This window comes from Nostoc sp. UIC 10630 (genome assembly GCF_010747425.1).
Classification (GTDB): Bacteria; Cyanobacteriota; Cyanobacteriia; order Cyanobacteriales; family Nostocaceae; genus Nostoc.
The window spans coordinates 1-46827 of the sequence record NZ_JAAGOG010000043.1; the positions used below are offsets into that span (position 1 = coordinate 1).

General features: G+C 41.3%; 34 protein-coding genes. 20 read left to right on the plus strand and 14 right to left on the minus strand.

Going from position 1 to position 46827, the window contains the following annotated elements; genetic code table 11:
• Positions 1 to 170 precede the first annotated feature (170 nt).
• Positions 171 to 1940 (plus strand): serine/threonine-protein kinase, encoded by a 1770-nt coding sequence (locus tag G1O98_RS13025; protein ID WP_243458430.1) that lies wholly within the window; start codon positions 171 to 173, stop codon positions 1938 to 1940.
• Positions 1941 to 2138: 198 nt separating this feature from the next.
• On the opposite strand, the gene G1O98_RS13030 is transcribed toward G1O98_RS13025, so the two are convergent.
• The 3 genes from G1O98_RS13030 to G1O98_RS13040 all read right to left on the minus strand — a co-directional run bounded on the left by G1O98_RS13030 (position 2139) and on the right by G1O98_RS13040 (position 8320).
• Complete coding sequence (locus tag G1O98_RS13030; protein WP_163929206.1) at positions 2139 to 3434, minus strand: response regulator; 1296 nt, start codon at positions 3432 to 3434, stop codon at positions 2139 to 2141.
• Positions 3431 to 5857, minus strand: a complete 2427-nt coding sequence (locus G1O98_RS13035; RefSeq protein WP_163929207.1) for a hybrid sensor histidine kinase/response regulator — start codon at positions 5855 to 5857, stop codon at positions 3431 to 3433. The genes G1O98_RS13030 and G1O98_RS13035 overlap by 4 nt, the downstream gene beginning before the upstream one ends.
• Before the next feature lie 333 nt (positions 5858 to 6190).
• A complete protein-coding gene (locus tag G1O98_RS13040; protein WP_163929208.1) occupies positions 6191 to 8320 on the minus strand; it encodes a tetratricopeptide repeat protein in 2130 nt (709 codons plus the stop codon).
• A 208-nt stretch (positions 8321 to 8528) separates the two neighbouring features.
• Between G1O98_RS13040 and G1O98_RS13045 the strand changes: the two genes are divergently transcribed.
• The 3 genes from G1O98_RS13045 (at position 8529) to G1O98_RS13060 (ending at position 13816) form a co-directional block, all read left to right on the plus strand.
• Positions 8529 to 9230: a rhomboid family intramembrane serine protease gene (locus tag G1O98_RS13045; protein WP_163929209.1), complete on the plus strand. Its 702-nt coding sequence runs from the start codon at positions 8529 to 8531 to the stop codon at positions 9228 to 9230.
• A 177-nt stretch (positions 9231 to 9407) separates the two neighbouring features.
• Complete coding sequence (locus tag G1O98_RS13050; protein WP_163929210.1) at positions 9408 to 12044, plus strand: PAS domain S-box protein; 2637 nt, start codon at positions 9408 to 9410, stop codon at positions 12042 to 12044.
• 437 nt (positions 12045 to 12481) lie between these two features.
• Positions 12482 to 13816 (plus strand): 50S ribosome-binding GTPase, encoded by a 1335-nt coding sequence (locus G1O98_RS13060; RefSeq protein ID WP_163929212.1) that lies wholly within the window; start codon positions 12482 to 12484, stop codon positions 13814 to 13816.
• Between the two features lie 50 nt (positions 13817 to 13866).
• Here G1O98_RS13060 and arfB read toward each other — a convergent pair whose 3' ends face one another.
• Genes arfB through G1O98_RS13075 form a run of 3 tightly spaced genes read right to left on the minus strand, consistent with a single transcriptional unit; the run spans position 13867 to position 14781 of the window.
• Entirely contained in the window at positions 13867 to 14283 is a 417-nt protein-coding gene (gene arfB / locus G1O98_RS13065) for an alternative ribosome rescue aminoacyl-tRNA hydrolase ArfB (protein ID WP_114082400.1), read from the minus strand.
• 46 nt (positions 14284 to 14329) lie between these two features.
• Positions 14330 to 14584 (minus strand): RNA-binding S4 domain-containing protein, encoded by a 255-nt coding sequence (locus G1O98_RS13070; RefSeq protein ID WP_163929213.1) that lies wholly within the window; start codon positions 14582 to 14584, stop codon positions 14330 to 14332.
• Between the two features lie 59 nt (positions 14585 to 14643).
• Positions 14644 to 14781 (minus strand): hypothetical protein, encoded by a 138-nt coding sequence (locus G1O98_RS13075; protein WP_163929214.1) that lies wholly within the window; start codon positions 14779 to 14781, stop codon positions 14644 to 14646.
• Positions 14782 to 15284: 503 nt separating this feature from the next.
• Between G1O98_RS13075 and dpdE the strand changes: the two genes are divergently transcribed.
• The 6 genes from dpdE (at position 15285) to G1O98_RS13105 (ending at position 24790) form a co-directional block, all read left to right on the plus strand.
• Positions 15285 to 18596: a protein DpdE gene (dpdE, locus tag G1O98_RS13080; protein WP_163929215.1), complete on the plus strand. Its 3312-nt coding sequence runs from the start codon at positions 15285 to 15287 to the stop codon at positions 18594 to 18596.
• Between the two features lie 502 nt (positions 18597 to 19098).
• A complete protein-coding gene (locus G1O98_RS13085; RefSeq protein WP_163929216.1) occupies positions 19099 to 21210 on the plus strand; it encodes a hypothetical protein in 2112 nt (703 codons plus the stop codon).
• 93 nt (positions 21211 to 21303) lie between these two features.
• Entirely contained in the window at positions 21304 to 22398 is a 1095-nt protein-coding gene (locus tag G1O98_RS13090; RefSeq protein ID WP_163929217.1) for a DUF4350 domain-containing protein, read from the plus strand.
• A 72-nt stretch (positions 22399 to 22470) separates the two neighbouring features.
• Positions 22471 to 23421, plus strand: a complete 951-nt coding sequence (locus G1O98_RS13095; protein ID WP_163929218.1) for a MoxR family ATPase — start codon at positions 22471 to 22473, stop codon at positions 23419 to 23421.
• A 125-nt stretch (positions 23422 to 23546) separates the two neighbouring features.
• Entirely contained in the window at positions 23547 to 24026 is a 480-nt protein-coding gene (locus G1O98_RS13100) for a YbjN domain-containing protein (protein ID WP_114082430.1), read from the plus strand.
• 38 nt (positions 24027 to 24064) lie between these two features.
• The gene (locus G1O98_RS13105; protein WP_163929219.1) at positions 24065 to 24790 is read left to right on the plus strand and encodes a biotin/lipoate A/B protein ligase family protein; all 726 of its coding nucleotides are present in this window, start codon (positions 24065 to 24067) and stop codon (positions 24788 to 24790) included.
• Between the two features lie 117 nt (positions 24791 to 24907).
• Here G1O98_RS13105 and rppA read toward each other — a convergent pair whose 3' ends face one another.
• On the minus strand, positions 24908 to 25606 hold the full coding sequence (gene rppA, locus G1O98_RS13110) for a two-component system response regulator RppA (protein WP_163929220.1): 699 nt from the start codon (positions 25604 to 25606) through the stop codon (positions 24908 to 24910).
• 66 nt (positions 25607 to 25672) lie between these two features.
• Between rppA and hisG the strand changes: the two genes are divergently transcribed.
• The 6 genes from hisG to G1O98_RS13140 all read left to right on the plus strand — a co-directional run bounded on the left by hisG (position 25673) and on the right by G1O98_RS13140 (position 33467).
• Complete coding sequence (hisG, locus tag G1O98_RS13115; RefSeq protein ID WP_163929221.1) at positions 25673 to 26317, plus strand: ATP phosphoribosyltransferase; 645 nt, start codon at positions 25673 to 25675, stop codon at positions 26315 to 26317.
• A gap of 473 nt (positions 26318 to 26790) precedes the next feature.
• On the plus strand, positions 26791 to 29352 hold the full coding sequence (locus G1O98_RS13120; protein WP_163929222.1) for a GAF domain-containing protein: 2562 nt from the start codon (positions 26791 to 26793) through the stop codon (positions 29350 to 29352).
• On the plus strand, positions 29349 to 29795 hold the full coding sequence (locus G1O98_RS13125; RefSeq protein WP_163929223.1) for a response regulator: 447 nt from the start codon (positions 29349 to 29351) through the stop codon (positions 29793 to 29795). The genes G1O98_RS13120 and G1O98_RS13125 overlap by 4 nt, the downstream gene beginning before the upstream one ends.
• Positions 29796 to 29800: 5 nt before the next feature.
• Positions 29801 to 32089: a response regulator gene (locus G1O98_RS13130; protein ID WP_163929233.1), complete on the plus strand. Its 2289-nt coding sequence runs from the start codon at positions 29801 to 29803 to the stop codon at positions 32087 to 32089.
• A 293-nt stretch (positions 32090 to 32382) separates the two neighbouring features.
• The gene (locus G1O98_RS13135) at positions 32383 to 33312 is read left to right on the plus strand and encodes a hypothetical protein (RefSeq protein ID WP_243458431.1); all 930 of its coding nucleotides are present in this window, start codon (positions 32383 to 32385) and stop codon (positions 33310 to 33312) included.
• 5 nt (positions 33313 to 33317) lie between these two features.
• Positions 33318 to 33467 carry a hypothetical protein gene (locus tag G1O98_RS13140; RefSeq protein WP_207794499.1) on the plus strand — a complete coding sequence of 50 codons (150 nt, stop codon included), beginning with the start codon at positions 33318 to 33320 and terminating at the stop codon, positions 33465 to 33467.
• 39 nt (positions 33468 to 33506) lie between these two features.
• On the opposite strand, the gene ychF is transcribed toward G1O98_RS13140, so the two are convergent.
• The 3 genes from ychF to yidD form a co-directional block, all read right to left on the minus strand.
• Complete coding sequence (gene ychF / locus G1O98_RS13145; RefSeq protein WP_163929225.1) at positions 33507 to 34598, minus strand: redox-regulated ATPase YchF; 1092 nt, start codon at positions 34596 to 34598, stop codon at positions 33507 to 33509.
• Positions 34599 to 34643: 45 nt separating this feature from the next.
• Entirely contained in the window at positions 34644 to 34841 is a 198-nt protein-coding gene (locus tag G1O98_RS13150; protein ID WP_163929226.1) for a hypothetical protein, read from the minus strand.
• A 198-nt stretch (positions 34842 to 35039) separates the two neighbouring features.
• The gene (gene yidD, locus G1O98_RS13155; protein WP_163929227.1) at positions 35040 to 35276 is read right to left on the minus strand and encodes a membrane protein insertion efficiency factor YidD; all 237 of its coding nucleotides are present in this window, start codon (positions 35274 to 35276) and stop codon (positions 35040 to 35042) included.
• Between the two features lie 61 nt (positions 35277 to 35337).
• Between yidD and G1O98_RS13160 the strand changes: the two genes are divergently transcribed.
• A complete protein-coding gene (locus G1O98_RS13160; protein WP_163929228.1) occupies positions 35338 to 36039 on the plus strand; it encodes a diacylglycerol/polyprenol kinase family protein in 702 nt (233 codons plus the stop codon).
• 217 nt (positions 36040 to 36256) lie between these two features.
• Here G1O98_RS13160 and miaA read toward each other — a convergent pair whose 3' ends face one another.
• Positions 36257 to 37165, minus strand: a complete 909-nt coding sequence (gene miaA, locus G1O98_RS13165; RefSeq protein WP_163929229.1) for a tRNA (adenosine(37)-N6)-dimethylallyltransferase MiaA — start codon at positions 37163 to 37165, stop codon at positions 36257 to 36259.
• A 197-nt stretch (positions 37166 to 37362) separates the two neighbouring features.
• Between miaA and gyrB the strand changes: the two genes are divergently transcribed.
• Positions 37363 to 39300: a DNA topoisomerase (ATP-hydrolyzing) subunit B gene (gene gyrB / locus G1O98_RS13170; RefSeq protein WP_163929230.1), complete on the plus strand. Its 1938-nt coding sequence runs from the start codon at positions 37363 to 37365 to the stop codon at positions 39298 to 39300.
• A 1621-nt stretch (positions 39301 to 40921) separates the two neighbouring features.
• Positions 40922 to 42091 carry an RNA polymerase sigma factor RpoD gene (gene rpoD / locus G1O98_RS13175; protein ID WP_012412585.1) on the plus strand — a complete coding sequence of 390 codons (1170 nt, stop codon included), beginning with the start codon at positions 40922 to 40924 and terminating at the stop codon, positions 42089 to 42091.
• A gap of 143 nt (positions 42092 to 42234) precedes the next feature.
• Here rpoD and G1O98_RS13180 read toward each other — a convergent pair whose 3' ends face one another.
• The 3 genes from G1O98_RS13180 to gyrA form a co-directional block, all read right to left on the minus strand.
• Positions 42235 to 42420, minus strand: a complete 186-nt coding sequence (locus G1O98_RS13180) for a chlorophyll a/b-binding protein (RefSeq protein ID WP_069073374.1) — start codon at positions 42418 to 42420, stop codon at positions 42235 to 42237.
• Positions 42421 to 43254: 834 nt separating this feature from the next.
• Positions 43255 to 43425 carry a hypothetical protein gene (locus G1O98_RS13185; protein ID WP_163929231.1) on the minus strand — a complete coding sequence of 57 codons (171 nt, stop codon included), beginning with the start codon at positions 43423 to 43425 and terminating at the stop codon, positions 43255 to 43257.
• Positions 43426 to 43434: 9 nt separating this feature from the next.
• Positions 43435 to 45939 (minus strand): DNA gyrase subunit A, encoded by a 2505-nt coding sequence (gene gyrA / locus G1O98_RS13190; RefSeq protein ID WP_163929232.1) that lies wholly within the window; start codon positions 45937 to 45939, stop codon positions 43435 to 43437.
• A gap of 326 nt (positions 45940 to 46265) precedes the next feature.
• On the opposite strand from gyrA, the gene G1O98_RS13195 reads away from it, so the two are divergent.
• Positions 46266 to 46673: a response regulator gene (locus G1O98_RS13195; protein ID WP_012412589.1), complete on the plus strand. Its 408-nt coding sequence runs from the start codon at positions 46266 to 46268 to the stop codon at positions 46671 to 46673.
• Positions 46674 to 46827: the final 154 nt, after the last annotated feature.

Consider the following 46827-nt stretch of genomic DNA (forward strand, 5'->3'; position numbering starts at 1 on the left):
GTTTAATAGAGTTTGATAAATTAAAACCCAATTTTTTTAAGTAAAATTACTGTAATAAATCAAGTTATATCCAAGTAGTTAAGTTCGGTAAATCTATTTTTCAAGCATTCCGGAAACAGGAGGGAATGTCAGAAAAACTAAATAATAAGGGCTTACTGAGTAACCAGGTCATGACCAACCACATAATCGGTAAATTATTACAAGAGCGTTATCAAATTGTCCAAAGCCTGGGTGCAGGGGTATTTGGACAAACATATATAGCTGTAGACGTAGATTTTCCACAGAATCCTAAATGTGTTATTAAGCAGATAAAAGTTAGCAGTTCCGAACCTGGCTACTTGGAGATGCTGAGGTTAATGTTTCTAACTGAAACTGAAACCCTCAAGCTTCTAGGAAGCCATCAACAAATTCCTGAATTTATCGCCTGTTTTGAAGAAAACAGCCAGTTTTATTTAGTACAAGAGCTAATTGAAGGACATGCACTGACTGCGGAATTGCCCATTGCTCAACAGTGGGGGTGTCTGTGGAGTGAAAGGGAAGTTGTAAAATTCCTGATAGATGTCTTAGGTATTCTAGAATTTGTTCACTCTCAAGGCGTGATCCATTGTGACATCAAACCAGAAAACTTGATTAGACGTAATAGCGATGGCAAGTTAGTTTTGATTGACTTTGGCTCAATCCAGTCTATCGATTTTGGTATAGGTGCGGAATTGCCGATTTATAGGATTCCCGTCACCTCATTGGGATACATACCGCCAGAGCAATTTATTGGACAAACACAGCCCAACAGCGATATTTATGCTTTGGGGATGATTGCTATCCAGGCTTTAACTGGGTTAGAACCACTACAATTAAAAGTTGATCCTCATACTAATGAAATTTTTTGGCGTTCTCCAAACACGCCAGTTAACGATTATCTAGCTGCTGTTCTCAGCCAAATGATCCGTTACGATTCTCAAAATCGCTTCCAGTCAGCGACTGAGGTACTGCGGGTACTCAAACAAATAACATGGGATCAGTCACCAAAAATATTAGAGGAAGATTCTGAATTTTTTCTAGAAGAAGTTGCGATTGAGGATAATGATTTTCAAAATCCTACATCTGACACATCATCCCCGTTATTGACAGGAATGAAAGTCGGGCTAGCAGCTAATTCTTTATTGATGGGATTTGGTGTATATTCTTTAGTTAATACCGCACCAGCATACTCAGAAACAGATACTTTATATCAAGCAAAAAAAGAATATCAAGCTGGGGATTTGCAAGAAGCGATCGCACTTGCTAAATCAATTCCCTCCCACAGCAATGTTTATCCAGAAGCACAAGCCACAATTGAAGAATGGCAAGAGCAATGGCAAGTTGCTGCACAACAATACCAAATAGCTCAAATAGCTTTTCATGAGAGCCGATGGTCAGATGTTCTTGATGCTGTTTCTCAAATTCCAAATATTTCATATTGGCAATCTAAAACAGATAAACTAGTTCAGCAAGCATACGTTAACATTGAAGCACAGACACAAGATTTATTAGCAAAAGCTTACGAAAGTGCCGAGATCAGAGATTTTTCTACTGCATTACAATATCTGCGGGAAATTCCTAAAGAAAGTCGTGCAGGGGCTTTAGTTCAAGAAAAGCTGGCTGAGTATAATCGAAAGCGCCAAATCAGAGCAGCTTACTTTTTACAGAATGCTTACAAAAAAGCATCTGTAGGTGATTTTGATCGGGCTGTGAAATTTCTCCGAAATATTCCCCAAGATGCTCTAGTTTATGCTCAAGCTCAAGTTAAATTGGATGAGTATACTCAAAAGCAACGCGTGCAGGCTGGCAATCAAAAGATAGCTTCTGCAAAAAGAACAAATTCATTTGTCTCTAAAAATTCAGACACTAAAATTGAATATCTTCAGCAAGTAAATTATTTGCAAGAAGTGAATATTCGATAGTTACAATGATTTTTGATAAATGTACTTGTTACATAGAGCAATTTTAAGTAGAGATGCGAAAATGTACTGGGCTGGCTTCGAACGCCCCGCCACGTTAACGCGTCTCTACAGGTCTAAAATCATTAACAAAAATCTTTAACTAAACATATTGGTACACAAAGAAGCGATGATTGCTTTTATTTAGTTTAGGATTTTTATTTATCGAATGGGTAGTTCAATGATAAATTCTACACCTTCACCTGGCTTGGAATCGTATGTGAGCTTGCCATGATGGTTATTAACCACAATTTGGTAAGCAATAGATAGACCAAGCCCTGTTCCTTTACCCACAGGTTTTGTTGTGTAAAAAGCATCGAATATTTTTGTCTTATCTGCGTTTTTTATACCTGAGCCATTGTCAGCAACTCTTAAAATAACTTGCTCTCCAATTGCCTCAGTTTTGATTTTAATTACCCCAGGATTCTTAGAAGTTGTATCAATATCTTTATTTTTATTTACTTCTTCAATTGCATCGATTGCATTACAAACTAAATTCATAAAAACCTGATTTATCTCGCTAGGAAAACACTCAACAAGTGGCAAATTTCCATAATCTTTAACTAATTTTATAGCTGGGTAATGAGCATTTCGCTTAAACCGATGTCCGAGAATGAGTAATGTACTTTCTAACCCTTCATGCAAGTTAGCTAGTTTTTTACCAGCTTCTCTGTGACGCGAGAAGTTGTTCAAATATGACACAATTTCTGTAACGCGGTCTGTACCAACTTGCATGGATTTAATAATTTTAGATAAATCATCTAACAAAAATTCAAGATCGCTTTTTTTAATTGCGGTTTGAAGTTCATCTGGTGGATCGGGCAGATATTTTTGATAGAGATGCAATAAACTAACTACTTCTTTTACATACTTTTCAACAAAATTTAAGTTGCCAGATATAAAGTTGATGGGATTATTAACTTCATGAGCAATTCCTGCTGTTAGTTGACCTAAAGCTGCTACTTTTTCTGCTTGAATCAGTTGAGTTTGAGTTTGTTGTAATTCGGTGTTTTTAGCAATTAAGCTTTTTGTCAAATTTCGCAATTTAAGGTGATTTTCAATCCGCACTAATACTTCTTCATACTGAAAAGGTTTTGTAATGTAGTCTACGGCTCCCAATTGCAAACCTTTGACTTTATCAGCCGTTTCTGAAAGGGCTGTCATAAAAATGACTGGAATATCTTGGACACGAGGATTGCTTTTTAGCTGTTTACAGGTTTCAAAACCATCTATACCCGGCATCATTACATCCAGCAAGATTAAATCAGGTAAATCACCATTTTCTAATCGCTGAAGGGCTTTCTCTCCACTGCGGGCTGCCCAAACTTCGAAGCTAGACTGATCCAGAAAGCTGGATAAAACTTGTAAATTGGCAGGGTTATCGTCAACAACTAAAACAATTCCCCTAGAAAGAGCATAATTGATAGAATTATTTTGGTTTTCAATAATAGTTTTCATACCGTTTCCACCGCATATTTAGTCAAAAAAATTATAATTAAATCTTCATCAAATTGCCTTGCCATCTGCCGTAGTTCGTTAGCAAATGGTGCAAAGTTTGTATCTGTTTCTTCTAGTTGATCGGCCCACTTGAGAATGGCATTGAAGTTACCTTTAGTGGCTAAGGTGGTTAGTTCTTGCAACACCTGGGGAGAAGGAGAGGTTAATTGAGTAGTTGCTGTCGTTGCTTCTTTGGCTTTTTTTCCATCAGGCTGAGATTGCTTGTAAATCCATACCAAATTTAAGTATTTTTCTAGTTGATGCAATAATTCATCTACTTGTATGGGTTTGCTCAAGAAAGCATTACCTCCAGCTTGCAGACTGCGATTTTGGTCGGCTTCAAAGACACTAGCTGAAGAAACGATAATTAATACATCCTGAATTTCTGGAGTGTGACGCAGGTGTTTAATTAATTCAAACCCATCCATTTCTGGCATCAGCAAATCTGTGATGATTAAGTTTGGCTTGAGGGCGATCGCTTTTTCTAAACCTTCTTTACCGTTACTGGCTTCAACCACATTAAAACCTAGTGGTTGCAGTAAGTTTGTAATCACTGTGCGATTCTCCCAGCGATCGTCAACCATCAGGATGGTGTAGGGGCTACCCTCAAAGCCAATGATTTGTTTCTCTGAGGCAGTCATCGCAGATTGTACCCAGTCAGTCGCTTCGGGTATCTCTAACTCAAACGAAAAGCTACTTCCCTTACCGATCTGACTCTGAACATGGATATCGCTACCCATCATTTGTACCAACTGCCGAGTAATAGCTAAACCCAGCCCTGTACCTTCAGCTTGGCGCTTTTTCTCCCCGACTTGTTCAAATGGTAAGAAAATCTGGCTCAATTCTGCGGGAGTTATCCCAATTCCTGTGTCTTCTACAGTAAAGCGAAGGCGATGTTTTATGATCTGCCCATCATTGGGAGGTTGATCGATTACTTCAATATTGAAAGTAACCTGACCTTCATCTGTAAATTTGATGGCATTTCCCAGCAGATTCAATAGTACCTGACGTAATCTTTTGACATCGACATAAATCCCTGTAGGCAAGTTAATCGGAGGTTTATAGATAAACGAAATGCCCTTTTGTTTTGCCCGAATGTGGCATATTTCGACAATTCCTTGAAGAAAGGAAGGGAAATGCACATCATAAGGATGCAATTCTAGTTTTTTCGCTTCAATTTTGGAGAGATCCAAAATGTCATTAATTAAAGTCAGCAGATGAGAGCCACATTGTTCAATAATATTGACGTGATATAGCTCTTGTTTAGGTAAAGCTGGGGAACGCAACAAAATTTGGGCACAACCGAGAATGCCATTTAAAGGTGTTCGCAGTTCATGACTCATGTTAGCTAAAAATTCGCTTTTAGCATGGTTGGCTGTATCAGCAGCAGCTTTCGATTTTTTCAGTTCACGTTGTTCAAATGCTTGCACTTGCCACAAGACGGTAATCATGGTGAGTGTCAGTCCACCGACAATTAAGGCAATGAAATCGAGGAATTGCAATCGAGATTCGATATTTTGGCGGGGAATCACCAAAGCTACAGACCAATTAGCAGCTTGCAACGGCAGATAAGCTACATACTGTTTAGTGCCGTCAATTTCCATTAACTCAATTCCCTGTTGTTTGTTTACCATCCTCTGAGCGATCGCATTTAAATTGCGATCGCCAATTTTCAGCAGGCTGGGTGCAGGTTTTTCTACGGTTGACATTAACGCCGAGTTAGGGTGAACGATCGCTTGTCCTTGGGAATTGAGAGCAAAAGCATAGCTGTTCGTGCCGTAGTGTAAGGAGTTAACAACCTTTGCAATGCGATCGACTCTCACATTACCGTGAAAAGTCCCTATTGGTGAACTACTGCTAGCAGAATTTGACCAAATCGGGGTGGAAATCGCAATTAAAGGAATTCCTGTGGAACGGCTAATGAAGGGATCGGAAATATTGCTCTTTCCCGCAATTGCTTTTTGAAAGTAATCTCGATCCTGAATATTTTTATTTGAGCGACCAACTTTTGTATTGGAATATGAACCATCTGGGGTAGCTATTTGGAACAAGAAAAATTCATTTATCCGCTTGACTTCTGCCTTTAAATAGGGTTCTGCCACAGACCAGTTTAAGGAGCGTACAGTTAAAGTATTCGCCAGGGTTTGTACCTCCGCTTGGCGAAGATGTAACCACTCTTCAATTTCGCTACCCCCTCTCTGTACCTCTAAAAAAGCGCTATGTCTCAAATCTTTGAGCATCAGATTTCTAGTGGCTTGATAGCTGAAATAGGCAGAAATACTGACTATAAGGGTAGTACCGCCAATAATAAATCGAATTAGTAAATTTCGTGAAAGATGATTTTCTTTATTAGTTGCTGATAGGCTGGAGTTTGCTTGTATCAAGGGTTAGCTCCTTAATCGCATAGTTCGGTAAGAAAAAATTCTAGGTTATCTTTAGATTGCCCAAGAAGTTACCGATGCTCACAGCTTTTGGTAAAATAAACAATAAATTTATAGTAATGCCACGAATTATAAGTTGCGATCTCAAAATATTCTTTAAAATCAACTAAAATTCCAATTATTGGCTATAAAAAGTGTTATTAACAATTTGTAATTACAAATTGTTAATGTAGTCGTAAAGCACCGCATAAATAAAACACCCATTCCAAATGAACGAAACGTTTACATTGTATTCATTCATTTTTAATTTTTAATTTTTAATTCCGCCTTGCGGTACTAGGGTGTCGTCTGCGGTGGATTTGTAGGATTAGGAACTGGAATAACTGGCACAATTATAGGCTTAGGTTTCTCGGATTGCAGCTGAATCTGAGCTTGATTGCGGCCATCTATAGCTTGTTGGTAATTAGGCTTGTATTTTATTGCTTGATCGTAAGACGCGATCGCATCTTGAAACCTTTTCAAATTTAGTAAAGCATTGCCTCTGCTATACCAGCTTTCAGAATGGTCTGGTTTATAACGAACTGCCTTATTATAAGATGCGATCGCATCTTCGTATTTTTGCAAAATGTATTGTGAATTTCCCAGATTGTACCAAAGCTGATAGTCTCTTGGCTTAAGTGTTGCAGCTTTATTGTAAGCTTTGATTGCTTCTTCATAGCGCTGATTTTGATGCAGCGACCAGCCCAAGTTATACCATGCTTGATAGTTACTAGGATTGTATTTAATTACTTGATTAAAAGATTCAATTGCTTCTGGGTAACGTCGTATGTTCAGTAATGTGTTACCTCTAGAAAACCAGGCTTGATAATAATTTGACTTGTACTGTACAGCCTTATCATAAGCTGCAAATGCATCTTGGTAGCGTTGCAAATTAACTAATGCATTCCCTAAATTATACCAAGCTTGCTCATAGTCTGGTTTTAAATCAACAACTTTTTGGTATGCTGCGATCGCTTCTTCATATCGGTTAGAATTCTGTAAAGCTAATCCTTTCTTGTACCAAGCTTCATAATTATCTGATTTTAATTCAATCGCTTTTTCATAGGCTTTAATTGCTTGGTCATATTGCTTTAAGTTACTAAAAGCTTCACCCTTAGCATTCCAGACTTCTGAGCTTTCATTATTTAATTGTAAGGCTTTGTCAAAAGATGCGATCGCTTCTTGATATCGCTGTAGACTTGCCAAGACAAAGCCTCGTCCACTCCAAGCTTCAAAATAATCTGGCTTAAGTTGGATTGCTCTATCATACGCAGCTAATGCGTCTTTAGATTTTTTTAATTTATACAGCGTTTTGCCTTGGCCATTCCATCCTTGAGCATAATCTGGTCTAATATTAACGGCTTTTTCATATACTTCTAATGCGTCTTGATAGCGTTGCAAATCAAAAAGTGTATTTCCTTGTTTGGATAATTGTATAGCGTTATTTGAATTAATGTGATTAAAAATAAATATTGATGCAACTCCACTGATCCCAACTAAAAATATTGTTAGTAAAACTTTGCCTAAAACCAATTTTTTCGGTTGTGGTTTGGTTATATTTTTGGGTAGAGAAATAGGAGTTAACGCTATTGTTTCGTCCGGCGGTAGTGTTAACTCTTTCAGCGCTTTTAATGCTACTGTAGCCGAAGGATAGCGTTGTCGAAAGTCGTAGCACACCATTTTGTCTAAGAATTGAGCAAATTCTGGTGTTACTGTGGCTTTATCGCGCCAGATAATTTCATTAGTCTCAGCATCTTTTACTATTTCCTCTGGTAATAATCCAGTGAGAGCTTGAATAGCAATGATTCCCGTAGCATAAATATCACTGCTTAATTTTGGTGTACCATGAGCTTGTTCTCCAGGAATATATCCAGGCGTACCTATGGCAACAGTACCTTTTGTTGAACCTTCGGGAGTAATTACTTGAGTAGTAATTTGTTTAACCGCACCAAAATCAATTAAGATTAATTTGCCATCCGGGTGTCGTCTGAGGATATTTCGGGGATTAACATCACGGTGAATTACATTCTGTTGATGGACAAATTCTAGAATTGTCAAAAGTTCTTGTAAAAGTGAAATTACTTGCTCTTGACTAAGGGTTTTACCTGGTATTAATTCTTGACTCAGGTCATGACCTTCGATCAATTCCTGTACGAGATAAAATTCGGCATCTTCCTCAAAATAAGCTAAAAGTTGGGGAATGCGATCGTGAGTTCCTAATTTATACAGAACTTGTGCTTCTGTATCAAATAAACGCCTAGCCGTCTCTAAAGTTACCGGATCGTTTGCTTGGGGTTTGAGTTTCTTGACCACACATTGAGGTGAACCGGGTAATTGAGTATCATAAGCAACAAAGGTTTCACCAAAACCCCCTCCTCCCAAGTTACTAATAATTTGGTATCTTCCAACAAGTGTGTTTCCTAGCATCTCGTTTGCCTACTTAAGTGCGATGCGATCTGATTTCAATCTTGCCACACGTTAAGGAGGATAGGGGAATAAGGGCAGGCAGGGGATGCCGGGGAGGCAGGGGGAGAATAACTAATAACTAATGACCAATACTTCTCCATGAGAGGTTATGCGTTAGCGGAGCTTTCGTCGCGATGCACTCAGTACAAGTGACCAATGAAAAATTTATATGATTCCTATTAGTGATAATATTCGTTGTTGGAATAAGCCGATTATTAATTATTGGCTAATTGGCATTAATATTGCCGTATTTTTATGGGAAATCAAACTAGAAATTAGTGATGCATTGGGCTATTTTGTAAATAGTTGGGGCGTAATTCCAGCTCAGATTAGTGGGGCAATTACAAATGCATTATTTAATAACAATTCTGCTGCTTGGATAATTGTAATTTGGCGGGTATTTTCACTATTTTTTGGAATATTTTTGCACGGTAGTTTTAGCCAGATATTGGGAAATCTACTATTCCTGTGGGTTTTTGGTAAAACTATAGAAAATATCTTGGGACACAGACGCTATCTTGGATTTTATCTGGCGGCTGGCATCTTAACAGGGATCGTACAAATTCTAGCTGCACCGAGTTTGACAGTACCATTAATTGGGGGCAATGGCGCGATCGCAGCTATTTTAGGGGCATACATTATGAAGTTTCCTAAAGCTAAAATTGACACCATTTTACCGTTAATTATTGTGTATATTCCTATCGAACTTCCCGCCTTTGTCTATATATTTTGGTGGTTTGTGCAACAGTTATTTTATGGTATCGGCAGTTTAAATATTCCCCCCATTGGCGTAAATCAATTGGGTGTTGTCTTCTGGGGGCAGGTTGTGGGATTATTCATTGGTGCAGCTTTCATGCGATTGAAGAGATAATTGATTTGTCTTAATCTTTAGACATGGCTCTTAAATACCAGAGGATATCTTTTGGTTAAAACTCTTATGTGCCTTTTGATGGATTGCATTTTTTAGCTTAAAAATTCATACTGCTAAAACTAGGGTATGCCTACTCTTCAAGTCGGTGTTATTTTTAGTTGTTAGCGGTTTATTAAAATGCCAAATGTTGATAAAATCAATTCTAACCTTACTGATGAATTAGCAGTTTTACGGCAGCGTGTAGCTGAGTTAGAGCAAGCAGAAATATTTTATCAACAAAGGCAAGTAGCACTAGAAGAGCAATTAAGAAAACTGGCAACATCGGCACAAAGTTCGCATATTTCAGTTTTAGAATATGAGATTGAATGCCATCTGGAGCAGGAGAAGTCTACAGGCTTTAATGTGACAACAGATGTGGCAGTGACTTTAGAGCAACTCCAACAAGAAATTGGACAGCGACAGCAGTTAAAAGTAATTCTGAAAGATAGTGAAGAACGGCTGAGGCTAGCTCTAGATGTTTCTCAGATGGGCTTGTGGGACTGGAATATTTTAACCAATCAAGTCATCTGGTCTGAAAATTATGAACTACTTTTTGGTCTACTTCCAAGTAGTTTTGATGGTCCTTATGAAACATTTCAGAAGTGTGTTTATCCTGAAGACAAGCAATCTGTAATGCAACGGATCGGCCAGGCTTTGGCACAAAAAACTGACTACAACGATGAATTTCGGATAGTTCGCTCAGACCAAAGCGTACATTGGATTTCTGCCAAGGGAAAATTTATCTATGACGAGCAGGGAAAAGCGGTGCGAATGATCGGTGTTTGTATGGAAACAACTGTGTGCAAACAGGCAGAAGAAAGTACTCGCGAACTAACCACACAAGTCCAAGAACAGGCAAATATTTTAAATGCTATCCTCACCGCTTCAGTGGATCACATTTATATCTTTAATCGCCAAGGTTGCTATCAGTATGTTAGTCGTGATGCAGCTACTATATTAGGTTTTAAGCCCCAGGATCTTGTCGGAAAAACTTTGCAAGAACTGGATTTACCCACAGACCTTGTAGAACAGGTAGACAATCAACTAAAAGCTGTGATTAAAACTGGGCAGCCAATTAAGGATGAGTGTAAATATGTAACTGCTGATGGAGTGCATTATTATGAATACATTCTGACACCATTACGAAATTTAAACCAAAGCATTGAAGGTGTAATTACTGTTTCTCGTGATATTACCGAACACAAACGGGCAGAAAAATCATTACGCGAAAGTGAAGCTCGATTTCGGCGTTTGTTCGAGTCTAACCTAATCGGGGTTGCTTTTTGGAATGTGGATGGCTTCGTTATTGATGCCAATGATGCCTTTCTTCAACTAGCTGGCTACACTCATGAGGAGTTCACTGTTTTAGGTAAAGTTAATTGGCGAGAACTTACTCCTATTGAATACAAGTATTTAGACGATCGCGCCATTTTAGAGGTGCAAACCACTGGAGTCTCCAAAATTTACGAGAAAGAGTACATCCACCGCAACGGTAAGCGAGTACCAATTGTTTTGGGCATAGCCTTGCTGAATGACTCCCAAGAACATGGTGTTGCTTTTGTACTAGATATTACCGATCGCAAATTGGCTGAAAAAGAATGCGATCGCCTCCTCCAATGCGAAAGAACAGCACGCCAAGAAGCAGAGATCGCCAACCAAATTAAAGATGAGTTTCTAGCGGTTCTCTCCCATGAACTGCGAACCCCACTCAACCCTATCCTGGGATGGTCGAAAATGTTACGGACTCGCAAGTTTGATGAGCAAACCACTAACCGCGCCTTGGAAACCATTGAACGCAACGCCAAGTTACAAACCCAGTTAATTGAAGATTTGTTGGATGTGTCTCGCATTCTCCAAGGAAAATTAAACTTAAATATCTGTCCAGTGAACTTGGTAATGGTAGTTGAAGCAGCACTAGAAACGGTACGGCTAGCAGCAGAAGCTAAATCAATTGAAATTCAGACCATATTTGATGCCAGTTTAGGACAAGTTATGGGCGATCCAAATCGGCTCCAGCAAGTTGTGTGGAATCTACTTTCTAATGCGGTAAAATTTACACCAACCGGAGGACGAGTAGGAATTCGACTCATGGAAGCTAGTAATCAGATTCAAATTCAAGTCAGCGATACAGGTAAGGGAATTAACCCAGACTTTTTGCCATTCGTGTTTGATTACTTTCGCCAAGCTGATGGCACTACTACACGCACATTTGGCGGACTAGGTTTAGGATTAGCGATCGTGCGTAAGGTTGTAGAAATGCATGGGGGAAAAGTTCAAGCCGAAAGTGCTGGAGAAGGATTGGGTGCAACCTTCACTGTTGAAGTACCGCTTTTGGTGAGAAGTGAACAAGTTCGGCGGGAAGAGAATGAGTCTTTAGATTCTCAGCCTGAATCCTCACTCCTTTCGAACACTCAAGTTTTAGTGGTGGACGATGAACCAGATATCCGCGACTTGGTGAGTTTCATTTTGCAAGACTACGGTGTACAAGTAACTGCTGTATCCTCAGCACAGGAAGCATTACAAGCGCTATCTGAATCGATACCAGATGTTTTAATTAGTGATATTGGAATGCCAAGGACAGACGGTTATATGCTGATGCGGGAAGTGCGATCGCGATCGCCGCAAGAAGGAGGACGCGTACCAGCGATCGCTCTGACAGCTTATGCAGGCGAAATGAATCAGCAGCAAGCACTAGCAGCCGGATTTCAAATGCATATTTCTAAACCAGTAGATCCAGATGTATTGGTGAAAGCGATCGTTGATTTGATTGAGTAGTCATTAGACTTCTTGCAGAAGTGGGGGAAGGGGTAAAGGGGAAAGGGGAAAGGAATGAAGTTTCCCCTTTCCCTTTACCCTTTAACCTTTCCCCGACATCTTGCAAAAGTTACTTTTGCAAGATGTCTGTCTATTGGTCATTAGTCATTGGTACATACCGAGTGTTTTGTGGGCGAAAAAAACTTTTTTGTTAAGGATTAATTCTTTGGGCGCTTAGTATCTCAAGGACTCGTTAACAATGCAAGTCGAAACAATGGCATTTTTCAGCCGAAACAATCGCATTGTTACCAATAAAATAAGCATTACTGTGCCCAAAGCGTGTATTGCTTCCATTCGAGAACTGCTACATAACACTACTAACGGTACTAGTTATCACTTTAAGAATCGCTATAAGATTAGTAAAAGGGTCTTCTACGTTTGAATAGATTTGAATAGAAATGATTGAGCAACGTGATGCTGACTCACCAACAACTGATTCTCAGCAATTGAGTGAACCGACCGATAAAGCAACTACCAAGTCGGTCGATAATTCTTGGACAAACCGCATTGGTGGTGTCTGGAACACAGCAACAACACGTTTAACCAAACTCCTACCCGTAGAACAACTGGCACAAACGGTTGTTGAATGGTTTAGCGTCAGTGAAACTCAAGTTGCAGAGATTTTAGAGAAAATCCGAGCCGAATTGCCAACCACAGAAGCACTACTGATTGGTAAACCCCAAGCCGGAAAAAGTTCAATTGTGCGGGGATTAACAGGGGTTTCGGCTGAGATTATAGGTCAGGGTTTTCGTCCGCACACGCAACACACGCAGCGCTATGCTTATCCTTCCAATGACCTGCCATTACTAGTTTTTACTGATACGGTGGGACTAGGTGATGTCAACCAAGATACCCAAACAATTATTCAGGAGTTAGTTGGCGATTTACAAAAGGAAACTGGTTCCGCCAGAATCCTCCTGTTGACGGTCAAAATCAATGATTTTGCAACTGACACACTCCGACAAATTGCTCAAAAGTTACGCCAGCAGTATCCAAATATTCCCTGTCTGCTAGTAGTTACTTGCTTGCATGAGGTTTATCCTGCTGATATTGTCGATCATCCTGCCTATCCGCCAGATTATCAAGAAATCAACCGCGCATTTGCGGCAATGCAGCAAGCCTTCGCCGGGATAACTGACCGCTCTGTACTAATTGACTTTACCCTGGAAGAAGATGGCTACGATCCGGTATTTTATGGCTTAGAAGCACTACGAGATTCTTTAGCAGAACTACTCCCACAAGCAGAAGCGCAGGCGATTTATCAGCTATTAGATCGAGAAGAAGCCGGAAAGCAACTTGGCAACCTTTACCGAGATGCAGCACGCCGTTATATTTTGCCATTTGCAATTATGTCTGCCACCCTTGCGGCTGTACCTCTGCCTTTTGCCACAATGCCTGTACTAACTGCCTTGCAAGTATCAATGGTGGGTCTGTTGGGTAAATTATATGGACAGACAATTACACCATCACAGGCAGGGGGTGTTGTCAGTGCGATCGCAGGGGGTTTCTTAGCACAGGCAATCGCACGGGAATTAATTAAATTTATACCAGGTTTTGGGAGTGCGATCGCAGCATCTTGGGCAGCCGCCTACACTTGGGCACTAGGGGAAGCAGCCTGCGTTTATTTTGGTGATTTAATGGGAGGTAAGAAACCCGATCCCCAAAGAATTCAGTTAGTAATGCAAGAAGCGTTTCAGGCGGCGCAAGAACGGTTTAAGGGAATTAAACGTTAAGACTGATTTCCCATAACATTTCTGTTTGCAGATCCACCTAAGCCTAAAATCTAAAATTCTGTCACCTGTCCTCTGTTAGACTTAACCTGTCCGCGTTTAGTCTTGTAGTCAAGGCGCTTTCTTTGAGAACTGCGAGTTGGTTTCGTGGGTTTGCGTTTTATCGTCACGACAACTGCACTTTGAATGAGTTCTTGAAGTCGTTTCAAAGCTGATTCCCGATTGTTTTCTTGGCTTCGGTGTTCTTGTGCTTTGATGACAACAACTCCTTCCTGGGTAATGCGTCGATCGTTCAGCTTTAAAAGCTGTTCTTTATAATAATCTGGTAATGATGAAGCGACAATATCGAAGCGTAAGTGAATCGCTGTGGAAACCTTATTTACATTCTGGCCTCCTGCTCCTTGCGAACGAATCGCACTAATTTCAATATCACTCTGTGGGATTATAACTTTATTGGAAATTTGCAGCATCGCTCACAAGGCAAAAGAGGAACTTTTCAATTTGGGATAAAAATTTTTACTCGGTTTGTTGGGGAAAATCTGTCACTACATTTTGGTCTTCATTGTTATCCAAATTCACCTCTAAAGTCTTTCCTTCTATTGTCACTTTATCACCCGGTACTAGTCGCCGCCCTCGTCGGGTTTCCAGCATACCGTTTACTTGGACATCGCCACCTTGAATCATTAGCTTGGCTTGTCCTCCAGTTGGCACTATACCCATCAACTTTAAATATTGGTTTAACTTAATTGTGTTGTCTCGGATTTTCTTCATACTAAATAAAACTACATCATCTTAATTGTATCGTGGTGCGATCGGGGTAAAGCGTGAATCTATTGCGCCACATAATCACCTAAGTGCAGTATTTCGTTGAATTCGTAGCGAATTAATTTGGTAATACCCTGCAATGCCAATGCGTCGTCTGACAATGCCAATGCGTCGTCTGGCAATGCCAATGCGTCGGCTGACAATGCCAATGGGTCCTGATGCAATTAAAGGTTCTTGTCAGCTTTTGGCGATCAATAGTGGGCTGGTTTAGGCATCTATGCTGAGGGCAGAGGGCAGAAGGAAGAAAGAATAAAATTATAGAAAGCCTTGTGGTATAAGGGTTACAGAATCTCTACATTACAAGAAAAGTCTTCAGGTTGGATCTGGATCTTTGTCACAAGTTCTACGACGACAGGCAAAATCTTAAAACCCTTCTGCCTCCTGCCTCCTGCCTTCTGCCTTAAAGCGCGTAACCTTTCATCATCACCAAAAGTTGCCAAGAACCCAATTAAAACGCAAATCAACCTTTAGGCTGATTTTACTAGTTAGATCTGGTGGAGCGTAGGCGTAGCCCGTCGTAGACATCGCTAAAACGAAAAACAGTAATGCCAGTTTATTATCTATAATGTTGATCGACAAAACTACCAGATATAGGTGAAAAAACTAGTCTGGAAGGTTCTTTTAGTGTGTTCAGGGGACTGGATCTATGATTAAGCTCGGTTTATTGGTACAGTCCCAGAATAACTCTTTGGGTATCGGCAAAGTTACGGAAATATCTGATACCAATGCAAACGTTGAGTATTTTTGCTCTATAGGGCAACGTCTTCAAAAAACTTTACCTTTAAGTTCGCTCTCTGAGGTCAGACTTGAACCACAGGCTCGATGCTATATTAAGTACCAAACTCAGGATAAATGGATAGTTGGGAGAGTTTTCATTTGGGATGAAGATACAGAAATGTATCAAATTGATTTACCAGATAAGAAAACTGCGATCGCTACTGAAGAAGACATTTACGTTCGTTGTAATCTCCCAAACACAGACCCCATCGAAACTCTAGCGATGAAGGGTCACGAAACGCCTTACTTCCACGACAAAAGATTGGCTTTTGTCAAATCCTTGATTAAGCAACGCGCTGTCAGTCGCGGGATGACAGGACTGATTTCGGCAAATATTAATCTTTATCCTCACCAAGTTGAAGTAGTGCGGCGGGTACTGGAAGACCCAATTCAACGCTACTTGCTAGCAGACGAGGTGGGACTTGGAAAAACCATCGAAGCGGGTGCGATTCTGCGTCAATTCCTCTTGGATGAACCGAAAAAGGGTGCAGTGGTATTAGTTCCGCAATATTTACTCAAACAATGGCGGACTGAGTTAGAAAACAAATTTTACATTTCCCATTTTGGCAAACGGGTAGCGGTGCTAGCGGTTGAAGATATCCATAAAATCAACCTGAAGGCGAGGATAGGCTGCTTAATTTTAGATGAAGCTCATCATATCGCAGCAATGGCGACTTCTAAGGATGCAACAGTGCGCCAGCGTTTTCAGACTTGTAAAGAACTTGCTCATAAAAGCGATCGCTTACTTTTATTATCTGCCACTCCTGTTCTCAATCATGAGCAAGATTTCTTGGCAATGTTACACTTGCTCGACCCAGCAACCTATAAAATTGGTGATTTAGCAGGTTTTCGCGCCAAAGTTGAAAGTCGTCAGGAAATTGGTAGACTTCTGCTTTCTTTCAAAGAAGGTGCTGAACCCGTTGATCTCAAAAGTAACTTGCAGCAACTACGAAACCTCTTAGCTGAGGATGAGTATTTCCTGAAGCTGGCGGATGATTTAGAAAATTGTTTACAAACAAATTCTCCAGAACAAGACCAAATCGTCCAAGCGATTCGTACTCACGTCAGCGATATCTATCGACTACACCGCCGAATGCTTCGCAACCGTCGCGCGGCGGTGGAAGATGTGATATTTGACCGCAATTTTACACCCAAAGAAGAGTACGATTTAGACGAGCGATCGCCTGATATCCACGAACTACTCAATCAATGGCGTAGTGTTGCTCCTGCTGAACAGCCATATCAGCGAATTTTTCTACTGTTATTTCTAGCGGCTGGTACTTGGTTAGGCATTTTAGAGCAGGTAATTACCGCCCGCTTAACTGGTAAGCCTCATGCTAAACTCATCCAGGAGTTTAAAGAAGATGATCTTCGCCTCTTAACTACAACCCCCAAGTTTTCTGGGGAAGAAGAGATTCTGCAATCCTTCCTGAAAATTATTCGTCAACCCCAAGAAGATGGAGGACGAACGGAAAATTTGAAAACTGTACTACTGAATCAGCTAGGTACATACTTCAAAATTCCCGCAAACGTTCGGAAGAATCAAAAAGAATTCATCACGAGAATACAGCAGAGAATCAAGAGACCAATTACTGGCGATATTCTGCCAAAATTTATTGTATTCACCAGTTTTGCCCAAAGTTGTGGCGAAATAGTCCGGTATTTGTCTGATACCTTTGGTGCAGAGACAATCGCCAAACATCAATTTGGAGAATCACCAGACAAAGTTGAGGAAGGCTTAAATAAGTTTAGGAATAACCCAAACTGCTTTATTCTAGTATGCGATCGCTCAGGAGAAGAAGGGCTTAACCTCCAATTTGCCGATTGGTTAATTCATTTTGACCTTCCTTGGTCGCCTAATCAGTTAGAGCAAAGACTTGGCAGACTTGACCGCATTGGCAGCAAAATTGGAGTCCAATCTTGTGTTTTGATTGGCCCCTATTTAGAAGATAGCCCTCACAATGCTTGGTATCAAGTATTAAAAGATGGATTTGGGATTTTCCAGCAATCAATTGCGAGTTTACAGTTTTATGTAGATGATAAACTTGCAGAATTAGAAACAGCTTTGTTTCAATCAAGTGCTGCTGGATTGTTAGAGATGATTTCACCAATTCAACAGCAAATTGAAGCCGAAATTGCAAAAATTAGCGAACAAAATGCTTTAGATGAAATTGACGCTAACGATGAAATTGCCACCGAGTATTTTCAAGACCTCGATAATTACGATGCTTGTCATCTAGAAATGAAACGAGCAATTGAAGGCTGGATTTGTGAGGCGCTGGGATTTCGAGGACTCAATAACCCCGACTCATCAGAGATGCGACGTTATCAACCCTCAACGCGGACATTGGTTCCCATAAATGAGTTAAAAAACCGTTTTGCTGATAGTTACCTAGACCAATTTGGTACTTATAATCGCAGGGTGGCAAACCAGAATCCTGGTATTAAACTCTTTCGAGTTGGGGAAGGATTTGTCGAAGCACTCTGGAACTATATAAACTGGGATGACCGAGGTGAAGCCTTTGCAATGTGGCGCACTGATTCATCTTGGGATGCAAAAGAAGGGAAGGAGTGGTTCGGTTTCCAATGCAATTATGTAGTTGAGGCAAATTTAAGAATTGCCAAACAAGTTTTACTAGATAACAAACTCGATAGTTCTCAATTCAAAAACTTGCAACGACGTGTTGATGCTCTATTTCCACCAATTATAGAAACTATCTATGTTGATGGTCGCAATGAGCCAATCCGCGTTGTTGAAGATAAAGCTCTCTTAAGTATTCTGCAACGTCCATATAAAGATAAAAACAATAATCAAGGACGAGATTACAATCTGGCAAAAGAGCGCTTAGGAATTATTGACGATTTTGTTGACCCTAGTAAATGGCAAAATTTCTGCTATGAAGTACGTAACACCTCTGCGGAATTACTTTCAAACCGTCCCGATTTTATTGACTTATGCCAAAGTTGTTCTAAAGTCGCTGAAAAAAAATTAGCCAATAGAGTAGAACAATTACGCCTGCGTTTGAACCAACAAAGTTGGGATAATGCTCTCGCAGAAGAATTGAAGATAGAAACTGCTTTAAATGCAGCCATTCTCCAAGGTATTCGCCAGCCCCAGATTAGGCTTGATTCTGTCGGTTTTATTGTTGTATCGGGGCGATCGCTCGTGCAATTTGAATGATATTATGTGAGGTTAAATAGCCTTAGTCAGTATACTAACCCCACCCGGTAAAAGAGGTGGGGTTTTTTACAACTTCCAAATAAGAGTATTGTTATTGAAATTTTTCGTATCGTTTATTACTACAGATGTTTTGATCGGGTTTAAGAAAAGTAATAATATTTTTGACTTTCCCTGAAAAATAAGTAAGTATTAACACTTGTGATACAGAAACAAAGTGATTATTGTGAAAGTCGAAGATGAAACGTTCAAATCGCCTTGCTTGGATGGGAGCGATCGCTCATGCAATTTGAGTGATATCATGTCCGCTTCAAGAGCCTTGGAACCCTATTAGATTTAGAAAAACCGAGAGGTTTATAACCCCGGCTTCTTGAAGAAGTCGGGGTTCTTTTGGTTCATAACTCCTGCACAGATTTTTATCTTTTAGTTACTGGTGACATTGTTGTAAAAACATATATAGTAGTGCCTATACGCAAGGGGACTTGACATTAGTAAATGCAACACTATGTTAATTAATGAATTAAGAGATATTAATTTTATTATTTTTCCTGACTGGTCTAATTTAGAAACAGCAATTGCAGAAGATTTAACAAATGTTCTCAAAACTCTTTTTACACATCCAGCTAGACAAAATATAACATTGCTAATTGATAGCCAAAGTTTATCGAATGAATTACAAGATAATGCTAACTCATTGCTTTTTGAGACTGCTTTTACCCTGAGCTTAGAAGGAATTGTCTGTGAAGACCTCAATGTAGGGATTACAGGTCATTTAACTACACAAGAATGGTCTGTTATTAAATCATTCATTAACTTTCGCATTCCAATTAACAACCAATATCGCTACATTACCCAGCAGCCAGAAATTGTACAAATTCCGATATGTGAGTTATCAGAAATTTGCCAGCAAACTGTTTATGAAGCTGCTCGGCTAGAATCTTGGCAAAGATGGGGTGACTATTTCGCAGACAGTGAATCGCCCGAAAACGCTATCCCATATTACAGCAACTATTTATCCAGTTGTCCACACCAGATTGACTATTATCTGAAGCTAAGTAATATTTTCTATAAAACTGGTCAGATGCAAGGGGCTATCCTAACATTACACAACGGTATTAGCTATTGCCCTCAAGCAGAAGAACTGTATTTCTGGTTGATTATTCGCCTCAAGCAAAGTCACAATTATTTAGAAGCTCGTAACTTCGCTCAACAGGTTACGGATAAGTTTCCTGAAAACTATATATTTAAAATGTTAAGCCATCTTATGCTGCCAGAAATTTATCATACTCCTGATGAGATTGATACTTACCGAGCAGGGTTTCAGCATGGGCTAGAAAAACTAATTGAAGAAATCAGGATAAAGAGCCTTGAGGAGCAGAAAAAAGCTTTAACAGGAATCATGAATCATACGAACTTTTTTCTTGCATATCAGGCAAAAAATGATGTGTTGCTACAGCAAAAATATGGGCAGCTAGTTCACCAAACTATGGCGATAAATTATCCTCAATGGATTCAGGAACGTCCGATTTCTTCTATTAGGAGCAATCAGCGAATTAAAATTGGATATCTTTCCTATTTTTTGTGTGGCTGGAGCGGAACAGTTTTATTCTTAAACTGGCTGAAATATGCAGATAATCAAAATTTTGAAATTTATTCATATCATATAGGGCATCAAATTGATGCTGCCACTCAATTATTTCAGTCCTATAGTACAAAGTTCTATCATTTACCGAATAATTTAGAACAGGTTTGTCAACAAATTATTGATGACAGCCTTGATGTGTTAATTTTTCCAGAATTAGGAATGGATGCTACAACACTATGTATTGCTGGACTTCGTTTAGCACCGATTCAATGTATGGCTTGGGGACAACCTGTAACTTCTGGATTGCCCACCATTGACTATTTCTTATCTAGCGAACTGATGGAGCCAGTGAATGGGCAAGATCACTACACCGAAACCCTTGTCCGTTTGCCTGGTGTGGGGATTTCCTATCCTGCTATCAAAGTTGACTCAATCCGCCGCAACCGATTATTTTTTGGATTACGAGAAGATGCTATCGTCTACATCTCTAGTCAAGCTGGCTATAAATATCTACCACAGCACGATTACATTTATGCAGAAATTGCCCTTCAAGTTCCCAATGCTCAGTTTATGTTCCTTCGCTCTGGGATTTCTCAAGAACGTCTGAAACAGGCATTTGGGGCTGTAGGGTTAGATAGTCTTGATTATTGTGTATTCTCGCCTGTCTTACCGCGTGATGATTACTTTGACTTGCTTTCTTTGGCAGACATTTATTTAGATACTTTCGACTGGGCGGGTGGGAATACAACATTGGATGCGATCGCTTGCCATTTACCAATTGTTACTTGTCCTGGTGAGTTTATGCGAGGACGGCACTCTTATGGTTTCTTGCAAACTATGGGTATAACAGAGACGATTGCCGATGATGCCTCGCAATATATCAAGATTGCAGTGCGATTAGCAACAGATATTGGTTGGCGATTCTCAGTCCGTGAAGCTCTAAAACTCTCAACCAACGTTCTGTTTGACAATCCCACTGCTACCCAAAACTTAGAAACATTCATCAAGCAGGCGATCGCTTGGAGAAAATGAAGTCACTTAATTATATTTTTGACTTTACCTGAAAAATAAGTAAGTATTAGCACTATTGATTCTCAAACGAAGTGATTATTGTGAAAGTCGAAGATGAAACGTTCAAATCGCCTTGCTTGGATGGGAGCGATCGCACTAGCTGCGATCGTTTTGCTTACTTTGCTAGTGGCTCCCAATAATACAAAAATTAGCACTGGCTCTACTTATAACCGCGCCTCTGATGGATATGGTGCTTGGTATGCTTTTATGCAACAGAAAGGAATTTCTATCCAGCGTTGGCAAAAACCTTTTAGTGATATTCAGCCAGAAAATAGCCCAGTTACCTTTCTACAGGTAAGCGCCTATCCAAGGGAGACAGCATTGAATGGTCAAGAGCGGGAATGGGTAGAAAAAGGCAATACTTTGGTAATTTTGGGTGCGGGGGCGCGGGTTACAGAAGCAGAGTTTAGCACTATGCAAAAATCTCCTCAAGGTGATATCAAAATTGATACACGTAGACGGTATCAGAAAGCCAACTCCAAGCAAGTTGATTTAGGCGATCGCTTTGGTGCTGTTGTCTGGGAAAAAAATTATAACCAGGGAAAGGTAATTTTTTCTACCACCCCTTATTTAGCCGCCAACGCTTATCAAGACTATTTAAGTAATTTCAAGTATTTAGCTAGTTTAGTAACTGAAAATAGTAACACTGTATTTGTCGATGAATACATCCACGGCTATAAAGATGCTGATGTCAGAAAAAAAGAAAGCGAAGGTGATTTATCTAGCTTTTTTGCTAAAACTCCTTTATTTCCAATATTAGTACAGGTAGGTATTCTGCTATTGCTGCTAACTTGGGCCCAGAATCGCCGCTTTGGGAAGCCAGTAGCTTTAGATACACCAGTTACAGATAATAGCGAAGCATACATCCAAGCTTTAGCGGGAGTCTTGCAGAAAGCCGATAGCACCGACTTTGTTGTCGAGATGGTGGGTAAACAAGAACAACTCCAACTACAAAAAGCCTTGGGATTAGGACAAGTACTTTTAGAACCTCAAGTCTTAATCAATTTCTGGAAAGAAAAAACAGGCACAAGTGCAGCAGAACTGGATGCAGTTTTAAAGCTACAATCCCACAAACAACCTATCAGTGAGCGAGAACTGTTAAGCTGGTTGGGCAAATGGCGAAATATTAGGAAAATTCGTAATTCGTAATTATTTTTTTGAAGCTGTGCATAATATTTATGTACCTGAGTACTTTTGAGTAAATTATTTATAAGCAAAAAAATGAGCGAAACTCATCCTATCTTAATTCGCCTTGGTCAAGGTCTTAATCAAGTAATTGTTGGACAATCAAGCCTAATACAACAACTTTTAGTAGCACTACTAGCGGGTGGGCATGTAATTTTAGAAGGAGTACCGGGAACTGGTAAAACTCTCCTGGTAAAAGTATTAGCACAGTTAATTCAAGGGGATTTTCGCCGAATTCAACTAACACCAGATGTCTTACCTTCAGATATTACTGGGACAAATATTTTTGACTTGAATAGCCGCAATTTCACTTTGAAAAAAGGGCCAATATTTACCGAAGTCCTGCTAGCAGACGAAATCAACCGTACTCCTCCCAAGACACAAGCAGCACTGCTAGAAGCGATGGAAGAGATGCAGGTAACATTGGATGGTGAAAGTTTGCCCTTACCAGATTTATTTTGGGTGATTGCAACCCAAAACCCTCTGGAATTTGAGGGGACTTATCCCTTACCAGAAGCCCAATTGGATAGATTTTTATTTAAGTTAGTGGTAGATTACCCAGATCAAGCTGCGGAAAAGCAAATGTTACTCAATCGTCAGGCTGGGTTTTCAGCAAGGCGTTTGGATATTAGCCGTTTGAAACCGATAGCAACAGTAGCCGACATCTTACAAGCACGACAAGCAGTTAAAGAAGTTAAAGTATCAGAAGCGATCGTTGATTATTTGTTAGCCTTGGTGAGAATATCGCGTCAATATCCCGATTTAACTTTGGGTGCATCGCCTCGCGCCGCCGGTGCTTGGTTGCAGACATCTCAAGCATTAGCGTGGTTAGCTGGCAGAGATTTTGTCACGCCAGATGATGTAAAAGCAGTTGCATCGCCACTGCTGCGTCATCGCCTCATTTTGAAACCAGAAGCAATGCTGGATGGTTTACAAATGGATGCGGTAATTGCGTCGGTAATTAATCAAGTATCAGTTCCAAGGTGAAAAAATTCTTGCTATATTCCAAGCTATTTGGAAAGTAGACCCAAAAGGAAGCTCAAACTAACTGCCTCCACAAGTTATAAAGTATGTGTAGATGAAACAGCGAGTATATTGAGAAAAAAATCTGTATGGCAAGCTACCAAGAAACCGTAACTAGTGACGAATCCATTAATGAGCTAATCGCCGAGACAACAGGCATTAACCATCTGGAGGTGATTGAAAATGTCATCGACTCTTTAGAACAAGATGATAGTGCGATGGTTAGCCATACTCCAGAGGGTGGCTATCTCTGGAAGTTTAAGTATGGAAGTGTGCAGGTATATGTCCAACTTAACGGTACAACCGATGAAGACACCATAACGGTTTGGTCTGCGGTGCTAAATTTACCTGCTAAAGATGAACCCAGATTGCTGCGTTATCTGTTGGAGTTGAACTGCTCCAGCACTTTTGAAGCGCGTTTTGGTATTATAGAAAACAGAGTGGTTGTGATCTCAACACGCACCTTAGCGGAGTTATCTCCTGGCGAAGTGTCTCGGCTGATTACCATTGTGGCGACAATCGCTGATAACAACGATGAAGCCTTACAAACTGAATTTGGTGCAACTTAAGGAATTTTGGATTTTGGATTGGGCTTATACTGCATTAGATGTATAGCAAGCAGGTGTGGCGACTAATTCCTTTGCTAGAGGCGGCTGGTAATGTGCAAATGGCTATTGACAACTGGTTACTAGAACAGCACCAGTCTGGAAAACATCCGTCCACTTTGCGCTTTTATACCTGGTCGCCATCTGCCATTTCTCTTGGCTATCATCAACGACAATACCCTGAATATTGGCAAAATTTGACTTGGCAAGGGCAGAAATTAGATTTAGTACAACGTCCTACTGGTGGACGGGCGGTACTACACCAAGGTGATTTAACTTACGCTGTAGTCACATCTGGACTAGTGGGTAGTCGCCTCCAGGTGTACGAAAAAATTTGTGAGTTTTTGATTCAAGGATGGCGATCGCTCGGCGTAGAATTACATTACGGTACAGAAGGGCGAGGTTACATCCACAACCCTAACTGTTTTGGCACAGCAACCAGTGCAGATTTAGTTTTGCCAGATGGTGCCAAACTCATTGGTAGCGCTCAACTGCGACGTAGTGGAGCAATTTTGCAACATGGTTCCATCCGTTTGCAACCCGATGCTGAACTGTTTGCTCAAGTATTTGGTGCAGAATCTTTTACGACTGTACAACTGCCTCAAAGTCTGAGTGTGGAAAAGATTATTGCAGATTTAATCACCGCAGCTAGTGATTGTTTTAATATGCAGATAGAGTTACAACCCCTCTCGCCCTCTGAGTGGGAAGAAATTTTGGCAAAACTATGATTTTCCTACCAATAGATATCTGGTGAAAAAGAATTTATAGATGTTGCAATGGAACTTCTCTACAGTGGTTTCAGGTAACGCATAATTAATTTTTAGAAATGAGTTGGAAACAGACAGCTAAACTGACTCCACTGAGGAAGCACCGAAACGATAGCCTTTGCCGTAGACTGTGTGAATCAGTGCTGTTTCTCTACCTACCTCAATCTTACGACGCAACAAACGAATTAATGCTGCAATCACATTACTACTGGGTTGTTCTGACTCTTGCCACAAATTTTCCATAATTTGGGCATGAGTCATTAGTTGTCCAGTGTGTTCCATAAAATATTGCAGCAACTGGCTTTCTTTTTGCGATAACTCAATTATTCGTCCTTGGCGATAGGCGACTTGATTTTCACAATCTAGTTCTAAATCAGCGACAGTTAAACGTCCGGTGGTGGTTTCATAGGTTTGAGAGCCAGAACGACGCAATAAAGCACGGACTCTGGCGAGTAACTCACGCAGTTCAAAAGGTTTAACTAAATAGTCATCAGCGCCAGCATCTAAACCTTGTACGCGGTCATCGAGAGTATCTTTGGCTGTGAGAAACAGCACAGGAGTGGTTTTGCCTTGTCGTCGCAATTGCTGACAAATCTCTAACCCCGTTTTTCCTGGCAGCATCCAATCTAAAATTAGTAGGTCATAACTGCCTGCTTGTGCATATTCGCTGCCAATTGTGCCATCGAAAGCGGCATCAACAATATAACCCTCACGAGTTAACAAGCGACTCAAGGGTTCAGTTAGTTCAACTTCATCATCAACTAATAAAATTCTCATGCTGCTGTGGTAAGCATATAGAGATATTATTCAACTGCTGGATCGCCAAGGATATTAAGAAAAAGAATGCTGACTGTTGCATTACCAAAAGGGGAACTCCTTAAAAATAGCATCCGCTTGCTACAATCTGTGGGATTAGATTTTAGCGCTTTTTTAGATTCAGGAACTCGCCAACTTCAAATTCCTGATACTAAGGGACTTGCAAAAGCTTTGTTGGTGCGGGCGCAGGATGTGCCTGTCTATGTAGAATATGGTCAAGCACAACTGGGTGTTGTTGGTTACGATGTGCTGCGGGAGAAGCAGCCGCAAGTTGCCCACTTGGTAGATTTGCAGTTTGGGTATTGTCGGATGTCAGTGGCGGTAAAAGCATCGAGTTCTTACCGATCGCCTTTAGATTTACCACCGCATGGTAGAGTTGCTTCAAAATATGTAAATTGCGCTCGTGAATATTTCCACAGTCTAGATTTACCCGTGGAAATCGTACCGTTGTATGGTTCAGTGGAATTAGGCCCGATTACTGGAATGTCAGAAGCGATCGTGGATTTGGTTTCTACAGGGCGGACTATGCGCGAAAATGGTTTAATTGAAATCGCTACTCTGTATGAAAGCACGGCGCGGTTGATTGCCCATCCTCTGAGTTACCGGATGAATACAGGTAATGTCAGTGATGTAATTGCCAAGCTGCGGGAAGCTGTTTTGGTAGAGGTTTAACAGTTATTAGTTTCAGAGTAGCGATCGCTCTACGCTACAGTTATAAAATCAATTCACAGCGTAGGCTAGAGCAACGTGAATTTGACTGATTGTCTAGTAACCGCCTAATTAGCGTAAATATTGAAACCTCTCCCTGGTTTTACTACCTAAAACCGTCCCTCTCCGACTCGGAGAGGGAAAAACTTGAAAGAAAGTTCAAGCACGGAGGGGTTTGTCGATTTCTGCGTAGTGACAAATGACTAGTAGATAGTCTGCAACAATTAAATCTCATCATGCAGACTAAATTTGTTTACACTAGGATTAGTGCGATGGCGTACCCGCCTGCCGTAGAAGTACGACAAAATTGAAACAGAATTTCCTGAACAGCCAGAGGCGGGGAAATGACTAAGAATTGTTAACAAAAGTTAAGCTACTCTTGAGATAGCTACGCTGTTGACTGACAATATTACATTTAGATTTTTTAATAAAAATTAATGAAAGCTGGACAAATTGATACAGAAATGGCGCGGCTAGAAGCCCTCCGCCAGTATCAAATTCTTGACACCGAACCTGAAGAAGCTTACGACAATCTTGCTCAGTTAGCAGCATTTATTTGTGGTACTTCTATCTCTTTGGTAAATTTTATTGATGAAAACCGTCAATGGTTTAAGGCAAAAGTAGGTTTAGATGTATCAGAAATGCCCCGGAGTATTGGGTTATCTTACCTTTGCCAAGAGCGGCGTAATGTTGTGGTGGTTCCTGATACCCTAGCTGATGAAAAATTGGCAAATAATCCGGTAGTAACTGGCTATCCTTATGTACGCTTTTATGCAGGTGTACCCTTAATTACTCCCAGAGGAGATATGCTGGGAACTCTGTGTGTAATTGACCAAGTTCCCAAAGAATTAAGCCAAAAACAAGTGGAGGCGCTTGTAGCTCTGAGTCGTTTGGTAATCGACCAACTAGAACTTAGGCGTTATGTAACTGAGGTATCTCAAGTTACTGAAAAACTCATGACCCAAGAGCAAGAAGCCCGCGTCCAGTCTGAAGCTGCGAGAACCCGCATCAATAATCTTCTTGAAAGCATCACTGATGGGTTTTTTGCCCTGGATAAAAAGTCGCGATTCACCTACATTAATGGTCAAGCAGAACGGTTGTTGCGAAAAAAACAAAATGAACTTCTGGGTAAAAACATCTGGGAAGTGTTTCCAGAAATCATCGGCACAACATTTTACCGTGAGTATCACAGGGCAATCTTAGAACAGGTGAGTGTGGAATTTGAGGAGTTTTATCCACCACTAAACTGCTGGCTTCAAGTCCATGCCTATCCTGCAAAAGACGGCTTGTCTATTTATTTTCAAGACATTACTGAACGGCGGCGAACAGTAGAAGCACTACGAGAAAGTGAAGAACGTTGGCAATTAGCATTACATGGTAATAATGATGGCATTTGGGATTGGAACTTCAAGACTAATGAAGTGTTCTTCTCAACTCGGTGGAAGGAAATGCTCGGTTATAAAGACCACGAAGTTTCCATCGGTTGGGACGAATGGATAAAACGAATCCACCCCGATGAGCGAGATTGGGTACTTCAAGCCTTCCAAGACCACTTTGCCAAGAAAACACCGTTTTATGTCTGTGAATATCGAGTCCAGTGCCAAGACGGCAGCTATAAATGGATTCTAGATCGAGGACAAGCACTTTGGGACGCATTGGGTGATATAGTTCGCATGGTGGGTTCTTATACAGATATCACAGATCGCAAGCGGGCAGATGAGGAATTAAAGCGGCAGAATTTGCGATCGCAATTATTTGCAGAAATCACCCTGAAAATTCGAGAATCTTTACAAATAGATGAAATTCTCGAAACCACAGTGACAGAGGTACAAAAATTATTAAACGCTGACCGAGTTTTAATTTTTCGACTGGAGGCTGATGGTTCGGGAACAGTAGTACAAGAGGCGGTGCTACCTGGTTGGCCCGTAATTCTGAGAAAAAATCTTTTTGACCCCTGCTTTAAAGAAGAATACATAGAAAGATATCGCCAGGGCAGAGTCAGTGCTATGGAAGACATTGAAACCGCTCATATTCAACCATGCCATCGAGAATTTCTTCAGCAGTTTGCTGTCAGAGCTAACCTTGTAGTACCGATTCTCGTCAGAGATGGCATTTGGGGCTTGTTGCTAGCTCATCAGTGTGCTGCACCTCGAAAGTGGAATAACTTTGAGACGGAGTTGTTACAGCAACTAGCTAACCAAATTGGCATTGCTTTATCTCAAGCGCAACTATTAGAAAAAGAAACCCAGCAAAGTCAGGAACTCGCTCGTTCTAATGCCGAATTAGAACAGTTTGCTTATGTGGCTTCTCATGACTTGCAAGAGCCGTTACGGATGGTAACAAGTTATTTACAGCTACTAGAGCGAAGATACAAAAATCAACTCGATACCAATGCCGATCAGTTTATCACCTACGCAGTAGATGGGGCGCGGCGAATGCAGACCTTAATTAACGATTTGTTGAACTATTCCCGCGTCAGCACCCGTGGACAGCCATTTAAGTTAGTGGATTGTGATCTAATCTTACAACGGGCGATCGCTAATCTCCAAATTGCGATCGCAGATAGCAAGGCAATTGTCACTCACGAACCTCTACCTGAAGTGATGGCTGATACTACCCAAATAACACAAGTATTTCAAAACCTGATTGGCAACGCGATCAAATTTTGTCAGAATCAGCAGCCACAAATTCACATTGGGGTAGCCAAGCCAAATCCAAATTCAGACGAAGAAAGTTTAAATTCTATACCATTGGCAGATGAATGGTTATTCTCGATACGTGATAATGGGATTGGTTTGGAATCCCAGTATGCAGAACGTATTTTTATAATTTTTCAGCGCTTGCACGGTAGAGACAAGTATCCTGGTACTGGAATTGGTCTGGCAATTTGCAAGAAAATTATAGAACGTCACGGCGGCCGGATCTGGGTTGAATCGAAACCGGGTCAAGGCTCGACTTTCTACTTCACAATTCCAGATAGAGCAGGTAAGCAATCGTGAGCATTATAACAGCGATTATGCCTATTGAGGTTTTGTTAGTAGAGGACAATCCTGGCGATGCCCAACTTACACGCATCGCCCTAGAAGATAGTAAAATCTCGATTAACCTCAACGTCGTCGAGGATGGTGTAGAGGCAATGGCATTCTTGCGGAAACAAGAAAAATATGTTAAGGCAGTCCATCCCGATATTGTGTTGCTCGATTTAAATCTCCCCAGAAAAGATGGGCGGGAGGTACTAGCAGAAATCAAAGGAGATGAAAAGCTCAAGCGAATTCCTGTGGTAATTCTGACGACTTCCCAAGCTGAAGAGGACATCCTCAAAGCCTATAATTTATGTGCAAACTGTTATATAACTAAGCCAGTAGATTTCGATCAATTCGTTAAAATTGTACAATCAATAGAAAATTTTTGGTTTGCGATCGTAAAACTGCCACCGGAGTAGTGGAAATGGCAGGTAAAAATATAAAAGTCTTGTTAGTAGAAGATAACCCTGGTGATGTTTTTTTATTACAGGAGTTTTTAAAGGAAGTTACCACAGTTGTAGTTGATTTGATGCCTGTTGAGCAGCTTTCTGAAGCAATCAACTACTTAGCAAAGGAAATTTTTGATGTGATTCTACTAGACCTCTCGCTACCAGATAGCCAGGGGCTAGAAACCTTTGTCATCGCTCACCATCAGGCAAAAGCCACTCCCATAATTGTGCTGACGGGTATAAACGATGAAACCCTAGCAATTAGGGCAATGCAAGAAGGAGCGCAGGATTATTTGGTGAAAGGGCAAGTAACTGGCGACTTGCTGGTGCGCTCCATGCGTTATGCCATCGAACGTCAACGGGCAGACGACGCATTGCGTCACAGTGAAGAGCGATTTCGGGTGGCTCTCAAAAACTCTCCCATCTTTGTCTACAACCAAGATATGGAGTTACGCTATACCTGGGTTTACAATCCTCCATCTGGATTGACAGTTGAGGAAATATTGGGCAAACAAGACTTGGATATTATGCCAGGTGAAGATGCTCAACGTCTTACCACAATTAAACGTGGGGTGCTAACCACTGGCATAGGAACGCGAGAGGAAGTATCAATTACAATCAAAGATACAACTCGATATTACGATTTGACAGTTGAGCCATTGCGGAATGAGTCGCAAGAAATTCTCGGCGTGACATGCGCCAGTATTGATATTAGCGAACGACAAGCTGCGCTACGCGAACGCAAATTGGCAGAAGAAAAAATCCGTGAACAAGCGGCATTACTAGATGTCACCACAGATGCCATTTGCGTGCGAGATTTAAACAATCAAATTCTTTTCTGGAACAAAGGCGCAGAAACACTTTACGGCTGGAAAGCTACAGAAGCTTGGGGCAAAAATGCTACTGAGCTTTTGTTTGACGAACCTTCCCCAGAAATTGAAGCGGCTCTTTTACAAGCTACTAGTAAAGGTAAGTGGCAGGGCGAGTTAACTAAACTGACTAAAATGGGTAAGGAAATCCTTGTTGCTAGTCGCTGGAGTTTGGTGTGTAGCGAACAAGGAAAACCTAAAGCGATTCTCTCCGTTGACACAGATATTACCGATAAAAAACATCTAGAAGCCCAATTATTTCGCGCCCAACGCTTGGAAAGTATTGGCACCTTAGCTAGTGGCATTGCTCACGACCTCAACAATATCCTGACACCGATTCTGGCAGGAGCGCAACTTTTACCACTCAAATTTCCTGATGCAGATGAGCGGACTCGCCATCTACTGGAAATTTTGGAAATCAACGCTAGACGCGGGGCTGATTTAGTCAAACAGGTGCTGTCCTTTGCACGGGGTGTAGAAGGAAAGCGTATCACTTTGCAACTCAGACATCTGATTGTGGAAGTTGCCAAGATTCTTAAAGAGACATTTCCCAAATCTATACAAATCAGTACCGATGTCCTGCAAGATTTGTGGATGGTTTCTGGAGATAGCACCCAACTGCATCAAGTATTAATGAACCTCTGCGTTAATGCCCGCGATGCAATGCCAAATGGCGGTAATTTGAGTATTATGGCTGAAAATCTGTTGATTGATGAAAATTATGCCCGCATGAACCTGGAAGCCAAAGAGGGGCCTTACATAGTAATTACTGTCTCCGATACTGGAGTTGGGATTCCTAAAGAAATCTTAGATAGAATTTTCGAGCCATTCTTTACCACAAAAGATGTTGGAAAAGGCACAGGGTTAGGACTTTCCACCGTGCTGGGGATCATTAAAAGCCACGGTGGTTTTGTGAACGTCTATAGCGAACTGGGAAGTGGCACCAGCTTTAAAGTTTACTTGCCAGCAGTGGAAGGAATGGAAACATTTACTCCCGAAGAATTGCCACCACAGACGGGACATGGAGAATTGATTTTGATTGTGGATGATGAAGTTGCCATTCAAGAGATTACCAAAACATCACTGGAAACTCATAACTACAAAACCCTAATTGCCAATGATGGCATTGAAGCGATCGCGGTATACGCTCAAAACCGGGATAAAATTAGTGCCGTACTGATGGATATTATGCTACCTTCACTCGATGGTTTAACTGCCATCCGTACCCTGCAAAAAATTAACCCCAAAGTCAGAATTATTGCCAGCAGTGGACTTATGTCTGAAAATAAGCTCAGTTCAGTAGCTGCTGTTGGTGTCAATACATTTTTGGTCAAGCCCTATACTGTCAACGAATTATTGGTTTCTTTACAGAAAGTACTATCGGGAGCCAACTAAATACGTAATCACACTGCTAAATATAGGAATAAAATACTACTTGCTTGTGCAGGTGAAAATTTTTCGTATTTGATATGATTGGGCATTGACTAACACACTTCTATTACGGAGTGTAGCGAGTGGGAAGAGTTTTTTTAACCCCACATCCAATGCTCAATACCCCATGCCCCCAATACTGCTCGGTTAACCATTTTTAACTCGGCATTGGGTTTGGGGAAAAGGTTAAAGGGTAAAGGTTAAAGGTTTTTTCTTTCCCCTTTTCCCCAAAACCCGACAAGTATTGCCCATGCCCCATGCCCAATTCTTTTAATATGCCTCGGTTTCTCAAGTTAATTATAAATATAGTAGTTTTGAGTGTATTGTTACTCATATCTGTGCAAGTTTGGGCGCAAGATTGGCGGCCAGTTCGCGGTGGTATCCCTTTCGGGATCAGTGGTATGGCTTTGATAAAGCAGCAAAGCAATACCCTAGATTTTCTGATTGTCCATGACAACAAAAAACCCAATCAAACCCGTTTAGCAATTATTAGTATTAAAGGAAAAAACCAACCTGAATATTTCCCATTAAAGTGGCCAAGTAACATAGAATTGCCCATCGACTTAGAAGCTTTAACATCTATTCCTGAGAAAACAAAATTCTCTTTTATCGCTTTAAGCAGTTCTGGTAAAGCTTATTTTATCAGGTTAAACCCTGCCAATAAAACTATCTTGGTTCTCAAAGAATTCAATCTACCAGAAATTATTCAAGGAAATAATTTTGAAGGATTTGGATTACAAAATATAGACGGAAAATTAGTTGCTATTTGGGCACATCGAGGCGAAGGTGAACAACCAGCAACTATATTTTGGGGAGTGTTTGACTTGGCTAAATATCAAATTACTCTCGCAGGTTCTGCCAATCTGAAAGTACCGTTTCCATCTGGCAATGTACGTCATATATCAGACATCAAGGTAGACCCTCTAGGAATTGTGTACATCACCTCAGCAAATGATGCCGGAGACGATGGCCCATTTCAGTCAGCTGTGTATGTCGCTGGTTATCTGGGATTACGTGATAACAAAATTGTATGGCAGCAAAATTCTCAACTTGTTCCTCTTTACCGCTCTGCTTACCACAAAATTGAAGGTATGGAACTTGTTCCCGGTGCAGAAGGCGGTGTAATTACTGCTACGGATGATGAAAATTTGGGTTCTTATATATACATAGTGGGTGGGAATAACTGAGCGATATGTCCTTTGATAACCGATGCAAACTGCTATCTGAAAAGAGATTGCTGGTTTATTTGCGATCGCCTAACAACTGCCTTAAGGAGTGTCAAGGCTTACAGTGCGATGGCGTACCCGCCCACCGTAGGCGATCGCAATTTGCTATAAGTTGACCATTATCTGATTGATAACGGTCACTTAATTAATTACCCCTATACATTAAATCGGAACAACATTACATCCCCTTCTTGCACAACATAGTCTTTTCCTTCACTGCGAACCAACCCTTTTTCCTTCGCAGCATTCATCGAACCGGTTGTTACCAAATCTTTATAAGCGACAGTTTCAGCGCGAATAAATCCCCGCTCAAAATCACTGTGGATTACACCAGCAGCTTGAGGTGCAGACATTCCGGCATTAATTGTCCAAGCCCGGGTTTCTTTGGGGCCGCAGGTGAAATATGTCCGCAATCCTAGAAGCATATAAGTTGCACGAATCAAAGACTTCAAACCGCCTTCTTCCACACCTAAAGATGCGAGGAAATCAGCCTTATCTTCCTCTGGTAATTCTACTAATTCCGCTTCAACTTGGGCAGAAACTATCACAACTTGGGCATTTTCTGTCGATGCAATTTGCCGCACTGTTTCCACAAAATGATTACCAGTTGCCAACTCATCTTCAGATACATTGGCAGCATAGATAATCGGTTTATAAGTGAGCAGTTCTAATCCTTTAATAATTACTGCTTCTTCTTCATTCAAACTTACCTGGCGCACCGATTTACCTTCATTTAAAGCCGCAGCCAATTTTTCTAAAACTGTGATTTCAAACTGTGCATCTTTGCTGGTACGAGCTTGTTTGCGAGTGCGGTCAATTCGCCGCTCAATTTGTGATAAATCTGATAGACCCAATTCTATATTAATGATTTCAATATCTCGTGCTGGATCAACAGAACCAGCAACGTGGATAATATCGTCATTTTCAAAACAACGTACCACATGGACGATCGCATCAACTTCCCGGATGTGGGACAGGAATTGATTCCCTAGTCCCTCACCCTGACTTGCACCTTTAACTAAACCGGCAATATCTACAAATTCCACCCGCGCTGGGATAGTTTGTGCCGAACTGGCAATCTTAGCAAGAACATTTAACCGTTCATCCGGTACTGCGACAACGCCGACATTCGGTTCAATCGTGCAAAAAGGGAAGTTAGCTGCTTCTGCTTTAGCATTAGCAACTACAGCATTAAATAAAGTAGATTTTCCGACGTTGGGAAGTCCGACAATTCCGGCTCTTAGCATTTTGGATTTTAGATTTGAGATTTTGGATTACATTACCAAGGTAATCTAAACAGGTTCCGGTATGGTTTGGGGAATTGGCCCTGGAACTGTTTGAGGAATGGGAGCAGGTACTGGTTCTGGTACAGGCCCCGGTAACGGTTGAGGAATCGCTGGCCCCGGTACAGGCTCGGGACTAGGTAGCGGGTTCGGGCCAGGAGTAGGAATTTGTGGTTCTGGTATATAAATCGCAGTAGGATTAATCATCGTCAGTCTAAATTAAATTATTCAACCTTCCCACGCTAGATGACAACCTCATCTGTTGACATCTCCCCAAATACCTATACTCACGAACACATCCTTTAATAATTTACCGCCCTTCTCATTCTCTGCGCCCCTCTGCGCTTCCCTCCGCGACCCTTTGCGTTTAAACTCCAACCTCAATTCCCCACCATTTGCACAAAACTACTCCTCCTTAACCTTTTCCACCATCTCTGGCACTGGATCGTAACCACCTGGATGAAACGGATGACAGCGCAAAATCCGCCGAGTTGCCATCCAGCTACCACGCAACACTCCAAATCGTTCAATAGCTTCAATAGCATACATCGAACAAGTTGGTTGAAAGCGACAAGTCGGGAGAAACAACGGCGATATAAACATTCGGTAGCCCCGAATCAGCCAAATAAATAATAGTTTCATTGCAGTTACCTAAATCTTATAAATTAGTAACAGAGGTAAAATTTTTCATTTTGTTACATCTTTGTTGATTACATTTTCTGACTTAACCTCAATTCCGGTTTTATGGCTGCAAATTGCGATTACTGCAATTTGGGTGTTACTCATCCTCGTGATTGCATGGGTGGTAAACCGCTTCGCCGACGAGCCAGAAATCGTGCGGAAGATAGTTCATATAGGCACTGGTAATGTAATTTTACTTGCTTGGTGGCTAGATATCCCCGCCAGTGTAGGGATTACAGCTTCCATTCTAGCGAGTGCAATCACCTTATTATCCTACCGATTGCCTATTCTTCCTGGTATTAATAGCGTTGGGCGGCAAAGTTTCGGGACATTTTTTTACTCTGTTAGTTTCGGTATTTTAGTTGCCAGTTTCTGGTACTTACAACAACCCCAGTACGCAGCACTAGGAATTTTGATCATGACTTGGGGAGATGGACTAGCAGCCTTAATTGGACAACGCTTTGGTACACACAGGTATAAAGTCTTTGGCACACAAAAAAGTTGGGAAGGCTCCCTAACTATGATGCTGGTTAGCTATTTCATCAGTATTTTGATTTTAGTTGGAACTCAAGGAAACAGTTGGCAAACTTGGGTAATATCACTCGCGGTTGCATTTATCGCTACAGTTTTAGAGGCTTTTTCTTTTTTGGGTATTGATAATTTGACAGTCCCTTTGGGTAGTGCAGCCCTTGCTTTCTTTTTAAGTCAGTTAGTCTATTTCTAATTGAGCAAACAAGAGATACTTGCCCGACACGTTTCTCTAAATATCTAGTTCAAAGGATATGGGAGCAAAAGCATAGATTTAATGGGCTGAGATAGCGATCGCACTCATCTTCAGCAATAATGTAGAACAGCTACGAGCTATGGGCATCGATCCCGAAACTCTCTAGGACACTCATGTAAAAACGCGAAAATTTTGCGTCTTTACATGAGCAAAAATCTCACGAAGAATGAGTGCAATTTGTAAACTCATTTATACGCAGCCAAACCTTCTCTAATAAATCAGGATCATTCACATCAAACCATTCAATTTGGGGATATGCGCGAAACCAAGTGCGTTGTCGCTTGGCAAATTGTCGTGTATGCAAAACTATTAACTCTTTCGCTTCATCTAAGGAAATATCCCCAGCTAAATATAGCTTGATTTCTTGATAGCCCAAAGTATTCAACAAAGACAAATCAGCGCCATATTTTTGACAAAGATATTCCACCTCCGCAACCAAACCATCTGCTATCATTTGGTCAGTACGCTGTTTAATCCGATTCCCCAACTTTTCAACATCGCAATCCAAACCAATTTGCAAAATCGGATAATTCGGTGGATTCTCCCCTTGTTGTTCGGAAATCGGGCATCCAGTAACATAATATACCTCTAATGCTCTTAGAGTTCGTACTGAATCATTAGCATGAATTTTTTGTGCTGCAACGGGGTCAACTTGTTGTAACATGGCGTAGAGTTGAAGCTGACCTAGAGATTCAAGTTGCCATCGCAATTCCATTTGTGGTGCAACTCTAGGAATTTTCATCCCTTGAACAATGGAGCGGATATATAAACCAGTACCACCAACTAGCAAAAGTGGCGTAACATCAACAGAAGCAATTAACGCTTGTGTTTGTTCCTGGTAGTCTGCTACTGTCATCGTGTCTGTGGGATCGCAGATATCTATTAAATAGTGCGGCACTAATTTTTGTTCAGCCACAGTTGGTTTTGCCGTCCCAATATCAAACTTACGGTAAACTTGACGAGAATCGGCACTAATAATTACAGAACCCAACCGCATCGCCAAAGCCAAAGCCAAACTCGACTTACCCGTTGCCGTCGCCCCACAAATCACAATTAATTTATTCATTAGTCATTAGTCATTAATTTTCTTCCCTTTCTCCCCTGCCCTTCTTTGCCACTATTGAAAGGTAGTGCAACCCTAGTATAAACTTCTCTTGAAAATGCCCTACAGACGCTAGCAGGGCTTTTGTGTTACAATTTTGGAGTGTTTTTGCTTTTATTTATTTTTAGGCGAGTTTAACCCCACGCATCAGGAGAGTTTACATGACGAGCAGTTACAGTGCCGATCAGATTCAAGTTCTGGAAGGTCTGGAAGCCGTCCGCAAACGACCAGGAATGTACATTGGTACCACCGGGCCGCGAGGACTCCACCATCTAGTTTACGAGGTGGTGGACAATTCAATCGATGAGGCTTTGGCGGGTCATTGCACTCATATAGAGGTGGATATCAACGCTGATGGTTCCGTGACTGTAACAGATGATGGTCGCGGTATTCCCGTCGATACTCACTCGCGCACCGGGAAATCGGCTTTGGAAACCGTGATGACGGTACTACACGCTGGTGGTAAGTTTGGCGGCGGTGGCTACAAAGTTTCTGGAGGATTGCACGGGGTTGGTATTTCTGTTGTTAATGCCCTATCTGAAGTTGTAGAAGTTACAGTTTGGCGAGATAAAAAGGTTCATCTCCAACGCTATGAACGCGGTATCCCAGTTACCGAACTGCAAACAAAGCCTTACAAAGAAGCGAGAACTGGAACTTCTGTCACCTTCAAGCCAGATACCCAAATCTTTACAACTAGCATTGAGTTTGATTACATCACTTTATCAGGTCGCCTACGGGAATTGGCGTATCTGAATGCAGGTGTCAAAATTACCTTTACTGACAACCGTCTAGAACTACTAAAAAGCGATACACCGAAGGTAGAATCCTACAATTACAAGGGTGGGATCAAAGAGTACATTGCTTACATGAACCGTGAGAAGCAACCCCTGCATGAAGAAATTATCTATGTACAGGGTGAACGCAACAACGTACAAGTGGAAGTTTCTTTGCAATGGTGTACTGATGCTTATACGGATAATGTGCTAGGTTTTGCTAACAATATTCGCACGGTAGATGGTGGTACGCACTTAGAAGGGTTGAAGGCAGTTCTGACTCGGACATTAAATGCGATCGCCCGCAAGCGCAATAAAATTAAAGAGAATGAGCCTAACCTCAGTGGCGAACACGTCCGCGAAGGTTTGACTGCGGTAATTTCCGTGAAAGTCCCCGATCCCGAATTTGAAGGGCAAACCAAGACTAAACTCGGTAACACCGAAGTACGGGGGATTGTCGATTCTCTGGTGGGAGAAGTCCTCACCGAATATCTAGAATTTCATCCGGCGATCGCAGATTCAATTTTAGATAAAGCTATCCAAGCTTTCAAAGCCGCAGAAGCAGCGCGTCATGCGCGAGAATTAGTTCGACGCAAATCTGTACTAGAATCTTCGCCATTACCTGGTAAATTGGCAGATTGTAGTTCTCGTGACCCTAGCGAATCTGAGATATTCATCGTGGAAGGGGACTCAGCAGGCGGGAGTGCCAAACAAGGACGCGATCGCCGCACTCAAGCTATCTTGCCTCTACGTGGTAAAATTCTTAACATTGAAAAAACCGACGACGCTAAAATTTATAAAAACAACGAAGTTCAATCGTTAATTACAGCACTCGGTTTAGGTGTTAAAGGTGATGAATTCGATTCCAACCAACTGCGTTATCACCGCATAGTCATCATGACGGATGCTGACGTAGATGGAGCGCACATCCGTACTTTGTTGTTAACATTCTTCTATCGATATCAACGAGCGCTCATCGAACAAGGCTTTATTTATATTGCTTGTCCCCCACTGTTTAAAGTAGAACGGGGACGTAATCATGAGTATTGCTATAGCGATCGCGAAAAGAATCAAGCGATCGCCAAATTCCCTGCTAACGCCAACTATACCATCCAACGCTTCAAAGGTTTGGGTGAAATGATGCCACAACAACTCTGGGATACCACCATGAACCCAGAAACCCGCAAAATGAAGCAAGTCGAAATTGAGGATGCAGCCGAAGCCGATCGCATCTTCACAATCTTAATGGGCGATCGTGTCGCACCCAGACGAGAATTTATCGAAACTTATGGTTCTAAACTCAACTTCACCGATTTAGATATTTAATATCAATTCCCTACCACGACTCTAATAATTTGTAACATTGGTAATGAGTGATACGTTTTCACCCATTACCTTTTTTATACCCTAGGTGTCTATAAAAATACTTCTTTTGGGTGGTGACAAAGCAAGATTTCATAAATACTTTATCCACCTGTGCCTCTGCGGTAGCCTTCGGCAAGCCGCTTCTCTACGAGAGGCTACGCCAACGCGTCTATGTTATTCCCTAACTCTTAGGTAAATTTGAAATTAGCCGAGGATCATATAATTTGCTTATTGTCAATATCTGATGAAAATTCAATCTTCTAGTGTTAACAAAAATACCAACTTTGTTGGAAAGCTAGTTATAACAATACTTTTTGCACTGACTAGCTGATTAATTTTGTCCACCAACTAGAAACACATTTGTTATGCTTTAAGAAAATCACTGAATATCATCTATCAAACAGCAATTAATAAGTATCTTGAGGATTTCTCATCATAAGATGACAGAAACTTACCGAAAGAAAAGTATTGAAATTTACAATTAAGTTACGCAATCCAGCTTTGTAACTAAAATCATCAGGTAATTTTCTGGGTTCTCTCGGCTTGAGAGAATGGCTACTGGAAGCACACACCATCTGGCTGAAAACTTGTTAATATCTTCATGTACTGCCGTAGCGATCGCGATTGTATCGTATGTATCTAATGAAGTTTTGCCAGAAATAGGACTATACTGGCAAATTCACAGGACAAATTGTTTTTGAATTGATTAAAATATCCTTGTATACAATAAGAAGAGTTTGTCAAGTTTCATAGGGCTGAAATCGCCACAGTGCGCTAACGTGTGAATAAGGCCGAATTAGTTAAACCTAAATTGATCTGCCATCAGGTCGATATGCTACAGCCTCAACTCCTCAGTTAAGGTAATTAGTAAGCAGAAGGTTAACTCTTTAAGGCAAGCACCGCCACCCTGGTTGTATTTACCCAATCGAGAGACTAGCTTTAATCTCAGGAATGCGTAATTTATGAAGGAAATGTAAAAATGGCTAGATTAATACTTGTCGTCTGAGTTAACATACAATGCACTCTTTCTAAGTAATTAATGTTGTGTAAAATACATGAAATCGAGCAGGAGCAAGCGTACTTACTTTGTAATGTAATAAGAACGTCACTGCAATTCCGAAAAGTGGAGAAAAAATTTCAGGGTATAACTCTTGTTTTTAATGTCTTTTTGGTAATAGTGGCTAATAATTACTCTGGGAGTTCATGATTAATACACAAAAAGAGTGCAATTTCTGTGAAACAGGCTACAATCGGAAGAGTCTTTATAAGAAAATCTGCCAGCAGTCTGAACTCATTAGTATAGAGTGGCAAATTTTTTCAGAAAGACGAGTATTTTTTTTGACCAGTTAGTTGAAAGCAATATGTGATAGCAACACATATAACATTTACTAGGGTGAGCAAATCACTTTTAAAAATGGCTTAAACTAAAGTAAAAAAACCTCCTACCGGAGGTGCAAAAGATCCGAAAATATTTCTGGCAAATCTGCCAAAAAGCTTATTTTCGGTTGACAATTGGCTCGTTTAAAAGAGCAGTAAACACATCTTGAGTAATTGATTCTGCAAGGAGCATGAGGAACGCGGCATGAACCAGGCTAACAACGTACTCGAAAGCATATATCAGCCTGACCTAGAAATAATGAATCAGCCTGAGCTCGAGTTAGAAGAACTCTTAATAGATGATGAAGAGGACTTGCTTATCATCGATGAAGGTGACGATGAATTTTTAGAGCCTCAGTCTGATGAGGACGACGCAAAGTCTGGAAAAGCCGCTAAATCGCGTCGTCGGACACAAAGCAAGAAAAAGCATTACACAGAAGATTCTATTCGGCTTTACTTGCAAGAAATTGGTAGAATTCGGCTGTTGCGGGCAGACGAAGAAATCGAATTGGCGCGGAAAATCGCCGATTTGCTGGAATTAGAGAGGGTGCGGGAAAGACTCTCAGAACAGTTGGATCGCGATCCTCGAGATAGTGAATGGGCAGAAGCAGTACAACTGCCCTTACCAGCTTTTCGTTATCGCCTGCATGTTGGTCGCAGAGCGAAAGATAAGATGGTGCAATCTAACCTCCGTCTTGTGGTTTCAATTGCTAAGAAGTACATGAATCGTGGTTTGTCGTTCCAAGACTTAATTCAGGAAGGCAGTCTCGGTTTGATTCGTGCCGCTGAAAAGTTTGACCACGAAAAAGGCTATAAGTTCTCCACTTATGCTACATGGTGGATTCGTCAAGCAATTACCCGCGCGATCGCAGATCAATCCCGCACAATTCGTCTTCCAGTTCACCTTTACGAAACCATCTCTCGGATTAAGAAAACTACCAAGTTACTGTCTCAAGAAATGGGTCGCAAACCTACCGAGGAAGAAATTGCCACTCGGATGGAAATGACCATTGAGAAATTGCGGTTTATAGCAAAATCTGCCCAGTTGCCTATTTCATTAGAAACGCCTATTGGTAAAGAAGAAGATTCTCGATTGGGCGATTTTATTGAATCCGATGGTGAGACACCAGAAGACCAAGTTTCCAAAAATCTTCTGCGCGAAGACCTGGAAAAAGTACTCGACAGTCTCAGTCCCCGTGAACGCGATGTCCTCAGACTGCGTTACGGCTTGGATGATGGTCGGATGAAGACCCTTGAGGAAATCGGCCAGATTTTCAACGTCACCCGCGAACGGATTCGTCAAATTGAGGCGAAGGCACTTCGTAAGTTACGCCACCCAAATCGTAACAGCGTTCTCAAAGAGTATATTCGGTAGTCAATTAGTCATTAGTCATTGGTCATTAGTAAATAAACAAATGACAAATGACAACTGACAAATGACAAAACAATAAAAAACCTGGTAGTGAATTAGCACTCCAGGTTTTTTTATTTATAGGTCATCTTAAATATTAAAACTTATTATAGGATGCCCCAAAAATGTAGGAAGCCTTGACCAGAAAAAACTTCAACCAAAATAGCTGCTGAAAAGCCAATCATTGCCAAGCGACCGTTCCAAATCTCTGCTTGTGGGGTAAAGCCCCAGCGCCAAGCGTTACGATCTTCAATTACAGGAGTAGTGACTTTTGTTGTGCTTGCATTTGTCATGGTTCGGACTCCAAACTTTATTTTTAAGGTTTATTGCCTTATGTAAACTAATATAACAAATGTTTTTAGAAAGGCAACATTTTTTATACTTTTGTTTCCATACCTTGACATAAATAGATATAGCTATTTATACAGATTAAAACATCAGCCTTCAGTGAGATTTACAGAGATCGAAGAAATGTTATCTAGACTTTTACCTTTATAGACTAATATATCTTATTAAGATTAATTATCAAGTAATTTAGTTATATTGCTTTATTTTACAATAATTTCGGATTATAAAATGAAAATTTATTGATAATCTAAATCATTACTAGCCCATTTCCATTTCTTTTGAAGTCGAAACAAAACCAAGCTGCCCGTACCTCAGTGGAATGAAGCCAGAGATGTTTTGCCTCAGTTTCTCTCACAAACAAAGCAGATAATTTCCTTTAATAAAGCTGTTGCAATTCCCTGTCCTCGCCACATCGGAATTGTATAAACGTTCAGAATGTAGGTTTCTAAACCTGAGAAATTGCTGTTATAAGGCAATACGGTTCGGTTAAGGGCCACTGGCAAAAATTTTGGGTTTTTGAGACGCGATAAATCGCCGTCTCTACAAGTGTTTTGGTCTTATCTGAACTGTATTGCGTTCTAAGGGGGTCGTTGAAAAAATACCAAGCCGCTAGTGGCAAAAATTTGACAATCCACTTCAGCTACCCAAGCTAAAAACTCACCCGACGGCATTTTTTCGCCAATATATTTTCGAGTTGCTTCTGGTAGGTTTGTGGTGTCAGAGTCACCTCAATACTTTTCGGATAAACTCAATAATCTCTCTTTTGGTCTGGGGAAAGCTTACTGGGTTTGGGGTAAAGGTAAATTTAAACCCTTTCCCTTTCCCCTTTCCCCCTTAACCGAAAAGTATTGAGAGTCACCTTTAATATTGCCAGCCTCCCGCAGGAGTTCGAGACGCAATTGGATTAGCGCCTCTAAATTCTGCAAGTTAGCTTGTCGCAAGTTGAACATAAGTCTGATTTACGATCGCACTTCAGCCACGGTGATGATTTTTTCATCGCGGTTGAGTTGGATAATACTTTCACCTTTGACATCCCGGCCTAAAATCGGCACTGTTTCCACAGGTATCCGCACTACCCGTTCCTTATTCGTCACTAAAGCTACCTCGCCAGATGCGTTGGCGTAGCCCGCCGAAGGCATCGCTATGACCATACCAGCTAAATTGTCAGTTTTGCTAGCAAATTTTAGCGCTTGCGTCCCTAAATCGCCGCGATTAGCCGCTCTTAACTGACTCGCAGCCATGCGCTTGGCATATCCTTCTTGAGTAACTAGCAGCAGATGGTCATCTTTACCGACAGTCACACAGCCAACCATTTGCTGATTTTTCAATAAACGAAACGCTTGTAAACCCATCGCTGTGCGACCCATGATCGGTAATTGTTCATCATTGGTTGCAAAGCGCAGCACTCGCCCACCGGAACTAGCTAAAATCAGATGCGCTCCTGGAGCGGTGAATTGGGTAAATGACAATTCATCATCGTCTTTGAGCTTTAAAATCGTGATTCCGCGCCGCGTCAAGTTTGTGAATTCTCCCAGAGACAGACGCTTAATTCGTCCCTGTTTTGTTAAGAGAATCATCTGCTGAGTTTCAAGATTGTCCGGCAGCAAAAAGCGGCTGACTACAGCTTCTTGAGCGCCTTGAGCAGTATTACTGAGCATAGTAATCAAAGGTTTTCCCCGTGGAGAACGCCCAGTAGTTGGAGGAATTTCTCCTACATTCACAGGATAGACTTTGCCGCCACTGGTTAGTATTAGCAATTCTTTTTGGGTGTCAGTCAACACAGTTTGGATAATAAAGTCATTATCATGCAGACCATTTTCAGCTTTTGACTTTCTCCCAGATGGTTGGGTGCGACGGACATAACCCCGTTGGGTAAATTCTAAAATTGCTTCTTCTGCTGGTTCAGAAGATTTAAGTTCCTCCTCCTCTGCCCTAGACTTCTGCTCCTCGGCTCTAGACTTTTGCTCCTCTCCAATTTTTGTTCGCCGGGGATCGCTGTACTTGCGCTTGAGCGATCGCAAATCTTTTTTCAGCGCCTTGAGTAATTCGCGGCGATCGTTGAGTAATTGTTCCAATAAGCTAATTTGTCCGCTTATCTGCTCAAATTCCTGCTGCAAATTTTGCTGTTCTAAACTGGTGAGGCGACGCAACGGCATAGCCAAAATTGCATCTCCTTGTACCTCACTCAAATCCAGTCGGCTACAAAGATTTATTTTTGCCGTACTCCCATCGGGAGCTTGCCGCAAAATTTGAATTACCTCATCCAAATTAGACAGCGCTTTTAGCAGACCTTCCACCAAATGCACACGACTTTGGGCTTTCCCCAACTCGTAATTGTAGCGACGGTTCAGCGTCTCTTCTCGGAAACTCAAAAATTCTTGTAAAAGTTGGCGCAAACTTAACTGGCGGGGTTGTCCATCCACGATCGCTAGGAGAATTGCCCCAAACGTCATTTGCAAAGCAGTTTGGTGATATAAATGCTGGAGAACTTCTTGGGGATTGGTATCGCGCTTGAGTTCAATTACTACTCGCATCCCTTCGCGATCGCTCTCATCCCGAAGATCAGAAATTCCTTGCAAACGACCTTGATTTACTAAGTCTGCTACCTTCTCAATCCAGGCAGCTTTATTCACTTGATATGGCAACTCTGTAATGATAATTGCCGTCCGTCGCTTGCTTCCCCTACTGGCTGGAATTTCTTCTAAAGTCGCAACTCCCCGCAGCAGAATTCCACCTTTACCTGTGGTGTATGCTTCCCGAATTCCAGTCTCACCAATTATTTCTCCACCGGTGGGAAAGTCTGGCCCTGGAATTAGCTCAAATAACTTTTCATCTGGCAAATCTGGGTTGTCGATTAAGGCAATTAACCCATCCACAATTTCCCCCAAGTTGTGGGGTGGTACATTTGTCGCCATTCCCACGGCGATCCCAGAACAGCCATTGAGCAACAGAAATGGCAATTGAGCAGGTAGCACCGTTGGTTCTTGCTGGGAATTATCAAAGTTCCCGACAAATTCCACCGTCTCTTCGCCGATTTCTGTCAGCATTCCCTCATGACTGATGGGTGCGAGGCGCGTTTCTGTGTAACGCATCGCTGCTGGTGGGTCATTATCGACGCTACCAAAGTTACCGTGTCCTGCTAGCAAAGGATAGCGGCTAGAAAAATCCTGCACTAGCCTGACTAAGGCATCGTAAACTGATTGGTCGCCGTGGGGATGGTATTTACCCAACACATCACCCACTACACGGGCACATTTTCGATAGGGTCTATCTGGTACTAAACCGAGTTCGTGCATTGCATACAAAATGCGCCGATGCACTGGTTTTAAGCCATCACGCACGTCTGGTAGCGCTCGCCCGACAATCACGCTCATGGCATATTCGAGATAAGACCGTTGCATCTCGGTGTGCAGGGCTGTTGGAATTACCTGTCCCGTTGAGAGAAGGTTTAACTGTTTTGCCATGAGTTTTTTCCCTGAAATTTAACTACACAAAAGCCGGCGGAACTCAATATTGCAGCAACCACAGCATAACGGATGAAATGGGATTCCTAACAAAATATTGATAGTCATAGAAGAAAAAGCAGTAGTATCATCCTTGATGACAAGGAGGTACATACACTATTAAAAAGGAAACAGATAGCAGGTAGCTGTTTTAATCGAATGATAATCTGCTACACATTTAATTTGTATAGGCTTTATAGCCAGGATACCTGCCATGACTGCATTTTCTCATTTTTAATTTTGAATTGCTTAATCCCCTCACCTCTACCTCTATAACTAAAATTCTCATGAAAACTGTTTTAATTGTCGAAGACGATCTAATTAATGCTCGCGTTTTTTCCAAGATTTTGTCCAAGCGCGGCGGCTTGGGGGTGAAACATACTGAAAATGTGGAAGAAGTAATAAAAATTGCCCAATCAGGAGAAGCCGACCTGATTTTAATGGATGTTTCTCTATCCAGAAGTGTTTACCAAGGGAAATCTGTTGATGGAATCAAGATTACACAGATGTTAAAATCCGATCCAAAAACAGCGAACTTACCTGTTATTTTGGTGACGGCACATGCTATGGAAGGCGATCGCGAGAATTTTCTCAAGCAAAGCGGCGCTGATGGCTACATTTCTAAGCCAGTTGTTGACCATCAACAGTTTGTTGATCAAATCCTCGCACTTCTACCCACAGACGGCCAATCATAATTGACGACTGATTCCAGGAATATTCGCCCGCAAAGGTTTTTGGGCGACTATTTCCTGTACTTAGTTAGTATAGATGTACTACGAAAAGGTACTATTAGGCAAGTGGTAATAGGAAAGTCAATTGACAATAGGGAATGGGGAATGGGGAATGGGG

Bases quoted from the DNA above. Each gene is read 5' to 3' on its own strand.
- G1O98_RS13025 (WP_243458430.1), top strand. From the start codon at position 171: ATGACCAACCACATAATCGGTAAATTATTACAAGAGCGTTATCAAATT.
- G1O98_RS13030 (WP_163929206.1), bottom strand. From the start codon at position 3,434: ATGAAAACTATTATTGAAAACCAAAATAATTCTATCAATTATGCTCTT.
- G1O98_RS13040 (WP_163929208.1), bottom strand. From the start codon at position 8,320: ATGCTAGGAAACACACTTGTTGGAAGATACCAAATTATTAGTAACTTG.
- G1O98_RS13045 (WP_163929209.1), top strand. From the start codon at position 8,529: ATGATTCCTATTAGTGATAATATTCGTTGTTGGAATAAGCCGATTATT.
- G1O98_RS13050 (WP_163929210.1), top strand. From the start codon at position 9,408: ATGCCAAATGTTGATAAAATCAATTCTAACCTTACTGATGAATTAGCA.
- G1O98_RS13060 (WP_163929212.1), top strand. From the start codon at position 12,482: ATGATTGAGCAACGTGATGCTGACTCACCAACAACTGATTCTCAGCAA.
- arfB (WP_114082400.1), bottom strand. From the start codon at position 14,283: ATGCTGCAAATTTCCAATAAAGTTATAATCCCACAGAGTGATATTGAA.
- G1O98_RS13070 (WP_163929213.1), bottom strand. From the start codon at position 14,584: ATGAAGAAAATCCGAGACAACACAATTAAGTTAAACCAATATTTAAAG.
- dpdE (WP_163929215.1), top strand. From the start codon at position 15,285: ATGATTAAGCTCGGTTTATTGGTACAGTCCCAGAATAACTCTTTGGGT.
- G1O98_RS13085 (WP_163929216.1), top strand. From the start codon at position 19,099: ATGTTAATTAATGAATTAAGAGATATTAATTTTATTATTTTTCCTGAC.
- G1O98_RS13090 (WP_163929217.1), top strand. From the start codon at position 21,304: ATGAAACGTTCAAATCGCCTTGCTTGGATGGGAGCGATCGCACTAGCT.
- G1O98_RS13095 (WP_163929218.1), top strand. From the start codon at position 22,471: ATGAGCGAAACTCATCCTATCTTAATTCGCCTTGGTCAAGGTCTTAAT.
- G1O98_RS13100 (WP_114082430.1), top strand. From the start codon at position 23,547: ATGGCAAGCTACCAAGAAACCGTAACTAGTGACGAATCCATTAATGAG.
- G1O98_RS13105 (WP_163929219.1), top strand. From the start codon at position 24,065: ATGTATAGCAAGCAGGTGTGGCGACTAATTCCTTTGCTAGAGGCGGCT.
- rppA (WP_163929220.1), bottom strand. From the start codon at position 25,606: ATGAGAATTTTATTAGTTGATGATGAAGTTGAACTAACTGAACCCTTG.
- hisG (WP_163929221.1), top strand. From the start codon at position 25,673: ATGCTGACTGTTGCATTACCAAAAGGGGAACTCCTTAAAAATAGCATC.
- G1O98_RS13120 (WP_163929222.1), top strand. From the start codon at position 26,791: ATGAAAGCTGGACAAATTGATACAGAAATGGCGCGGCTAGAAGCCCTC.
- G1O98_RS13130 (WP_163929233.1), top strand. From the start codon at position 29,801: ATGGCAGGTAAAAATATAAAAGTCTTGTTAGTAGAAGATAACCCTGGT.
- G1O98_RS13135 (WP_243458431.1), top strand. From the start codon at position 32,383: ATGCCCAATTCTTTTAATATGCCTCGGTTTCTCAAGTTAATTATAAAT.
- G1O98_RS13140 (WP_207794499.1), top strand. From the start codon at position 33,318: ATGTCCTTTGATAACCGATGCAAACTGCTATCTGAAAAGAGATTGCTG.
- ychF (WP_163929225.1), bottom strand. From the start codon at position 34,598: ATGCTAAGAGCCGGAATTGTCGGACTTCCCAACGTCGGAAAATCTACT.
- G1O98_RS13150 (WP_163929226.1), bottom strand. From the start codon at position 34,841: ATGATTAATCCTACTGCGATTTATATACCAGAACCACAAATTCCTACT.
- yidD (WP_163929227.1), bottom strand. From the start codon at position 35,276: ATGAAACTATTATTTATTTGGCTGATTCGGGGCTACCGAATGTTTATA.
- miaA (WP_163929229.1), bottom strand. From the start codon at position 37,165: ATGAATAAATTAATTGTGATTTGTGGGGCGACGGCAACGGGTAAGTCG.
- gyrB (WP_163929230.1), top strand. From the start codon at position 37,363: ATGACGAGCAGTTACAGTGCCGATCAGATTCAAGTTCTGGAAGGTCTG.
- rpoD (WP_012412585.1), top strand. From the start codon at position 40,922: ATGAACCAGGCTAACAACGTACTCGAAAGCATATATCAGCCTGACCTA.
- G1O98_RS13180 (WP_069073374.1), bottom strand. From the start codon at position 42,420: ATGACAAATGCAAGCACAACAAAAGTCACTACTCCTGTAATTGAAGAT.
- G1O98_RS13185 (WP_163929231.1), bottom strand. From the start codon at position 43,425: ATGTTCAACTTGCGACAAGCTAACTTGCAGAATTTAGAGGCGCTAATC.
- gyrA (WP_163929232.1), bottom strand. From the start codon at position 45,939: ATGGCAAAACAGTTAAACCTTCTCTCAACGGGACAGGTAATTCCAACA.
- G1O98_RS13195 (WP_012412589.1), top strand. From the start codon at position 46,266: ATGAAAACTGTTTTAATTGTCGAAGACGATCTAATTAATGCTCGCGTT.